The sequence below is a fragment of the Novosphingobium sp. CCH12-A3 genome, from assembly GCF_001556015.1.
Classification (GTDB): Bacteria; Pseudomonadota; Alphaproteobacteria; order Sphingomonadales; family Sphingomonadaceae; genus Novosphingobium; species Novosphingobium subterraneum.
Genome location: NZ_LSIA01000217.1, coordinates 1 through 49,202 on the forward strand (window position 1 = coordinate 1; position 49,202 = coordinate 49,202).

The 49,202-nt window shown below is 63.5% G+C and carries 41 protein-coding genes; 17 read left to right on the forward strand and 24 right to left on the reverse strand.

Annotation, left to right across the window (positions count from 1 at the left end; translation table 11 throughout):
• Positions 1-206: 206 nt before the first annotated feature.
• Positions 207-1,451 carry an aromatic ring-hydroxylating dioxygenase subunit alpha gene (locus tag AX703_RS16760; RefSeq protein ID WP_062345711.1) on the reverse strand — a complete coding sequence of 415 codons (1,245 nt, stop codon included), beginning with the start codon at positions 1,449-1,451 and terminating at the stop codon, positions 207-209.
• A 273-nt stretch (positions 1,452-1,724) separates the two neighbouring features.
• Between AX703_RS16760 and AX703_RS16765 the strand changes: the two genes are divergently transcribed.
• The 4 genes from AX703_RS16765 (at position 1,725) to AX703_RS16780 (ending at position 8,120) form a co-directional block, all read left to right on the forward strand.
• A complete protein-coding gene (locus tag AX703_RS16765; protein WP_062345713.1) occupies positions 1,725-3,101 on the forward strand; it encodes an amino acid permease in 1,377 nt (458 codons plus the stop codon).
• A gap of 57 nt (positions 3,102-3,158) precedes the next feature.
• Complete coding sequence (locus AX703_RS16770) at positions 3,159-5,666, forward strand: FAD-dependent oxidoreductase (RefSeq protein ID WP_062345714.1); 2,508 nt, start codon at positions 3,159-3,161, stop codon at positions 5,664-5,666.
• Positions 5,667-5,754: 88 nt separating this feature from the next.
• Complete coding sequence (locus tag AX703_RS16775; protein ID WP_062345717.1) at positions 5,755-6,711, forward strand: LysR family transcriptional regulator; 957 nt, start codon at positions 5,755-5,757, stop codon at positions 6,709-6,711.
• A gap of 140 nt (positions 6,712-6,851) precedes the next feature.
• On the forward strand, positions 6,852-8,120 hold the full coding sequence (locus tag AX703_RS16780) for a Xaa-Pro peptidase family protein (protein WP_156452105.1): 1,269 nt from the start codon (positions 6,852-6,854) through the stop codon (positions 8,118-8,120).
• Positions 8,121-8,168: 48 nt separating this feature from the next.
• Here the strand turns inward: AX703_RS16780 and AX703_RS16785 are convergent, their stop codons facing one another.
• On the reverse strand, positions 8,169-9,509 hold the full coding sequence (locus AX703_RS16785) for an MFS transporter (protein WP_082734657.1): 1,341 nt from the start codon (positions 9,507-9,509) through the stop codon (positions 8,169-8,171).
• 155 nt (positions 9,510-9,664) lie between these two features.
• Here AX703_RS16785 and AX703_RS16790 point away from each other — a divergent pair, with 155 nt between their 5' ends.
• Positions 9,665-10,564 carry a LysR substrate-binding domain-containing protein gene (locus AX703_RS16790; protein ID WP_062345721.1) on the forward strand — a complete coding sequence of 300 codons (900 nt, stop codon included), beginning with the start codon at positions 9,665-9,667 and terminating at the stop codon, positions 10,562-10,564.
• Positions 10,565-10,567: 3 nt separating this feature from the next.
• Here AX703_RS16790 and AX703_RS16795 read toward each other — a convergent pair whose 3' ends face one another.
• The 4 genes from AX703_RS16795 to AX703_RS16810 all read right to left on the reverse strand — a co-directional run bounded on the left by AX703_RS16795 (position 10,568) and on the right by AX703_RS16810 (position 14,771).
• The gene (locus AX703_RS16795) at positions 10,568-11,683 is read right to left on the reverse strand and encodes a proline racemase family protein (RefSeq protein WP_197423748.1); all 1,116 of its coding nucleotides are present in this window, start codon (positions 11,681-11,683) and stop codon (positions 10,568-10,570) included.
• The gene (locus AX703_RS16800) at positions 11,644-12,621 is read right to left on the reverse strand and encodes a LysR family transcriptional regulator (protein WP_062345723.1); all 978 of its coding nucleotides are present in this window, start codon (positions 12,619-12,621) and stop codon (positions 11,644-11,646) included. The genes AX703_RS16795 and AX703_RS16800 overlap by 40 nt, the downstream gene beginning before the upstream one ends.
• Positions 12,622-12,687: 66 nt before the next feature.
• The gene (locus AX703_RS16805) at positions 12,688-13,500 is read right to left on the reverse strand and encodes an IclR family transcriptional regulator (protein WP_062345725.1); all 813 of its coding nucleotides are present in this window, start codon (positions 13,498-13,500) and stop codon (positions 12,688-12,690) included.
• Positions 13,501-13,529: 29 nt separating this feature from the next.
• Complete coding sequence (locus tag AX703_RS16810; RefSeq protein WP_197423749.1) at positions 13,530-14,771, reverse strand: MFS transporter; 1,242 nt, start codon at positions 14,769-14,771, stop codon at positions 13,530-13,532.
• A 458-nt stretch (positions 14,772-15,229) separates the two neighbouring features.
• Between AX703_RS16810 and AX703_RS16815 the strand changes: the two genes are divergently transcribed.
• Entirely contained in the window at positions 15,230-15,964 is a 735-nt protein-coding gene (locus AX703_RS16815; protein ID WP_062345727.1) for an SDR family NAD(P)-dependent oxidoreductase, read from the forward strand.
• Entirely contained in the window at positions 15,961-16,695 is a 735-nt protein-coding gene (locus tag AX703_RS16820) for an SDR family NAD(P)-dependent oxidoreductase (RefSeq protein ID WP_062345729.1), read from the forward strand. The genes AX703_RS16815 and AX703_RS16820 overlap by 4 nt, the downstream gene beginning before the upstream one ends.
• A gap of 72 nt (positions 16,696-16,767) precedes the next feature.
• On the opposite strand, the gene AX703_RS16825 is transcribed toward AX703_RS16820, so the two are convergent.
• The 4 genes from AX703_RS16825 to AX703_RS16840 are packed head-to-tail and all read right to left on the reverse strand — an operon-like array spanning position 16,768 to position 21,250.
• Positions 16,768-18,108 (reverse strand): FAD-binding oxidoreductase, encoded by a 1,341-nt coding sequence (locus tag AX703_RS16825; protein ID WP_062345731.1) that lies wholly within the window; start codon positions 18,106-18,108, stop codon positions 16,768-16,770.
• Entirely contained in the window at positions 18,105-19,604 is a 1,500-nt protein-coding gene (locus tag AX703_RS16830) for an aldehyde dehydrogenase (RefSeq protein WP_062345733.1), read from the reverse strand. Before AX703_RS16830 ends, AX703_RS16825 begins: the two co-directional genes overlap by 4 nt.
• Before the next feature lie 6 nt (positions 19,605-19,610).
• Complete coding sequence (locus AX703_RS16835; protein ID WP_062345736.1) at positions 19,611-20,513, reverse strand: dihydrodipicolinate synthase family protein; 903 nt, start codon at positions 20,511-20,513, stop codon at positions 19,611-19,613.
• A gap of 14 nt (positions 20,514-20,527) precedes the next feature.
• The gene (locus tag AX703_RS16840) at positions 20,528-21,250 is read right to left on the reverse strand and encodes a GntR family transcriptional regulator (RefSeq protein WP_062345738.1); all 723 of its coding nucleotides are present in this window, start codon (positions 21,248-21,250) and stop codon (positions 20,528-20,530) included.
• Between the two features lie 111 nt (positions 21,251-21,361).
• Between AX703_RS16840 and AX703_RS16845 the strand changes: the two genes are divergently transcribed.
• Complete coding sequence (locus tag AX703_RS16845) at positions 21,362-22,327, forward strand: GlxA family transcriptional regulator (RefSeq protein ID WP_197423750.1); 966 nt, start codon at positions 21,362-21,364, stop codon at positions 22,325-22,327.
• Here the strand turns inward: AX703_RS16845 and AX703_RS16850 are convergent.
• Both AX703_RS16850 and AX703_RS16855 read right to left on the reverse strand, forming a co-directional pair.
• Complete coding sequence (locus tag AX703_RS16850) at positions 22,324-23,385, reverse strand: hybrid-cluster NAD(P)-dependent oxidoreductase (protein WP_062345741.1); 1,062 nt, start codon at positions 23,383-23,385, stop codon at positions 22,324-22,326. The two genes, AX703_RS16845 and AX703_RS16850, sit on opposite strands and share 4 nt — an antisense overlap.
• Positions 23,386-23,389: 4 nt before the next feature.
• Positions 23,390-24,631: an aromatic ring-hydroxylating dioxygenase subunit alpha gene (locus tag AX703_RS16855; protein ID WP_062345743.1), complete on the reverse strand. Its 1,242-nt coding sequence runs from the start codon at positions 24,629-24,631 to the stop codon at positions 23,390-23,392.
• 128 nt (positions 24,632-24,759) lie between these two features.
• Between AX703_RS16855 and AX703_RS16860 the strand changes: the two genes are divergently transcribed.
• On the forward strand, positions 24,760-25,638 hold the full coding sequence (locus AX703_RS16860) for a LysR family transcriptional regulator (RefSeq protein ID WP_062345744.1): 879 nt from the start codon (positions 24,760-24,762) through the stop codon (positions 25,636-25,638).
• Positions 25,639-25,653: 15 nt separating this feature from the next.
• On the opposite strand, the gene AX703_RS16865 is transcribed toward AX703_RS16860, so the two are convergent.
• The gene (locus tag AX703_RS16865; protein WP_062345746.1) at positions 25,654-26,574 is read right to left on the reverse strand and encodes a LysR substrate-binding domain-containing protein; all 921 of its coding nucleotides are present in this window, start codon (positions 26,572-26,574) and stop codon (positions 25,654-25,656) included.
• On the opposite strand from AX703_RS16865, the gene AX703_RS16870 reads away from it, so the two are divergent.
• A complete protein-coding gene (locus AX703_RS16870; protein WP_197423751.1) occupies positions 26,537-27,733 on the forward strand; it encodes an isopenicillin N synthase family oxygenase in 1,197 nt (398 codons plus the stop codon). The genes AX703_RS16865 and AX703_RS16870 overlap by 38 nt on opposite strands.
• A gap of 35 nt (positions 27,734-27,768) precedes the next feature.
• Here the strand turns inward: AX703_RS16870 and AX703_RS16875 are convergent, their stop codons facing one another.
• From AX703_RS16875 to AX703_RS16885, 3 genes are all read right to left on the reverse strand, one after another.
• Positions 27,769-29,775, reverse strand: coding sequence for a sulfotransferase (locus AX703_RS16875; protein WP_369821034.1), 2,007 nt, complete (start codon positions 29,773-29,775; stop codon positions 27,769-27,771).
• Positions 29,776-29,889: 114 nt separating this feature from the next.
• Positions 29,890-32,535, reverse strand: coding sequence for a TonB-dependent receptor (locus AX703_RS16880; protein ID WP_062345748.1), 2,646 nt, complete (start codon positions 32,533-32,535; stop codon positions 29,890-29,892).
• A gap of 164 nt (positions 32,536-32,699) precedes the next feature.
• Complete coding sequence (locus AX703_RS16885) at positions 32,700-34,739, reverse strand: NADH:flavin oxidoreductase (RefSeq protein ID WP_062345750.1); 2,040 nt, start codon at positions 34,737-34,739, stop codon at positions 32,700-32,702.
• A 121-nt stretch (positions 34,740-34,860) separates the two neighbouring features.
• On the opposite strand from AX703_RS16885, the gene AX703_RS16890 reads away from it, so the two are divergent.
• The 7 genes from AX703_RS16890 (at position 34,861) to AX703_RS16920 (ending at position 42,120) form a co-directional block, all read left to right on the forward strand.
• The gene (locus AX703_RS16890; protein WP_062345752.1) at positions 34,861-35,487 is read left to right on the forward strand and encodes a TetR/AcrR family transcriptional regulator; all 627 of its coding nucleotides are present in this window, start codon (positions 34,861-34,863) and stop codon (positions 35,485-35,487) included.
• Positions 35,484-36,278 carry a pyrroline-5-carboxylate reductase gene (locus AX703_RS16895; protein ID WP_062345754.1) on the forward strand — a complete coding sequence of 265 codons (795 nt, stop codon included), beginning with the start codon at positions 35,484-35,486 and terminating at the stop codon, positions 36,276-36,278. Before AX703_RS16890 ends, AX703_RS16895 begins: the two co-directional genes overlap by 4 nt.
• 13 nt (positions 36,279-36,291) lie before the next feature.
• Complete coding sequence (locus AX703_RS16900; protein ID WP_062345756.1) at positions 36,292-38,277, forward strand: FAD-dependent oxidoreductase; 1,986 nt, start codon at positions 36,292-36,294, stop codon at positions 38,275-38,277.
• On the forward strand, positions 38,274-39,278 hold the full coding sequence (locus AX703_RS16905; RefSeq protein ID WP_062345758.1) for an Ldh family oxidoreductase: 1,005 nt from the start codon (positions 38,274-38,276) through the stop codon (positions 39,276-39,278). The genes AX703_RS16900 and AX703_RS16905 overlap by 4 nt, the downstream gene beginning before the upstream one ends.
• Positions 39,279-39,395: 117 nt before the next feature.
• Positions 39,396-40,256 carry a formyltetrahydrofolate deformylase gene (gene purU / locus AX703_RS16910; RefSeq protein WP_062345760.1) on the forward strand — a complete coding sequence of 287 codons (861 nt, stop codon included), beginning with the start codon at positions 39,396-39,398 and terminating at the stop codon, positions 40,254-40,256.
• Positions 40,253-40,747, forward strand: coding sequence for a prolyl-tRNA synthetase associated domain-containing protein (locus tag AX703_RS16915; protein ID WP_062345762.1), 495 nt, complete (start codon positions 40,253-40,255; stop codon positions 40,745-40,747). The genes purU and AX703_RS16915 overlap by 4 nt, the downstream gene beginning before the upstream one ends.
• Complete coding sequence (locus tag AX703_RS16920) at positions 40,744-42,120, forward strand: L-serine ammonia-lyase (RefSeq protein ID WP_062345764.1); 1,377 nt, start codon at positions 40,744-40,746, stop codon at positions 42,118-42,120. The genes AX703_RS16915 and AX703_RS16920 overlap by 4 nt, the downstream gene beginning before the upstream one ends.
• 80 nt (positions 42,121-42,200) lie before the next feature.
• Here the strand turns inward: AX703_RS16920 and AX703_RS16925 are convergent, their stop codons facing one another.
• From AX703_RS16925 to AX703_RS16955, 8 genes are all read right to left on the reverse strand, one after another.
• Positions 42,201-42,707: a sarcosine oxidase subunit gamma gene (locus AX703_RS16925; RefSeq protein ID WP_062345766.1), complete on the reverse strand. Its 507-nt coding sequence runs from the start codon at positions 42,705-42,707 to the stop codon at positions 42,201-42,203.
• Entirely contained in the window at positions 42,700-44,193 is a 1,494-nt protein-coding gene (locus AX703_RS28440; RefSeq protein ID WP_082734659.1) for a glycine cleavage T C-terminal barrel domain-containing protein, read from the reverse strand. The genes AX703_RS16925 and AX703_RS28440 overlap by 8 nt, the downstream gene beginning before the upstream one ends.
• On the reverse strand, positions 44,118-45,560 hold the full coding sequence (locus tag AX703_RS28445; RefSeq protein ID WP_082734660.1) for a 2Fe-2S iron-sulfur cluster-binding protein: 1,443 nt from the start codon (positions 45,558-45,560) through the stop codon (positions 44,118-44,120). The genes AX703_RS28440 and AX703_RS28445 overlap by 76 nt, the downstream gene beginning before the upstream one ends.
• Positions 45,557-45,829 carry a sarcosine oxidase subunit delta gene (locus AX703_RS16935; RefSeq protein WP_062345768.1) on the reverse strand — a complete coding sequence of 91 codons (273 nt, stop codon included), beginning with the start codon at positions 45,827-45,829 and terminating at the stop codon, positions 45,557-45,559. Before AX703_RS16935 ends, AX703_RS28445 begins: the two co-directional genes overlap by 4 nt.
• A gap of 15 nt (positions 45,830-45,844) precedes the next feature.
• Entirely contained in the window at positions 45,845-47,098 is a 1,254-nt protein-coding gene (locus AX703_RS16940) for a sarcosine oxidase subunit beta family protein (protein WP_062345770.1), read from the reverse strand.
• Positions 47,095-47,475 (reverse strand): cupin domain-containing protein, encoded by a 381-nt coding sequence (locus tag AX703_RS16945; RefSeq protein WP_062345772.1) that lies wholly within the window; start codon positions 47,473-47,475, stop codon positions 47,095-47,097. The genes AX703_RS16940 and AX703_RS16945 overlap by 4 nt, the downstream gene beginning before the upstream one ends.
• A 176-nt stretch (positions 47,476-47,651) precedes the next feature.
• A complete protein-coding gene (glyA, locus tag AX703_RS16950) occupies positions 47,652-48,968 on the reverse strand; it encodes a serine hydroxymethyltransferase (RefSeq protein ID WP_062345774.1) in 1,317 nt (438 codons plus the stop codon).
• Positions 48,969-49,020: 52 nt separating this feature from the next.
• A partial coding sequence (locus AX703_RS16955) for an electron transfer flavoprotein subunit alpha/FixB family protein (protein WP_197423752.1) occupies positions 49,021-49,202 on the reverse strand: 182 nt, incomplete at its 5' end.

Consider the following 49,202-nt stretch of genomic DNA (forward strand, 5'->3'; position numbering starts at 1 on the left):
ACATCCTTCACACCGCGTCACTCAACCGAACAGGTGCGCGGAATTTCGCGCTTACGGTAAAACGGGTCGCTATTGCCCAGAACACAATCCATTGCGGATTTGAAAACGATCGGCGCGTACGGGTGCACCCCCAAAGTCGCGAATGGGGCGGATGGCCGGCCCGGGGCCACCGGGCTGTGCCAGACCGGCGGCCTTGCGAGTGCGATCTACGCGACGTTGAGCCCAAGCGCCTGCTTCGACTTCTCGACGTAGAACGACTTGAAGGCGTCGACCAGCTTCTCTTCGTTGGAATATGGTCCAGGCCGATAGCCGTCCGACCGGATGCCGGCGTGGTTGTTTTCCGCCAGGCGCCCGTCCTGCGCGTTGGTCGCGCGCCACACCGCGGTGAGGTTCTCCACGTCGTAGTCCACGCCTTCGACCGCGTCCTCGTGGACCAGCCAGCTGGTGCGCAGCATGGTTTTGTCCGGGCCGAGCGGCACGAGGCTGAAGGTCACGACATGATCGCAGCAGAAATGGTGCCAGCTGTTGGGCTGGGTCCACACCGACAGGCTGGTTTCCACCTTGTCGCCATGCGGCCAGATCAGCTTCTTGCACGCAGGCTTGCCATCCTGCGTCTGGGTGACCGCACCGGGCGCAAGGCCGAGCCGCGCAACGCGGTGCCACCAGCCATCGTGAAATTCGATCAGATCGCGATAGATGCCGAGCTTTTCCCATTCGGCGCGCTGCGCCTCGATCGCCAGTTCCTCGGCCGTCTGCTCGCCGCCCACGTTGTCTTCCGGCAGACCCTTGCCAAAGCCGCTGCCGTCCAGCGATTTCAGCAGTTCGGGATGGTTGCCCTCGCAGTGATAGCACTCGCGATTGTTTTCCATCACCAGCTTCCAGTTGGCGTCGTCGTGCAGTTCCTCGACATAGGCGACCTTCCGCTTGTCCAGCTGGAACAGCTCGATTTGGTCGGCGATATCCGCCTTGGCGCGGTCGATCGGCGGCGGGTTGTCACCGAGGCACAGAAAGAGCAAGCCGCCAACGTTCTCCAGCGCCACCGGACGCAGGCCATGTGCGCCCTTGTCGAACCCTTCGGGCATGTCACGCGCGGCCAGCAGCCTGCCGTCGAGGTTAAAGGTCCAGTAGTGATAAGGACACATCAGGCGGGGCGTGTTTCCCGTGGCCGTGCCACAAATGCGCGCGCCGCGATGGGTGCAGGTGTTGTAGAAAGCGCGAATCTCGCCGTCCTTGCCCCGCACGATCATCACCGAATTGTTGCCCAGTTCGAACACGTAGAAATCGCCCGGGTTCTTCACGTGCGCCACGGTGCAGGCATAGAGCCACACCGATTTCAGCATCACCTCCACATCGAACCGATAGGCTTCCTCGCCCACATAGAGATCGCGCGGGAGGGTATAGCCGGGGCGAGCCAGCGCCAGATCCGCAGCCACCGAAGGGTATGACGTCATCTTTCCGCATCCATCATGTTGTTTCAATTGCATTTCAGGAAAAGCGCCAGCCTTCTGGGCCAGCGGGCGGCTGTTCCGGACAGCGCGCATTCTATCGCGCGCGCGATGCGGGATGGAGGAGTATTTGCGAAATAACTCTGTCTAATGTGGAATGTAAGATCAGCTTAAGCGCTCGTCCGCGCTTGATAGGGGCGGGCAATTGCTAGCAGATGGTGCGATCAGTCCGCTTGACGGAGATTCCGTAAATCACGGGATCGGGGGAGAACGCCGCGCATGACCGGTCCGGTTGGGAATGATCACAAGAGCTTGGCGCATTCGCTGCAATCGCGGCATGTGACCATGATCTCGCTGGGCGGGATCATCGGCGCGGGGATTTTCGTCGGCTCCAGCGCGGCGATCAGCATCGCCGGGCCCTCCGTGCTGTTCACCTATGCCATGTGCGGTACGCTTGTCTTCGTGATCATGCGCATGCTGGGCGAAATGGCGGTGGCGCGGCCCGGCATCGGCACGTTCACGGGCTACACGCGGTTCAGCCTTGGCCCCTGGGCCGGCTTCGTCAACGGGTGGCTCTATTTCTACTTCTGGGTGGTGACGATCGCGGTCGAGGCGATCGCCGGCGCCGCGCTGCTGGGGCCACTGTTCCCGACGTTGCCGCAATGGGGGCTCGCAGCCTTTCTGATCGCGGTGACGACGGGCATCAACCTGCTGTCGGTGCGCGCCTATGGCGAAGCGGAGTTCTGGTTCGCCGCGCTGAAGGTGGCGACGATCACCGGCTTCATCCTGCTCGGCATATCCTATGTCGTCGTCTTCGGCCCCGGCCTGCCCGCCATCGGCGCGCAGTTCACGGCGCACGGGGGCCTGTTCCCGCAAGGCTGGCCGGCGGTGTTTAGCGCCATTCCGGTCGTCATCTTCTCGATGATGGGCAGCGAAGTTGCGACCATTGCGGCCGTGGAAACCGAAAACCCGGCTGGGAACGTGGTTCGCGCTGCCCGCACCGTCACGCTGCGCATCCTGTTCTTCTACCTTGGCTCGATCAGCGTCATCGTCTCGATCGTGCCTTGGAACGAAGTTGTGGTCGGCCAGTCGCCGTTCGCGGATGCCATGGCCCGCGTGCACATTCCGGGCGCGGCTGCGATGATGTCGCTGGTGGTGTTCACCGCCGTCACCTCGTGCCTCAACTCCGCCATCTACGTCACCTCGCGCATGCTGCATGAAATGGCCGAGCGCGGCGATGCGCCCGCGTTCTTTGCTGAAGTATCGAGCCGTCGCGTGCCGACCAATGCCATCCTGACCAGTGCTTTTGCCGGGCTTGCCATGGTGGCCGTCTCGGTCATCTCGCCCGAACATGCCTTCGTGTTCCTGCTGCAATCGTCGGGCGCGATCATCCTGTGCGTTTACCTGCTCATCGCGCTCAGCCAGATCGCGCTGCGCCGCCGGCTGGAAGCCGCTGGCGAGGTGCTCCCTGTCAAGGTCTGGGCGTTCCCCTTCGTCAGCTATGCGGTGGTGGCGGGCATCCTGGCCGTGCTGGTCCTGATGGCCAGCAAGCCAGACCTTCGCGAACAGGTCAGCCTGTGCGCCCTGCTTTTCCTTTTCGCCGTCGGCGCCTTCCACCTGCGCAAGCGCGTGGGGACCGCCACGGCAGCTTCGTGACCATTTAATTATCCGCGCCGGGTCAGCCCCCGCGCGCATCAGAGTTGGAGAAATAACATGAAATCTACGGCACGTGTCGTGGTGATCGGCGGCGGCGTAGTCGGGGTCAGCACCCTGTACCACCTGGCCAAGATGGGCTGGTCCGATGTCTGCCTGCTGGAACGCCACGAGCTGACCTCGGGCTCGACCTGGCACGCTGCGGGCCTGCTGCCGCTGTTCAACCTCAGCTATTCAGTGGGCAAGCTGCACCAGTACTCGGTGGATCTGTACCCCACGCTGGAAGCGGAAACCGAGCTGAACGTCGGCTTTTCCAACGTCACCAACATCCGCCTTGCCACCAGCCAGGACCGGCTTGACGAATACCATTACTATGCCGGCGTTGCCCGCACCATCGGCGTAGAAGTCAACTTCCTCACCCCGGACCAGGTGCGCGAAGTCTGGCCACTGTGCGAGACGCAGAACATCCTCGGCGCCATCCAGCACCCGGCCGACGGTTACATCCAGCCCGCCGACCTGACGCAGGCGCTGGCCAAGGGCGCGCGCAACCGTGGCGCCAAGATCTATCGCAACACGGTCGTCACCGGCATCACGCAGAAGCCGAACGGCGAATGGGTCGTCTCCACCGACCAGGGCGACATCACTTGCGAACACGTCGTTTCCGCCTCGGGCAACTTCGCCCGCCAGACCGGCGCGATGGTCGGCCTCGACATCCCGGTCGTCCCGGTCGAGCACCAGTACGTCGTCACCGAACCCCACCCCGCGATCTTGGAACGGCGCGCCAAGGGCCTGCCCGAAATGGGCGTGCTGCGTGAATCCGACGCATCGTGGTACATGCGCGAGGAAGCAGGTGGCCTGCTGCTTGGGCCCTATGAAGTCGGCGCGCCAGCATGCTACCTTGATGGCCCCGCGCCGAACGCGGAATACGAACTCTTCCCGGACGCGCTGGAGCGCCTCGAACCCTACATCCTCGCGGCCATCGAGCGCGTTCCCGCGTTTGGCGAAGTGGGCGTAAAGAAGGTGTACAATGGCGCCATCGCCTACACCCCGGATGGTTCGCCCATCGTCGGCCCGGCCTGGGGCAAAAAGAACTTCTGGCTGAACGAAGGCCATTCCTTCGGCATCACCGCCGCCGGCGGCGCGGGCTGGCAGCTGGCCAACTGGATCGTCGAGGGCGAACCCTCCATCGACATGATGGGCGTCGATCCGCGTCGCTTTGGCGACTACGCCGGTCGCGGTTACCTTGTTGAAAAGAACGAGGAAGCCTACGCCAAGGTGTTCACTGTCCACTATCCGGACGAAGAACGCGAAGCCGCCCGCCCGCTGCGCCAGACCCCCTGCTATGACCGCATGAAGAAGCTGGGCGCCGTGTTCGGCAGCGTGTTCGGCTGGGAACGCCCCAACTGGTTCGCGCCCGAAGGCTACCAGCTGAGCGACGAGGACCTCGACCGCGCCGACGTGATCCTAAACCACAACCACCCGGATGTGGACGGTGAACCGATCCGCGAAAAGTGGTCGTTCCGCCGCTCCAATTACTTCGAGTTCGTGGGCCAGGAATGCCGCCACGTGCACGAAAAGGTCGGCCTGCAGGACATGAGCGCCTTCGCCAAGTGCGAGATCTCCGGCCCCGGTGCCGAAGCGTGGCTCGACGGCCTGCTGACCAATGCCGTGCCCAAGAACGTCGGGCGCGTCTCCCTGTCGTACCTGCTCACTTCGCGCGGCGGCGTACGCAGCGAATTCACCGTCTACAAGATGGGGCCACAGCGGTACTACCTCGTCTCGGCCGGCGCCTATGAACGGCACGACCACGACTATTTGAAGAAGGCGATGCCGACCGATGGTTCGGTGACATTCGAGCGCCTGACCACCGCCATGGGCGTGCTGGTGCTGGCAGGGCCGCGTTCGCGCGACGTGCTGGCCAAGCTGACCGACACGGACCTGTCGAACGAGACATTCCCGTGGCTGACGGGCAAGACCATCAGCATCGGCGCCGCCCCAGTCGAAGCCCTGCGCGTCAACTTCATCGGCGAGCTGGGCTGGGAAATTCACCACCCGATCGAGATGCAGAACTACATCTTCGACAAGCTGATGGCGGCGGGTGCGGAATTCGACATCAAGCCTTTCGGGATTCGCGCAATGGTGTCGATGGCGCTGGAAAAGAGCTACAAGCTCATCCCGCGTGAACTGTCGGTGGAATACTCGGCCTATGAAAGCGGGCTCGACCGCTTCATCAGCCTGAAGAAACCGGGCTTCCACGGCAAGGACGCACTCCTTGCGTGGAAGGAAAAGGGCGGCGCCAACACGCTCGTCACCATGGAAGTCCACGATGTGACCGACGCCGACGCGCGCGGTTCCGAAGTGATCCTGAAGGGGGATGAAGTGGTCGGCCGCGCCACCTCGGGCGGCTATGGCTGGCGCATCAACAAGAGCATCGCACTCGCCATGCTCAATCCCGCCGACGCGGCCGTGGGCACCGAACTGGAAATCGTGATCCTGGGCAGGCGCCACCGCGCAACCGTGATCGCGGACTCCCCGTTCGATGCCGAAAACGCCGCGCTGCGGGCCTGATCGAGCTCGGGCAAGCAGAACAAGAAGGGCGCTCCGTTGCAACCGACGGGGCACCTTTCGCCTTTGGGACAGGAGATCGGACAAGGCCATGCGTCTTCCCTCGGAGTTTGACCTTCATGCGTTGGAAGTCTTCATCCTGACCGTCGATCTCGGCGGGATGACGCCCTGCGCGCTGCGGCTGAACGTGACGCAATCCGCCGTGTCGCAAGCCATCGCAAGACTCGAAAACGGACTTGGCACCGCCCTGTTCGACCGGTCGCTTCGTCCGCTGGGCATCACGCCCGCCGGCCGTTCGCTGTATGCGCAAGGACTGGGACTGCTGTCCGAAGCCAAGCGCGTTTATGACGGCGTGCGCGAGGAATCGGACCAGCCCATCGATTCCGTCACCATTGCCATGTCGGAAAGTCTGGCGACGCAGCTGACCGCACCGTTGCTCAAGGAATACGGCAACCGCGCCAACCGCTGGACCATGCGATCCGGCCTGTCGTTGAAGCATCACGCAGAGTTCCTCGCTCGCCGGTTCGACATGCTGGTAACCGGCAGCAACATGCTGGAGCGCGAAACGGGGCTGGACCACCGCCTGATTCTGGAAGATCCCTTCGTCCTGCTGCTGCCGGTCGACTATGACGGACCGACCGAGCCTGAGCGCATCCCCGCCACCCTACCCTTCATCCGCTACACGCTGGATTCAGGCACCGGCCAGCGGATTGAACAACAACTCACCCGCATGCGCCTGCGCCTGCCCAACACCATCGAGGTGGAAATCACGCACCAGCAACTGACGACCGTGGCACTGGGCATGGGCTGGAGCATCACTTCGCTGCTATGCTTGGCCGCCCAGCCTAACCTGATGAACAAGATGCGAGTGGAACCGCTGCGCAAGGGCCGCTTCTCGCGCCGCATCGAGGTCGTCTCACGCACGGGAGAACTGGGCGACCTGCCCGAATGCACGACGCAACTGGCCCAGCGCGTGCTGCGTGAACAGACCTTCCCGCCCGTCATTCAGATACTGCCCTGGGTGGAAGAGTTGCTCCACTGGACCTGACCGCTTGAGGCCAGCTCAACCGCCGCGTTGAAATAATTGGCGTTGCACATGAACGTGCGTGTGCCAGTCCTTGTACCACGGAATGCGCGCAGCGGCGCCTTGGCGGCGCTTGGCCCGAAGACACGCAAGGGGAGCGATTGATGAACGAGCTGTCGACTGCGCCTGTGCTTCAGGTGTTGAAGGACGAACGCAAACTGTCCTACCTGAACGCAGAAGGCATGGACCGTCCGCTCATCAGCACGCTGGGCGATGCCGTGCTGGACCGGGCCCGCGGGTATCGCATCGCGCGGCTGCGGGCCAAAATGGCCGAATACGACTGCGATGCCATGCTGATGTATGACCCGGTCAACATCCGCTATGCGTTCGACAGTTCCAACATGAGCATCTGGACCATGCACAACGCGGCGCGATACGCGCTGGTGCTGGCCGACGGTCCGGCGATCATGTTCGAGTTCGACGGATGCGAGCACCTGAACCACGGTCTGCCCACCATCGACGAAGTGCGCCCCGCCGTCTCGTGGCTCTATTTCTCCGCGGGCGACCAAGCCGAGCACCGCATGAACGAATGGGCGGACGAGATTGCCGCCATCGTGAAGCGCGGCCCCGGACCTGTGCGTTTGGGCGTGGACAAGCTGGAACCCTCGGGCGCATTTGCGTTGCAGGCGCGCGGCCTGACCGTAATCGACGGGCAGGAAATCCTGGAAATGGCGCGTGCCATCAAGAGCGCCGACGAGATCGAGCTGATGCGCTGGACCGTGCGCGTGTGCGAAGCGGGCATGGCGCGGATGTACGAAATGTCCGAACCCGGGCGCACCGAGCGCGAGATCTGGGCTGAACTGCATTTCGAAAACGCGCGCAGCGGCGGCGAATGGCTGGAAACCAAACTGGTCACCGCCGGGCCGCGCACCAACCCGTGGTACAACGAATGCTCGGACTATCGCATCCAGCTGGGTGACATGATCAGCTTCGATACCGACATGGTCGGCCCCTATGGCTATTGCGCCGATCTGTCGCGGTCATGGACCTGCGGCCACGTGGCCATGACGGCCAAGCAGAGGGAACTGTATGCGGCGGCGCTGGACCAGATCAACCACAACCTGTCGCTGCTGAAGCCCGGCGTCACCTTTGCCGAATTCAACGCAAAGTCGTGGGCCATTCCGGAAAAGTACCAGCCTTATCGCTATTCGCTGGCGCTGCACGGCACTGGCCTGTGCGATGAATGGCCCACCGTGCTGCTGCACCCGGACTTCGCGAAGAACTGCACCGGCACCATCGAAGCAAACATGGTGCTGAACGTGGAAAGCCTGATCGCCGAGGAAGGCTCGGAAAGCATCAAGCTGGAAACGCAGGTGCTGATTACCGAAACCGGCGCGGAACGGCTCGACACGTTTCCGTGGGAAGAAATCTGACACAGCCGCCGCAGGGCGCAAAAAAGGCCTTTTTTGTCATGGCGCCCTTCAGACCTCGTTCGACGCCTTGCTCAGCAACACGCCGTTTGTTTCCGGGGCAAAGACCAACGCGACCACGGCACCCACCACACACAGGCCCGTGGCCGCCGCCATCGTTGCCGGCATGCCCAGCTGCTCCATCGAAATCGGCAGCAGGAATGTGCCCATCGCCGCGCCGATGCGCGAAGCCGCGGTGGCAAAGCCCACGCCTGCGCCGCGAATGTCGGTGGGGAAGACCTCACCCGGATAGACCACGGTGAGCGTCGCCGCCATCGCGTTGAAGAACGAGAACGTCAGAACACCCACCATCACCAGGGTTGTCGTTTGCCCCGGCACCGCCAGAAGAGCCATGGCCGCAACGCTGATAAATGACGGCACGATGCACAGCGCGCGGCGGCCCCACGTGTCGATGAACGCGGTGCAGAACAGCACGCCGAGCATGGCGAGGCCATTAAGCGCAAGGCCCCCCGTCATGCCATCGCCCAACCCGAGATGCTGCAGCACGATAGGAGCAAAAGCGCCAATGGCAAAGAACGGGGTGACGTTGCACAGCCAGTAGGTCGAGATGAAGAACGTCGTCTTCGCATGCGGCGGGCGGAACAGGTGGCGGAACGATAGCGTCTTTTCCGCAGGCGCGGCGCGCAAGTCCGCCACCTCTTCGGCGGGCATGTACTCGGTGGCGATGGCCATCGCCTCATCGCTGCGGCCAACGCTCATCAGCCAGCGCGGGGATTCCGGCGTGCCCAGCCGCATCAACAACACGATCAGCGTCGGCACCGCACTCAGCGCCAGCATGAAGCGCCAGTCGAGCGCGGTGGACACCGTCAGCCCCCACGCCAGCGCATAAGCGCCGGTGTACCCTGCAAACCAGCCGATTTCCTGCAACGACAGCAACCGCCCGCGAATGCGCGCGGGCACGAATTCCACCAGCATCGGCCAGCCGATGGCATAGTCTGCACCGATCGCCACGCCCATCAGGAAGCGGACGAGGAACAGCTGGTTCGCATCGGTCACGAAATACTGCGCCAGCGATCCCGCCAGAAAAGCCATCAGGTCGATGGTGAACATCGGACGCCGCCCGATCTTGTCCGCCAGGAACCCACCCAGCGGCCCGCCGAGGAAGATGCCGAACAAGGGAGACGCCCCGATCAGCCCCTGCCACGTCGCCGTCAAATGCAGGTCGGCAGTGATGCCCGGCATCAGCACGCCGATGATGCCAAGGATGAACCCGTCGATGAACATGCCCCCGGCAATCATCGCGGTCAGCTTGGCAACGAACTTGCGCTGCGTGGGCGTCAACACGCTGCCCGGCGCGCCGCCGCGGAAACCGTGCGTCTGGCTCGGCTGCATTTGTTTTCTCCCCAGCCCGGTTTCGGGTGATGCGGCAGGTTCTTTCGCAGTTGACCCGGCTTCAAGCGCCAAAAAGTTCACATCACGGATGAATCACATTCATCTTCCAATGGGGGCCGGTTGCTTGCCGGCTGATACCGCAGTAAGCTTCGGCAGTGTCCAGACGAACCTACAATTTGCCTCCCCTGAGCACGCTCACTACATTCGAGGCTGCGGCGCGGCATCTGAGCTTCAAGAATGCCGCGGGTGAGTTAGGGGTAACCCCAGGTGCCGTCAGCCATCAGGTGAAGGCGTTGGAGGCGGAGCTGAAGGTCCCACTGTTCCGCCGCGTTCATCAACGGGTCTTGCTCACCGCGCAGGGCGCGCAACTATACAGCACCCTTTTGCGCAGCTTCACCGAGATCGCCAACGATTTGCGCGCGATCCGCGAAAGCGGCGGTGAAAAGCGCGTGACAATTGGTGCCACCTCCGCCGTCGCCCAGCTGTGGATTGCCGATGTCCTTGCCGGCTTCTGGCGCGACCACCCCGACGTGACGGTCGATCAGGTCATTTCAGATCACGGTTTTGGCAAGGCGCCGACAATCGACATGTACATCAGTTATGGCCAAGATCACCGTGCGGGGTGGGAACAGCGTGCGCTATATTGCGACGAGATGATCGTTGTGGGCAGTCCTGCCATGGCCGAACGGCTGCGTAATGCCACCATCGCTGACATTGCAGCCGAGCGCCTCGTCCACCTCGACGCGGCCGAGGGGCACTGGACGACGTGGAGCGACTGGTTCCGCGCGCACGGGGTTCCCGAACCGGAAGCGCGCGGCCTGCGCGCCAACAACAGCATGATCGTGCTGCGCGCCGCCATGGATGGCCAAGGCCTTGCACTCGGCTGGCGGCGGCTGATGGCGCCGCTTCTAGAAAGCGGGCGGCTGGCGGTGTGCGGCCCACACCGCATGGCGTCGCCTCACGGCTATTACCTGGTCTCGCGGGTGGATTCGGAACTTTCCACTCCTGCCCGGATGCTGCGGGAATGGATCTGCAACGCGCTCCAAGAGGGGTAGAATTCAGGCCCAGATATCGCCGATTACATAGCCTTCGGGAAACGGATCGTCATGGTCCAGAACAAGTGTGTTTAGGCCGGATATCCACGCCGTGCCGCTAATAGTCGGCACCACGGCCTTGCGCGCGCCCAGCGTTTTTTCTTCGACCAGCTGCCCGGTGAATACGTTGCCGAGAATGCCCTGATGGCGGAAGTCGGTAAAAAGGGGCAGTTTACCCCTGGCATACAGAACAGCCATCTTGGCGGAAGTACCAGTGCCGCACGGGCAACGGTCCAGCGCGCCGGTCCATGTCGCCGGGTCATCCCAGGATAGCGGCCCCGAGGCCATTGTCACCGCGTTCTTCCAGTCGGCGCGCGGATCGTTAGTGGGGCCAGACAGCTGTGATATGGTGATGCTAACGCCCGGATAATCGGGGTGCGCCACGGGAAGTTGCTCCATTGCCGCCTGCCGGATCATTGAGGAAACGCGCGCAATCTCACCGCCATGCTCGGGGATCAGCTCCAGCCCCTTGAACTGGCGCACATCGGCGATGACGTAGAACATCCCGCCCCAGCCCACATCCACCGTCACTTTGCCAAGATGCGGCACGTCGATCACCGCATCAAGATGCGCGGCAAAGGCCGGCACGTTGCGGAACCGCACACTTTTCACCTTGCCGTCGCTGCACTGGGCCGTCACGTGGATCAGTCCGGCAGGCGCTTCCAGCACCAGTTTCGTCTCTGGTTCCTTCATCGGCAACATGCCCATTTCCAGCAGCACCGTGACCACGGCAATGGTGTTGCCGCCCGACATCACTGGATATTCCACCTGCTCCATGATGATGTAGCCAGCGTCAGCTTCCGGATGCGAGGGCGGCACGATCAGGTTGCAGCAATGTGCCGGATAGCCGCGCGGTTCGCGCAGCATCAGCTTGCGCAAGCTATCGTCGTTCGCCTCCAGCCACTGCATCTTTTCTAAACTGTTAGCACCCGGCACGAGGGGTACGCCGCCCGTTATCACACGCATGGGTATGCCTGCATGCGTGTCCACCGCTTGAATTGTCCGCTTGTACCCCATAGGCTTCGCATCCTTGAACAGGATCAGGCAATCGGCCCGGTCTGCGTAGCATCCGCCAGCCATGGCAACCGCTCGAACAGCACGGGCAGAACTTCGTCGGCCAGGATGGCCCGGCATTCGTTGGTGACGATTTCCGGCGCGCTGCCCAGCGCTCCGTCACGCGCGATCAGCGTCATCCGCCGACTGAACGCGCCCCGGCCGATGGGCTGCACGATCAGGTCATCCAGCAGGTGCGGCGTCTGGAACAGGCACAACGGGGTGGTAATGCCCCACCCCAGCCCTTGTGACACCGCGCTCGTCTGCCCGGTGCAGGAATCGAATTCGATCTGCATCGGGAACTTGAAGCGCAATCGCTCCATTTGCGCCTCTGTCTGCCGCCCCGCTGACGACCGTAGCGAAAAGCGGATCATGGTCCGCTCCGCCAGATGCGGCCCGAGTTCCATCGGCAGATCGAACCCCCTGGGGAACATCAGCACGTATGGTTCGGACAGGATCAGGTGTCGTTCCAGTCCGATCAAGTCCGCGATATTTCCCTCCTCGGTGATCATAATGTCGGCAGTGTGAGAATTGAACTTCGCCCGCTGTTCCGGCATCAACCCGTTGGAAATGCGCCAAAAGCGCGAAAGCTCGCTACGCCGCTTGTACAACCTCGGCCCCAGCACGTTGGCCAGACTTTCCGGCATGGCAATGGCCAAGGAGGCAAGCCCCCCGCTTTCCGCTTCCGATGCCGCGACAAAAGCCTGCTGGACTTCTCCCAGGATTTTCTGGCTGTGCCGCAGCAACGCGTGTCCCGCACCGGTCAGCACAATCGGCCGAACGCCCCGATCGAACAGCTGCTTTCCGACTGCTGCTTCTAGCGCGGAAATCGTCTGCGAAATGCTCGACTGGGTCAGTCCAAGCACTTCGGCCGCACGCGTCATCCCGCCCTGCTCGGCCGTCACCACGAAGGCCTGCAGTGCGCGGAATTCGAAACTGCTCGGCAGTTGGGTTTTCTTGCTCATTGCCGCTCACGCCTTCTCCCCGGTGGCTCGTTTGGCGTACCCACGGGGTCCTGTATCATATTCCCGTCATCTTGCTCCCGTCAGCATGTCCGAAACGACTGAAGCGCCTCCGCTCAGCCGCTCCGCAAACGCCGCCGGATCGCGTATTCGCAATCGTGGCGAAGGCCCGGTTACCGACAGCAGCCCGATCAACGCGCCGGAGCTGGCCCGGACCGGCACCGCCAGCGAAAACAGGCTTTCCTCCAGCTCGTCGTCGATCAGCGCATAACCTTGCGCGCGCACCGCGTGCAGGTGCTCGATCAGCGCGGCCATCGTGGTGATCGTCTTGGCCGTCAGTCGCACCAACGGTTCCGGCACCACTTGCCGTACCCGCTCGTCTGGCAGGTACGACAACATCAGCTTGCCCATCGCGCTGGCGTGCAACGGCAATTCCAACCCGATATACGCAGCAGCCGAGACGGTGATCAGGCGCGATGCCGATGCTTCCGCAATCAGCTCGAACTCCGTCTCGCCGTTCACGACCGCATAGTTGATCGTCTCGTTCAGCTCACCGGCAAGCCCGGCTAGAACCGGCTGCACTTGCGCGATCAGCCCGGCGTACGGATCGGCCCGACGCCCCAGACGGGCCACTTTCCAGCCCAGCCGGTACTTGGCGCCGTTCTTTTCGACAAAGCCCGTCTGCGTCAGGCTAAGTAACAGGCGGAACACCGTCGGCCGCGACATGCGCATCTTCTGCGCCAGTTCGGTCGCAGTCGCGCCGCCCGGGTGCCAGCCCAGTTCGGTCAGCAACGCCATCGCCTTAATGACCGATTTGTTGGTCTGGTCCCCGGCATCGACCACGTCGTCCGGCTCGTCGTGCAGATCGGGAAAGGCTGACATGGCGGCCCGTGCTCCTGCTCTGGCCGCTCTCAGCCCTCCGCCCCCTTGGCGGTGTCGCCCAGCAGGCGACCCGCGGTCTCAGGCGCCAGCCAAACGGTCACGATCGCACCGAACAGCGAGATTCCCGCCGCGATCCACATGGTTCCGCCAATGCCCAGCTTTTCCATGGCCGTCGGCAGGAAAAACGTGCCGGCGGCCGCCCCGACGCGCGAAATCGCCGTGGCAAAGCCCACGCCCGTGCCGCGCACCTCGGTGGGAAACACTTCGGCCGGGAACACGCTGGTCAGGCAGTTGCCGACGGCGTTGGCGAACGAAAACACCAGGACCGACGCCACAATTAGCACCACCGCCCCAGCCGGTGCCGCGGCGACGACCGCCAGCCCGACCGTGGAAATGCTCAGCGCGGCAATCGCCAGCTTACGGCGGCCCACAGGCTCCACCAGCGCCACAGTCAACACCACGCCCAGCAAGGCGAGGAAATTGAGCGCAAGGCCACCGGTCAGACCATCATGCAGCCCAAGGTGTTCCAGCACGACCGGCGCGAACGTGCCGATGGCGAAGTACGGGGTTACGCACGCGAACCAGAAGATCGAAACGAACAGGGTGGACCTGATGTGTTCGGCCGAAAACAACGGGCCGAAGCCGCCCTGCTTCTTTTCCTCTTCATAGTGAAGATCGGCCTGTTCGTCGTCTTCCATGTACTGCTTGGCCAGTTCGATGGCTTCCTCGCGGCGGCCCACGCTGATCAGCCAGCGCGGCGACTCCGGCGTGCCAAGGCGCATCATCAGCACGATCACGGTCGGCACGGTGCTCAGGCCCAGGATCACGTTCCAGCCCGCGATGTCATACATCGTGAACGCCCAGCCCAGCGCGTAGGCGATCAGGAATCCGACATACCAGCCCACTTCCTGCACCGATAACAGCTTGCCGCGCATGCGAGCAGGCGCAAATTCGGCCAGAAGCGGCCAGCCGATGGAATAGTCCGCGCCGATCGCCATGCCCATCAGCACGCGCACCGCAAACAGCTGCCACGCATCGGTGACCACGAACTGCAGCACCGACCCGATGAGGAAGGTGGCGAGGTCGATAGTGAACATCGGCTTGCGGCCCACCTTGTCGGCCATGTAGCCGCCCAGCGGGCCCCCGAGGAAGATGCCGATCATCGCGGAGGCGCCGATCAGGCCCTGCTCGAACAGGGTCAGGCCCATGTCGCGCGTGATGGCGGGCATCACCGTGCCCATGCTGCCCAGCACGAAGCCGTCGATGAACATGCCGCCCGAAATCAGGAAGGCCAGCTTGACAATGAACTTGTGGCGCTGGGCCGCTATCTGTTGCGGCGTTCCGCTCAGATTAATCCCCGCCGGTGCGGCATTATGCACGTGTCTTCTCCCCAAATCGCGAAGAGCCCCTTGGCCAGCCCGGCGAGCCCGCATGGGCCCTACGCCTTGACGACCATCTCCTTCTTCCCATCTTCGTCCATTATTCGGACGCTGCGTTCAAAACATAAAATCATTGACATGAAATGGTCAAGCAAATCGCGCTAAAAGGGTGGCGCCATGCGCAAAATTCCGGCGTGGATGTCGTTTCTGGTCGACCTTGCGTCGCTTTTCGGCACGCAAAACAGCGAAACCCGGGCCACATTTGCCCGGTAGGCGCACAACGAGTCGGCAAAGTTGAGATCGACTTGGAGCGACCTAAACCGACTTGGACGGGGTCAAGGAGAAGCAGGATGGCAGATTTGACGGGCAAGGTGACCCTGGTGACCGGTGCCGCGGGCGGCATCGGCGGCGCGCTGGTGCGGCGCCTGCGCGCCCAAGGCGCGCGCGTCGCGGTGAGCGATCGGGACGTCGCAGGGATCGAGGCCGAGGCGCATCTGCCGGGCGACCTGCGCGATCCCGCGTTCTGCGATGGCCTGCCGGGCGCGGTCATGACGGCGCTGGGGCGGATCGACATCGTGATCAACAACGCGGGCGTGATCACCCGCGGTCCAGTGACTGAAACCAGCGATGACGACTGGAATTTGTCTTTGGGAGTCAACGTCGAAGCCCCCTTCCGCATCTGCCGCGCAGCCATTCCGCTGATGGCCGGCGCGGGCGGTGGGGCAATCGTCAACATCGCATCGTGCTGGGGCCTGCGCCCGGGTCCGAACCACGCGGTGTACTGCATGACCAAGGCCGCGCTCGCCTCGCTGACGCAGTGCATGGGCATGGACCACGCGCACCAGGGCATCCGCATCAACGCCGTCTGCCCCAACGAGGTCAACACCCCGATGCTGCGCACCGGCTTTGCCAGGCGCGGCTTCGATCCCGACACCGCGATTGCGGACCTGAACGAAACCGTGCCGATCGGCCGCATTGCCGAGCCGGAGGACATTGCCGACGTGGCGCTGTTCCTGGCCTCGGACGCGGCACGCTATGTCGTTGGCGCCTGCATCGAGGTGAACGGCGGGAAGCCCGTGTCGTGAGGCGCTTTGACGGCAAAGTCGTGCTGGTCACTGGCGGCAGCCAAGGGATTGGCCAGGGCATCGCGCGCCGTTTCCGCGAGGAAGGCGCGCGCGTGTTCACCGCGCAGCGGGGGCAAGACGCCGAGTTCGAGGGAATCGAGGCTGACTTGTCCGCCCCCGACAGCCCGCCGCGCGTCGTGGCCGAAGTGATGGAGCGCGCGGGGCGGCTGGATGCGCTGGTTAACAACGCTGGGATGATGCGCGAGGCTCGCGTCGAGGACATGAGCCTTGCGGACTGGCAGTTCAACATAGCGGTGAACCTGACCGCGCCGTTCCTGCTGATAAAGGCCGCGCTGCCACACTTGCGCGCAACGAAAGGGGCCATCGTCAACATCGGGTCCATCGAAGGCATCGGCTGCAACCCGCAGCATGCCTCGTACAGCGCGACCAAGGCGGGGCTGCATGGCCTGACTCGCGCCGTGGCGGTCGATCATGGCGAGGATGGCATCCGCTGCAACGCCGTGGCACCCGGCTGGATCGACAGCGAACTATCTGAAATCTATATCGAATCCATGCCCGATCCGGTCGCATTTCGGCAGAAGATCAGCAAGATCCATCCGGTTCGCCGCACCGGAACCCCGGCAGACGTGGCCGGGCTGGTGGCCTTCCTGTGCTCGGAGGACAACGGGTTCATTACCGGGCAGACCTATACCATCGACGGTGGCCGCACGGTGCAGTTGCCGTTGCCCTAACGGAAAAATGGCGGCGCCTCCGGCAATCCGAAGCGCCCCCTCATTCCAGCCTGTCAACGCGACCCGACAGGCTCAGTCGTTTCGTGCTCTCCATTCCTTATAGCGGATTACCGCATTGGCGCCGATTTCGCGGAAGGGCTGCGGCGGCAGGCGGCGCGGCTGGTCTTCTGCAGTAAAGTGGCGCGTGATGTCGCTTTCCACGCCACAGGCGAGTTCCGCCGCGCAGATGCCGGTCAACGTGCCGCGCGCAGTGCCGAGGCCGTTCTGGACGCAGCCCGACCAAACACCGTCATCGACCTGACGCGCAACCGCCACGCCGTTGAGAGTCAGGCACAAGTGCCCGGCCCAGCCGTATTGCATCTTCATGCCGGAAAGCTGAGGGAAGCGATCCTCGAACTTCTGCTGCATGACCTTTCCCGCGCGCGGCAAGTCCCTGGTCAGGTTCATGCCCGGGCGCAACGCAGAGACGGTGCGCGTGATGATGCGGTTACCGCCCTGCCCGGTGTCGATGCGGCGCATGGTCGTGCCCATCGGATCGGACGGAGTGATGCCCCAGCGCGGCTTTCCGCCCAAGCGTGCAAGGTCATCCACGCTGAGTTCGGGCGTCATCACCGCGAACAGGAACAACTGCATCAACCGTCCCTTTGCCACGCCGAAGCTTTCCAGGTGGCCGTTGACGGTGAGGATGACGCGCGGAGTCGACACGCTGCCTTGCGCGGTGCGCACACGCCAGTCACTGCCCTGCCGGTCAAAGCCCAGTACGGGCGAGTTCTCGCATATCTGAACCCCTTGTGCGGCAAGTCCGGCGCCAAGTCCGCGGATGTAACCGGCCGGTTGCAGCATGACAGTGCCGGGGGTGTAGAGGCCTGACAGATAATGCCGCGAGCCGGTGAGCGCCTGCATGGTGGCGGCATCGAGCATCTCGTAGCCTTCGCCCAAGTGGGCCAGATGCTGCGCATAGCTTTCGTTCTGCGCATGCGCGGCTTCGCTGGCCGCGCCGTTCACCTTGCCCGCGGGGTCGAAGAAATTGCGGTCGATGCCGTATTCCTCGACTGCTGCGCCCGCGAACGCGATGGCGCCGCGATTGAGGCGGGTCATCGCCATGTCATCGCCCGCGCCAGCGTAATCCTCGGAAATCAGATCGTGCGGCAGATCGATCATGAAGCCCGAGTTGCGGCCCGCCGAGGATTCGGCAAGGCGGCAGGCATCGAGCACCAAGATGCGCGCATTCGGGTGAAGCTGCTTCAGCCGACGCGCGGCGGAGAGGCCGGCAAAACCGGCCCCGATCACCACGAAATCCGCGGTGATGTTACCCGTCAGCGGGGTTGCCGCCGACGGGTAATCACCGATGATCGCGTTCCACCCTGCCGTTCCGGGCAGGGCCGGCAAATGACGGGCGGTGTAGCGCTTCACGCGACGCTTTCGTCCGCATCGTCCGAGAGGTCCACCCAGATCGTCTTGAGCTGGGTATACTGATCGTGCGCGTGGATGCCATTGTCGCGCCCGCCAAAGCCCGACTGCTTGAAGCCGCCGAACGGGGTGGAAATGTCCCCTTCGCCAAAGCTGTTGACCGTGACGGTGCCGGCACGGATGGCACGGGCCCCGCGCAGCGCCTTCTTGACGTTGGCGGTGTAGATCGACGCGGCGAGGCCGTATTCGGTGTCGTTGGCGAGTGCGATTGCTTCGTCAAACGTCTCGACCGTCAGCACCGACAGGACGGGGCCGAAGATTTCCTCGCGCACCGGTCGCGCATCGCGATCGGCGAAATCGAGGATGGTGGGTTCGACAAAGCCATCCTTTGCCTTGCCGCCCAGAAGCACCTTCTGGCCCTTTTCGAAGAACGAGCAGACCTTGTCGAAGTGCGCCTTGGAAACGAGCGCACCGACCCGGTTCAGCGGATCGAGCGGATCGCCCATGGGCCATTCGCGGGCGTGGGCAACCACACGTTCGAGCAGCGCGTCCTTGACGCCCTTTTGCACGATCAGGCGCGAGGAGGCCGAGCAGTTTTCGCCCATGTTCCAGAACGCACCGTTGACGATGTGCGCGGCCACGCGATCAAGGTTCTCGGCATCATCCAGCACCACGGCCGGGTTCTTGCCGCCCATTTCGAGCGTGACTTCCTTCATGTTCGATTCCGCGGCGTACCCGAGGAAGCGACGGCCCGTCGCGGTGGAGCCGGTGAAGGACACAGCGTCGATATCCATGTGGCGACCGATGGGTTCACCCACGGCGGAGCCGCTGCCGGGCAGGACGTTGAACACGCCCGCCGGAAGGCCGGCTTCCATCGCCAGTTCAGCCACACGCAGCGCGGTCAGCGTGGTTTCCACGGCGGGCTTGACGATGACCGAGCAACCGGCTGCAAGCGCGGGGCCGATCTTCCAGGCCAGCATGAGCAGGGGGAAGTTCCACGGCAGGACAAGGCCGACGACGCCGACGGGTTCACGCACCACCATGGCGATGTGATTGTCCGACGCAGGCGATACCTGATCGTAGATCTTGTCGATCAGTTCGGCATGCCACTTCAGACAGTGCACGGTTTCAGGCACGTCCACGGTGGAACAATCGTAGATGGTCTTGCCGCTGTCGAGGCTTTCCATCACGGCCAGTTCGTGCGCGTTGCGCTCGATCAGCTTGGCAAGGCGCAGCAACACTTCCTTGCGCTCACCCGGATGGAGGCGCGACCAGCGACCATCCTCGAACGCATCGCGCGCCCTGGCCACCGCAAAGTCGACGTCCGCGGCATCGCACGCGGCAATGCTGGCAAGGACTTCACCCGTGGCGGGGTTAGTCGTGTCAAAGGTCTTGCCCGAAATGGCCGGACGGAAGGTGCCGTCAATGAACGCGCCGTTCGGCAGCATCAGGCCCTTGGCGATGGCCTTGTATTCCTCGGTCGTCAGAAGATCGGTCATCGTCGCTTACTCCGCTTCGATTTCGGCCACGGTGCGCTTCAGCACGCGGACCACCTGTTCGAGCTGGCGCTTGTCATCCTTGTTCAGCGCCTTCAGCGGGGGACGCGGCGGGCCGGCATAGTGGCCGTCCAGCTCGCAACCGTGCTTGATGCATTGGATGAACTTGCCGCCCTGTTCCAGCACGCGCATCAACGGCATCAGTGCCGACATTATGCGGCGCCCTTTGGTGAAGTTGCCTTCTCCCACGCAGGCGTTCCACAGCGCGATGTGTTCCTTCGGCAGGAAATTGGACCCGCCGCAAACCCAGCTGCGGCCACCCCACGCAAAGAATTCCAACGCCTGGTCATCCATACCGCACGACATCTGGATGTGCGGATAGTCACGCGCCAGAAGGTGGACGCGGTTGATGTCGCCCGAGCTTTCCTTGATGGCGCAGAAGTTGCGGCTGCGGCCCACGCGGTCGAGGAATTCCTCACCCATGGAAATGCCCATGCGGCCGGGGTAATTGTACAGCATGATCGGCAGGTCGGCAGCACGATCGATGGCGAGCGCGTTCAGCGCGTTCTCGCGCTCGGTCGGCACCGAATAGGGCGGCGAGCCGACGAGAATGGCGGCAGCCCCCATCTTGGCCGCAGCTTCTGCCATCACGATCGAATCTTCAAGGCGGATGGCCACCGTGCCCACGATCAACGGCACGCGATCCCCGATCACGTCCTTGGCGAAGGCGGCGAGTTCGACGCGCTCCTCCATCGACTGGGCGTAGTATTCGCCAGTCGAGCCGCCATTGATCAACCCGTGCACGCCGGACGCGATCAGGTATTCGATCATCGCGGCGAACGCGTCGCGATCGATGCTGCCGTCTTCACGGTGCGGCGTGATGACGGGCGTGTATATGCCCTCGAACTTCATGAAGTTCCTCTTTTTCAAAGTCCCGCCGGCACGATCCCCAAAGGGATCTCGATGCTGGCAGGCGTAACGAATTTCTCGATCTGGGCGCGCGAAAGCTCCCAGTGCGATACGGCCATGTCGGCGGCGCCTTGTGCATCACCCACTTCGATCAGAGCGATGAACTGGTCGTGGTGATCGGCGGCCTTTTCCTGTTCGTGCCGGAATTCAGGCGCGCGCGCGCTGTAGAACGTCATGCCGATGCGGGCGTGGTCGATCAGCAGGCGGCGCAAGCTGGGCATCAGGTATTCGTTGCCGGCCATCTCGCCGATCAGCCAGTGAAAGCGTTCGTTGCACAGCGTGCGTTCGGCCGCATCGCCATTGGCAACGGCCTGGCGGAACTGGCGCTGGCATTCCTTCAGCCGCTCGATCTGCGCGGGCGTGGCGTTTTCGGCGGCAAGGCGCGAGGTGGCGGCGTAGACCATTGGCGCCACCATGAAGAAGTTGCGCATCGCCGATTGCGACATCGGCGCAACTTGCGCACCCCGGTTGGGATGCAGCACGACATAACCCTCGCCCGCCAGCTCGCGCAGGATCTCCCGCAATGGAGGGCGCGAAATGCCATAAGCCTCGGCCAACTCGGATTCGTCGAGATACTGACCCGGCGCGATCGCTTGCGTCAGGATGCACCGGCGCAGATCGTCGATGCAACCGCTCTTGCGGGTGCGACTGTTGCCGGGCAGCGGGGTGGTCTCGATCATGGCTGGCGAATGTCCGGAGCTTGCTTCGCATTTATCTATACTCTAAAATACATATTGTCTACATTGCATTTGCCGATCATGAGACCGGGTTCCCACGCGTGACGGAGAGACATGGCGATGGAATGTGCGCAGCATTTCCTGTTTGCCTTGGTGGATGGGTTCACCCACATCGCGTTTTCCTGCGCGGTGGAGCCGCTGCGCATCGCCAATCTGGTCAGCGGAAAGGCACTTTATCGCTGGTCTTTTGCTGCGCACGGCGGGCAGTGGGCGACGGCATCCAACGGATCAGTCACGCAGGCGCACCACAGGTTCGATGCGATGCCCGTCTGCGATCGGGTGCTGGTGGTTTCAGGCACCGATGTGCGCCAGGTGGACCATGCCGCGCTGATTGCCGCGCTGCGGCGCAAACGCAGCGGAGGCATTCCGATCGGCGGCGTTTGCTCGGCGGCTTATGTGCTCGCCAAAGCGGGGTTTCTGGACGGGCAGCAGGCGGCGATCCACTGGGAATTCCACGACGGCTTTGCCGAGGAATTTCCGGACGTTCGCCTGGTGCCCAGCGTGTTCGTGGTGCATGATCAGTTCATGACCGCGGCTGGCGGGACCGCGGCGACGGACCTGATGCTGCACCTGATCGAACAGGACCACGGCTACGACCTGGCGGTCGCGGTGGCCGACCAGATGGTCTACAACGCCGCGCGGCCGGGCGGGTTTGCCCAGCGCGTTTCCATGCAATCGCGCAACGGCATCCGCAACCCGCACCTGGCCCGCGCCGCCGACATGATGCGCCGTACGCTGCACGCGCCCATTTCGCCCGCGCAGATCGCGCAGGAGCTGGGCATTTCCACGCGCCACCTTGAGCGGCTGTTCGGGCAATACCTGGATACCTCGCCGCGCAAATACTTCATGGACATGCGGCTCGAGCGCGCACGGCACCTTTTGCTGCAGACAGAGGCGGGGATCACCGAAATCGCGCTTGCCTGCGGCTTTGCCAGCGCGGGCCATTTCGGGCGGGTGTACCGCGCCGCCTACGGCGTTTCGCCGGCCCGGCAGCGGGCGCGCCCGCCCAAAGCGGCCTAAAGGTCCAGCACTACACGGCCCAACGGCTTGCTGCAGCAGGCAAGGATGAAGCCTTCGACCACGTCATCGTCGGTGATGCCGCCGTTGTGCACCATGTGCACGTCGCCTTCGATCTTGCGCACCTTGCACGTGCCGCACAGGCCCATCGAACAGCCCACCGCCACGGGCACGGCGGCCCCGCGCGCCACGGACAGCAACGTGTCGGTCTGTGCGCAATGCGCGGTCTTGCCTGATGCGGCAAAGACCACCTCCACGCCCACGTCGGCGTCGGGGAAGCTGTCAGCCGGCACCTCCTCGGCATCCTCTGGCGCCGCCGAGAAGCTTTCCTGGTGATAGTGCGCCATGTCGAAGCCCAGCGCTTCGAGCGCCTCGCGCACCGCGCGCATGAACGGCTCCGGCCCGCAGCAGAACACCTCGCGGTCCAGGTAATCGGGGGCCATCAGGCCCAGCATGACCTGGTTGAGCATGCCGCGATAGCCAGTCCACGGGCTGAATGGATCGGGCTCTTCCACCACCCATTTCAGATCGATGCCGACAATGCGCGACGCCATCATTTCCATTGGCTGGCGCAGGATGATCTCGGACGGCCGCTTGGCCGCGTTGACGAAGACGATGTCCGGCTCGAGCCCGGAATCGTAGAGCCATGTCGTCATCGCCACCATCGGGGTGATGCCCGATCCAGCCGAGATAAACAGGTACTTGGGCGCAGGATGGCTGACGATCGAGAACCGGCCAGCCGGCCCGATTGCCTTGATCTTCATGCCCTTGTGCAGGTGATCAAGCATCCACCGCGTGCCCAGCGACCCGTCCTGCGCCTTGACCGTGACGGTCAGCGACGTGGGGCGCGAGGGCGAAGACGAGATCGTGTAGGTGCGATAGAGCGGACCGCCCGGGACCGGAAGCTCCAGCGTGACGAACTGGCCCGGGTCATGGTTGAACAAGGCCCCCGACGGACTGCGAAAGCTGAACGTCACCACGTTCGGCGCCTCTGGCGTGCGGGTCACGCACTCCAGGGCTTCCGAATCGTGCCAGAACTTCAAATCCTTGAACTGGCTCATCAAATCACTCCGCAGCCACCCGCAACGGGGCCACGAGATGATCAAGCGAATCCGCGTACCAGTCAACAAACTGGGTCACGCCGCTTTCCTGCACGGGCGAATAGGGACCGGGCGAGTAAGCGGGCGAGGCAAGACCTTCCTGCGTTGCCTCGACGATGGTGCGATCCTCGTCGTTGGTTTCAATCCACACTTCGGTCAGGTGCTTCAGATCGTAGTCCACGCCCTCGACCGCGTCCTTGTGCACCAGCCACGTCGTGGTCAGCTCGGTCTCGGTCGCGCTGATCGGCGTCACGCGGAAGGTGATGGAATGATCCGGCAGGAAGTGGTTCCACGTCGATGGATAGTGGAACAGCATCAGCGTGCCTGCATCGGGCAGCGAGACGCGGCCCAGCGGCTTGCGTGCGGCCGCCGGGACGCCATCCTTGGTGTAGCTGAGGAACTTGCCTTCGAGCGGCATGCGGGCAATGCGGTACTGGCCATCATCCGACATCAGCCACTGCGACGGAGAACCAGCGGCGTTGCAGCGATCGAAATGCGCCTGCAGCCGCGCCGGTACGGAGCCGTCGGGATTGGCCCCGGCCACGTCCGGATCGGACGAGAACGACTGCGACAGCGCCGGGTGGTTCGACGCGCAATGATAGCATTCGCGGTTGTTTTCCCACACCAGCTTCCAGTTGCCGCGCTCGACGCTGGTCGTGGTCAGCGCAACCTTCGCATCGCGCAGGTCGTGCACGTTCAGGTACGGCCCGACATGGTTGGCGAAGGTATCGAAATCATCCGGATTTTCCGCCAGCGAGATGTACAGCAGGCCCTGCAGGTCGCGGATGGGCACCGGCTTCAAGCCCCACTTGGAGGCATCAAAATCGGGGCCCATGTCGTTCGCCCACATCAGGCGACCGTCGAGTTCATAAGTCCACTGGTGGTACGGGCACACCAGCTTGGCGACCTGGCCTTCGCGCGATTTGCACACCAGCGAGCCGCGATGGCGGCAGGCGTTGTGGAATGCCCGGATCTCGCCATCGGTGCCGCGCACGATGATCAAGCTGTAGGCTCCCACCTTCATGGTGACGTAGCTGCCCGACTTGGTCAGCTGGCAGGCCGGAATGGCATAGAGCCAGTCGCGGTAATAGATGTTCTCCAGATCCGCCTGATAGATTTCTTCCGAGGTATAGAACGGCTGTTCGAGGCTGTAGCCCGAACGGCGGCGGGCAAGCAGTTCGGGAAGCGACGGGCTGGATGCGGGCATGATCGGTCTCGCATGTTACGGAGGTGAACTGGCATTATTCATGATCGCAGCCGCCCCCTTTGACAACTGCACCAAAATTCAAGATGACTTAGCTGAGCTAATGCCAAACGCGCCGAGGATGCCTGCCGATGCTGCGCCCTTATGACCTGTCTTCGATGACCGCGCTGCTGGCATTCGAAGCGGCGGCGCGCCATGGCAGCTTCAAGCTGGCGGCGCGGGAGCTGAACGTCACCGCCGCCGCGATCAGCCACCAGATCAAGGCGTTGGAAGCTGATCTGGGCCGCGATCTGTTCCGTCGCCAGCATCGCGGAGTGGAACTGACCGACCAGGGCAAGTCGCTGTTGCTGGCCTTGCAGCGCGGGCTGGAAACGATTTCGGACGGGGTCACCCAGGCACGATCGCGGCCGGATACTGCCGACGTGACCATTTCCACCACCACTGCGGTCAGCGCGCTGTGGCTGACCCCGCGCATCACTGCGTTCTGGCGCACGCAACCCGATATCACCGTATCGCAGATCGTGTCCGACGTTCCGGCGGGCGTCGGGCGCACCGACTTGTCCATCTTCTATGCCGATCGCCGGTCCGACACGGCGGACGACCGCCAGCTGTTTCCCGATCGCATTCTGGCGCTGGGGGCACCGGGGTTTGCACTGGAAAACCACATCGGCAAGCTGGAGGACCTGCTGGCGGCGCCGCTGATCCATTCGGGCGAGGAAGCGGCGGGATGGACGACGTGGAGCGACTGGTTTGCCGGACTGGGCCTGCCCGCGCCGCGCGGCCGGCGATTCAACGTCAATAACTACATGATCGCGCTGCAGGCCGCCCAAGACGGTGTGGGCGCGGTGCTGGGCTGGGAGCGGCTGGTGCATGGGTTGCTGGCTGATCGCAAGCTGGTGCCGCTGTTCACCGATGCAATTCCCGCACCCCAGCCGTTTCACCTGCGCGTGCATAGCCATGCCTCGCCCAAGGCGCGGCTGTTGGCGGACTGGCTGGTGCAGCAGGCTTGACGCGCGAATTTGGGCTCAGGCGCGGCTGTGCTGCGCGACAAGCCAATCGCGCACCTGCCGCGCCACCGGCGAAAGCGGAACGTCGCGCAGCCAGGTGACGTAGAGGTTTTGCCCGGTGCGATAGCTGTGCTCAGTCACCCGGACAAGCACCCCCCTGGCCACTAATCCTTCGATCAGATGGTGCCAGCCGAGCGCAATGCCTTGCCCTTCAATCACCGACTGGATCACCAGGACATATTCGTTGATCTGGAGCCCGGTCGGCACGCGGCGCGATTCCACGCCCACCGAATGGAACCATTCCGCCCAGGTGGGCGCGACGCGGAAGGGTTCCTCAAGGTGGATCAGGCTCCGAGTCAGCAGGTCTTCGGCATCGCGCGGCGCCGTATGCTGGGCGAGATAGGCCGGCCCGCAGACCGGATAAATTTCCTCCTCCGCAAGCATCTGCCGGTCCAGGTTCGCCCATTCGGCTGGCCAGTCATCGGGATCGCCCGCGCGCACGGCTAGCGGTATGCCCTCCCCTTCGATGTTGAGGTCGCGATCCGATGTCTGGATGCGCAAGTCGATATCCGGCATTTCCTCTCGAAACGCCTTCATACGCGGCACCATCCAGTAGGCAGCATAGGCGGTGGAACACAACAGGGTGACGTGTCCGATTGCAGCTGCCCGGAGGTTCTGCGCCGAGCGGTGGATGTGCGACAGACCCAGCGACACGTCTGCATGGAATGTCTGGCCGGCCTCGCTCAACCGGACGCGGCGATATTCGCGAAGGAACAGCGTCAGTCCCAGCTGCTCTTCAAGCCGCGCGATGGCGTAGGACGCGGCAGCCTGAGTCATCCCCAGTTCGCGCGCGGCTGCGCTGAAACTGGACAGGCGACCGGCCGCCTCGAACACCACGAGGTTGTTCAGCGAAGGTAGCAGATGGCGAAGGTTTGCCATAAAGGCAGCTTATCAAATTAATGAGGATTTTCCAGCGTTACATGGGAGTTTTATCAATCATAATCGGGCGGTGCCTTATGAGATGGACATGGGCACGGATGCTGCGGGGTCCGTCTCGCGGTGTCCGCTAAATGCGACATGCATCAGGGAGAACACCGTGGACGCCACCACACTCGGTCGGCTGGACGACCGCCTGCGCGCCAAACGCGAGACCTTCAACCGCATTCCCGTAATCGACATCGGCCCGTTGCTGGACGGCAGCGACAAGCAGGGCGTGGCCCGCCAGATACGCTGGGCGCTGTCCAACGTCGGCTTCATGTACATCCGCAACCATGCCGTAGCGCAGGACCTTATCGACGCCATGTTCAGCGCGGGTCGTAATTTCTTCGCACTGCCGCTCGAGGAAAAGATGAAGGTGCACGTCAGCACTTCAGGCATGACCCTGCGCGGCTATATCGAATTGTTCGGCGAAAACACTAACCCCGGCAAGACGCTGGACTACAAGGAAGTCTTCGACCTCGGGCCGGAATGCGCGGAGGCGGAAAGCCCCTTTTTCGGTCCCAATCCGTGGCCGGCCGGGCATGATCGGTTCCGCAAGGTCGCCTATGATTACCATGAAACCATGGTCATGCTGGCGCGCACCATGCTGCGCGGAATCGCGCTCAGCCTCGACCTTGAGGAAACCTTCTTTGAAGGGCTGATGCGCAAGCCGATCAGTATCCAGCGCCTTCTGTATTATCCGCCACAGGCCGGCCAGATTCGCGAGGACATCATCGGCGTCGGCGCGCACTCCGACTACGGCAACATGACCATTTTGGCCCAAGACAACGTCGGCGGCCTGCAGGTGATGAACCGCGACGGCGACTGGATCGAAGCGACCCCGATTCCGGGCACTTTCGTCATCAACATCGGCGACTTGATCCAAAAGCTGACCAACGACCTCTATATCGCGAATCTGCACCGCGTGATTAACATATCGGGCCGGGAGCGCTATTCGATCCCATTCTTCATCGATGCTGATTACGACGCGGTCATCGAGCCACTGCCTTCGTGCGTGAGCGAAAGCAACCCGGCACGCTATGAGCCGGTGACCTGCGGCGCGTACAAGTTCGCCAGGTTCAAGGCGACCTACCCCCACCTTGCCGATCCGATAGCCTGACCAAAAACGGCGCGCCCTTCGCGGGGCGCGCCCAGTCAGCGGCGATAATCCTCTAGCACGTCGCCCAGAGCTGCCTTCAGCGGATCGAGCCACTGCTCGAACGGCTTCCACGCCTCCAAACCTTTGGTATTGATCGGCTGGCGCACCTGTTCGGAACTGGCGGTGCGCACCACGCGCTGCGTCTTGTGAAAGGCGAGGCACGCATCCTCGAACGGCAGGCCCAGATACGCGAGGATGCGGTGCACCTGCGCCTCGGTATCGGCGACCACATCCTCGTACTGCACGTGCAGGATCTGGCCGGGCAGCACTTCGTGCCAGTGGCGCATCAGGTGCACGTAATCGTGGTAATATCGGCCCACCTGCTCCAGCCCGTAGGTGAACTCCTGCCCTTCGGCGAAGAGCTGCTTGAAGCCCGAGAAGCAGCAATCCATCGGCGCGCGGCGGGCATCGATGATCTTCGCGTTGGGCAGCATCAGCTTGATCAGGCCGATGTGGCGAAAGTTGTTGGGCATCTTGTCGATGAAGAACGGCGCGCCTTGCCGGAACATGGCGGTGTCTTCAATATACTTGCGGCCAAAGCTCTCCAGCTGCTCCGCATCCAGATCGTGCAGCACGGCGGGATAGGCGGATTCGTCGTCATCGCGGTGCTGGCGGCGCAGGCGGTGGGCAAGCGACAGGACATTGGGCAGTTCCAGCGTGCCATCGACTTGGCTGTGGCTGGCGATGATCTGTTCAAGCAGGGTGGACCCGGCACGCGGCAGGCCAAGGATGAAGATCGGATCGGGCGCGGCGTGGCCCATGCCCGCCTTCTTCGCAAACAGGTCCGGCGTGCACACCCTGGCCTGCGCCGCCAGTTCCGCGCTCATTTCGGCGGCGCTGTAGCGCGACAGCACGCGCTTGAGCGTGTTGCCCTTTTCATAGAAGCGGAACGCCGCGGCGTAATCCTTGCGGTCCTCGAAAGCCTTGCCGAGCGAAAAGCACACCTGCACGCGCGCGTTGTAGCTCAGCCGGTCAGAGGCTTCCTCGCGCAGCATCAGCTGCTCTTCATCCTCGGTGAAGCGATAGGTTTTCAGGTTGGCGAGGCCGAACCAGGCGTCGCCGAAACCGGGCTCGCTGCGATAGGCGCCGCGATAGGATTCCACCGCGTCCTCATGCCGACCGAATGTCTTGAGGGCGTGCCCGCGCGAGGTCAGCGTGGCGGGATCGCCCGGCAGCCGCTCCAGCACTTGATCGAACAGCGCAAACGCGCGTTCGAAGTCGTTGTTGTGCATGGATTCGATGGCGAGGTGCGACTGGAACGCCGGGTTCTCCGGGTCCTTGGCATGCAGGATCTTCGCCTGTGCCAGCGCGGCTTCATAGCGTTGCTGGCGGCGCAGCACCTGGATGTAATCGAACCGCGCGCGGATATGGTCGGGATCGAACGCCAGCGCGCTGTCGAGCAGGAAGGCGGCTTCGTCCAGCACGTTCATGCGCTGGCCCACATCGGCCAGCACGCGCATCGCCTCGACATGCGTGGGATTGCGCTGCAGGAACGCGCGAACCAGCGTTTCGCCCTTGTTGAGCCGTCCTTCGTGGATGTGGTTCATCGCCGCGACGACTTCGCGGGGCAGCGATTCCAGCCATTCGGCCTGCAACGCGGTCTGCCGCGCCTCTGCGTGCACGCCGAAGTGGCCGAGGATTTCGGCCTGCCGTCGCCAGCTGGCCGCCAGCGTCGGATTGAACTGGGTGGCGCGGCGATAGGCGACGAGCGCCTTTTGCGGATCGCGCTGCGCCAGACGGACGTGGCCTTCTTCCTGATAGGCACGGCCGTATTCGGGTTCGACCGCACGCAGCTTGTCCAGCCAGCCCAGCGCATCATCCAGCGCGCCGAGATATCGCGCGCAGACCGCCTTGATATATAACGCCTCGCCCAGCCGGGGCGTTTCGGCAAGGATCGGATCGAGCGCGGCCATAGCCTGGACAAAGGCGCCTTGGCGCACCATGTCGCGGACCGGCGCCAGCACGTCGTCGGTATCGGCAGGCGGGGAAGTTTCGGACGTCACTGGGAGCAACCCTGTATGATGCAAGAAGCGCCCCGCCCGAAAGAAGGCGGGGCGCTTCTTGTTGTGGCCTAACCGGGTTCCGATTGCCATCGGAACCCGATCATGTTGCCCTTACTACTGCTTGAAGCTTAGGCGCAGACCAATGGTGCGCGGACGCAGCGGAACCTGACGGATCGGTCCATTCAGCGCAGTGGCCGAGAGTGGACCATGCGAACCGTTTAAGTTTTCGACAAAGATGTCGAGTCCCCAATGGTCAGCAACCAAGCCGGCGCTGAAGTCAACCTTCTGCCAGCTCGCAACCTTCGTCGCAGTGAACTCCAAGATGTCGCTGCGCGATGAGCCTGCATGGGTGAACTGCGGCATAACGAAACCCTTAAGGCCGTCTGACAACCCGAATTCATAACGCGCGCGAATGTTGCCTTGGAACTTCGGGGCGAAGGCCAAAGGCTTTCCGGCAACTACGTCGTTCGTAGGCAACAAGACCTTCGTAATCTTGCTGTTCAGGAACGAGGCTGCACCTGCAATCGTTAGACCGGGTATAGAACGCGGCGCGACAATGAAGTCGCTCTCAAGCCCATACACTCTTGCATTTGCGGCGTTAGCCGAGAAGAACAAATTGGTGATGTTTGGGTCGTAAATGGTGGTCTGCAGGTTACGGATGCGGTCGTAGAATATGCTGCCATTGAACTGAAACTGGTTGTCGGCCAGGTTTGTTTTCCAGCCGAGTTCATAGTTCGTGAGTTCATCGGTATCGACTACGAACGGTACTGTGAACGTACCGTTCGTGCGGCCACCCGGACGGTTGAGCAGACCGGGACGATATCCTTCGGAGTAGGTCATATAGACCATCACATCGTCCGTAGGCTTGTAGCTCAGGTTCGCCTTCACGATTGCGCCCTTAGTACGAGCCTTGGTAGGCGCACGCAGGGCATTGTAAACAGCCAGTGCTCGGTTGCGATTGCCAGTTACAGCCTGGATTTGATCGACAGTCTGGCTAAGCGTAAAGATCGTGCCCAGCGCGGCACCGCAGGTCTGATTGTATCGTAGCTTGCCATCACCATCGAAGATGTCGGACAGGTTTGCGCCGAAAGCATCCTTGTCGACTGAGCCACCGCCAGTGCAGAATGAAGAATCTGCACTTCCAGCCAGACCAACCTTGACGTCGTAATAGCGTGCGCCGGCTGTGAAGGTCAGTTTATCCGGGATGAGGTCGTAGCTGGCCTCTCCAAAAACACCCCACTGCTTATCGGTTCTGCGAACGTCGTTTCGGAAAAGCACATCTGCAGGAAACGGACCCGGATCTGAGAAATAGCCCTTGGGGTTCGTGTTGCTGGTAGCTGGCCGGTTAGGAGCAAAACCAAGGCCACCGAAATGGTTGGCGAACTTGTTACCTGGATAGGCAAAGTCGTTACGTTCGTCGAGGCGGAGATCCGACTGGAACGCACCTGCTGTGACACGGAAGCGGTTTTCCTTCGGCGTCGTGACGCGGAATTCATTCGTGAAAGTCCGAGTCTTGGAGTTCGAGGTTACATAAGCGTTTGGAGCCTGGCATGTGCCGAACGGCACGCCTGCTGTGCCACCGTAAGACGCATTGTATCCAGGATAGCTCACCGTCGAGTCGCAGATGTAGTAAGGGAAGTACTGCGCGGAAAACAGGTAATCGGCGTAATCGATACGTTGCTTTGTTTTACGCTGGGTGAAAGCGCCGGTGTACACCAATTCAAGTGCACCGATACGGCCGTTGATTGTCCAGTTTACGTTGTCGAAATCGTCGTCGAGCCGATCTTTGTCAAAGCGGGCGATCTTGTATTCACCCAGATTAGGATCATCGAAGAACACGCCATCTGAGTTGATCCACTGCTTCATATAACCAACATTGACATCCCAATCGGGGCCGAGCTCGGCCTTCGCACCGGCTCGAAAGCCGGCGTAATTGGAGTCGTTGATGTTGTTTTCGACCAGTGCAGCATTGTCAGCCGCGATCAAGTTCACCCGCGACAGATCGGCATTGGGCTGAAGGCCCTGCTGAAGAGGATTGACGATCGTCCCGTTTGGACGTCGCGCACCCGCCGGTACGAAGCGCGCAGACTTTGCCACGGTTTGGGTGGCACGCACATTATCGATATAGCCACCACGCTGGTCATAGAAACCAATCACGCGAAGCGCAGCATGGTCGCCCACCGGAACGTTAACGCCGCCTTCGATCTTGTAGCTCGCTTTGCCGCCTTCCGTGGTGGAAACGCCGCCATTGGCGAACATTTCGTAACGGCCTATCTTTGGCTTGTTCGTGATTAGGCGAACAGTGCCGGCTTGCGAGCTAGCGCCAAAGAGTGTGCCTTGCGGACCTGCAAGAACTTCGATGCGCTCAAGGTCAGTGGCGTAGACGTCTAGGTTGCGGCCAGGCTGCGACAGTGGCTGCTCGTCAAGATATAGTGCAACGTTCGGCGCAAGGCCTGCCACGCCTGCAGTAAGAAGATTGGGCGTGGTTGATGCTACGCCTCGGATGTAGATAGTCGACTGGCCGGGGCCGCCACCGCCTGAAGTGACGCTCGGCATTTGCGTGAGATAATCAGTGAACTGTTCAACGCGAAGTTGCTTTAGCTGCTCCGATCCCATCGCCTGAACCGTAACGGGAATATCTTGCGCGTTTTCAGCTCGCTTCGTCGCGGTAACGACGATTTCGGCAACTTGCGCTTGAGCTGGCGTTTGGACCCCAAGCGTGATCGCGGCTACCGACACACCTGTTAATAATTTCCTCATCGAAACCTCCCAGTTTCACTCAAGATTGGCTGTTTGACGTTCCCGCAGCGGAGGCTAACGACCGAATTTGCGCGGTCAAATGCACTCCGTCAGCATTAGCAATATTTATTGTCTACATGACGTCCGGGTCGTTTTGGCTTTAGCATGCAAGCGGAAATCTCCGCCTAAATGTCTTTGGTTAAACGAAGGGCATCAAAGATCGCTGCGTGCGTATTGCGCGCTGCAACTGCATCACCGATGCGGAACAGCTGAAACTTTCCTGCAGGATTGCGCGTCACTGTCTGCGGCCTGCCATTCACGAGATCGTCGTATGACACTTCACCCAGGTTGGACGACATGGGCCGTAATTCGAAGTAGACATCGTCCAACGGGAGTGTTCCGTGATTTACCACAATCTGATCGAAGGCGCGCTGCTCCTTTACACCGCCGTAATCACTGCCGATAGTCGCCAGCAGTTCATTGCCCTGCCGTTCAACTTCTTCCAAGCGATAAGTAACGGTGAAAATTGTGTTAAGTTTTTGAAGAGAGCGCATGTAAGGCACGAGATTCATTGCCATTACCTCAGGCGCAAAACTTCGGTCAGGCGTCATGATTTCTACGCTTGCACCAGATTTCGCGATGATTTCGGCGGCCTGCAGACCGGCATGGTCCCCCGCGTCATCATATACGAGCACGTTGGATCCAGGCCGAACGTCACCCGACAAAATATCCCAGCTCGAAACAACCAGGTCATTACCGTTGCTGAGCACGGCCGTGTCGGGAAGACCTCCAGTTGCAACGATCGCGACGTCGGGCTGCTCTTCCATCACTATTTCAGCATCTGCCCAGCAATTGTATCGAATGCGCACACCCAAGCGCTCACACTGATCAAGACGCCAATCGATGATCGAGATCATCTCGCGCCGCCGCTCGCTTTGCGCGGTCAGGCGGATCTGCCCGCCGGCGCGCTCGGCCGCTTCCATCACGACCACTTCGTGACCGCGCTCACCGGCCACGCGCGCCGCTTCGAGGCCGGCTGGCCCCGCACCGATGATCACCACCTTCTTGCGCACGTCCGCCTTGGGGATATCGTGCGGCATCGTCTCTTCGCGTCCGCTGGCGGCGTTGTGGATGCAGAACGCCAGGCCACCCTGATAGATGCGGTCGAGGCAGTAGTTGGCGCCGACGCAGGGGCGGATTTCGTCCTCGCGCCCTTGCACGATCTTGCGCACGATATGCGGGTCGGTCATGTGCGCGCGGGTCATGCCGACCATGTCGAGCAGGCCCGATGCGATGGCATGGCGCGCGGTGGCGACGTCGGGAATCTTGGCAGCGTGAAACGTCGGCATCCCGGTGCCGGCGCGGATCTGGCCGGCGAAATCCAGATGCGGTGAATTGGCCATGCCCTGAATCGGGATCACGTCGGTCAGCCCGGCATCGGTATCGATGTGCCCGCGCACGACGTTGAGGAAATCGACCATGCCGCTGTCTTTCAGGCGGCGCGAAATCTCCAGCCCGTCCTCGGCGGACAGGCCGCCTTCCAGCATCTCGTCCCCGGTGTAGCGCATCCCCACGATGAAGTCCGGCCCTACGCGCTTGCGGACTTCGGTGAGGATGTCGAACGTAAAGCGCAGCCGATTGTCGAGGCTGCCGCCATATGGCCCATCGAGATCGTTGGTCAGCGGCGACCAGAACTGGTCCATCAGGTGGCCATAGGCCATAATCTCCACACCATCCATGCCGCCCGCCTTCATGCGCTCGGCCGCGTCGGCATAGTCCTGGATGATCCGGGCGATGTCCCAGTCTTCCATCTTCTTGGGAAACGCGCGGTGCGCTGCCTCGCGCTTGTGCGAGGGCGAGACGACCGGCAGCCAGTCCGCCTTGTCCCAACGCGTGCGGCGGCCGAGGTGCGTCAGTTGGATCATGATTGCCGAGCCCTGCTCGTGCACCGCGTCGGTCAGTTCCTTCGTCCATTTCACCACCTCGTCCTTCCAGACGAGGATGTTGTTGAACACCGGCGGACTGTCGCGCGAAACGGCCGAAGACCCGGCAGTCATGGTCAGCGCCACGCCGCCCTTGGCGCGCTCCACGTGATAGGCGCGATAGCGGCCCTTGGGCATCCCGTCCTCGGGGTATGCCGGTTCGTGCGAGGTCAGGATGATCCGGTTGCGCAGCGTCAGATGCTTGAGCTGGTAGGGCTGCAAAAGGGGATCAGACGACGACATCAACAGGCTCCACGAGAATCTTCTGTGACAGAAGCTGCGCAAAATGTTCACCTATGTCAAGAATGAGTTCATCACTGAACACTGCATTGACACATGTGACCGTTAATTTCAGGGTGAAGCCATGACCGAGACTCCGACCCAAGGCTGGCGCGGATCGCCCGAACTCTGGCTCGATGCGGCGCAAGAGGCGCTGCTCGATTCCGGCGTGGAAGCGGTAAAGATCCAGCCGCTGGCGCAGAAGCTGAACCTGTCGCGCACCAGCTTCTACTGGTTCTTCAAGAACCGCGAGGAACTGCTCGACGCGCTGCTGACCCGCTGGCGCGACAAGAACACCGGCAACCTGGTGCAGCGTGCCGGCGCCTATGCCGACACGGTGGCCGAGGCGATGCTCAACGTCATGGACTTGTGGCTGGACCCGGCGCTGTTCGATTCGCGCTTCGAACTCGCGGTGCGTAGCTGGGCCATGCAATCGGCCGATGTGCTGGCCGAAGTGCACAAGGCCGATGCCGAGCGCATCGCCGCGCTGACCGAAATGCAAACCCGCTTTGGCGAAGACGGCCCCCATGCCGACGTGCGCGCCCGCACGATCTACCTGACGCAGATGGGCTATATCTCGATGCAGACGAAGGAAGACCTGACCACCCGTCTTGAGCGCATGGCGCTGTATGTCGAGGTGTTTACCGGCCACTATCCGGAGCCGCGCGAACTCGCCCGGTTCCACGCCCGCCACGGGTACACCCCGGCATGAGCGCGACGCTGGGCATCATCGGTGGCGGCGGCTGGCTGGGCGGCGCCATCGCCCGCGCCGCGCTGGACAAGGGCGTGATCGCGCCCGACCGGCTAACGCTGTCATGGCGCAGCCGCCCGCCCGAGGGCTTTGCCGGGGTGATGCTGACGCAGGACAACCGCGCCTTGTGCGACAGCGCCGATGTGCTGCTGCTATCGGTGCGGCCAGAGGATTGGCCCGCCGTGGCCCAGCCCGCGCCGGGCAAGCTGGTGCTGTCAGCGATGGCCGGGGTGGACATGGCCACGCTGGCGGAGCGCCACCAGACCACGCGCGTCATCCGCGCCCTGCCCAACGCGGCGGCCGAAGTCGGCGCGTCCTACACCCCGCTGGTCGCTTCGCCCGGCGCGACGGAGGCCGATCGCGCCTATGCCCGCGCGCTGTTCGGCGCGTGCGGTGCGGTGGACGAACTGGCCGAGGAAGCGCAGCTCGATTACCTCTCGGGCCTTACCGGCACCGGGCCAGCGTATCCCGCGCTGATGGCCATGGCCATGGTCGCAGACGCCACCGCGCGCGGCATTCCCGAAGCGGTCGCCCTGCGCGCGGTCAACATGCTGTTCGTCGGCACCGGCCGCCTGATCGAGAAGGACGAACCCGATCCCGCCGCCACGGTGGAAACCTTCATGGCCTATCGCGGGGTCACCGCTGCAGGCCTTTCCGCGATGCAGGGCAACGGCTTGGCCGAGGCGGTGCGCATCGGCCTGTCCGCCGCCCTCGCCCGTACCCATGCCATGCACGCCGCTGCCAATTCCTGATCCGGGGACGTCCATGACCGCCCAGTTTCCGCGCCTGTTTTCACCGGTCGCCATGCGCGGCCATACCTTGCGCAACCGCATCGTCTTTGGCGCGCACACCGCTAACATGGCGCAAGGCGGGATGCCCGGCGAACAGCATGTCGCCTATTACGCGGAACGCGCCATGGGCGGCGCAGGCATGATCGTGGTCGAACCCATGCCTGTCCACGCTGCCACGGTGCTGACGCGCGGCAACTTCCGCCATGCCGATGACGCCGTGATCCCCCATTTCCGCAATGTGACGGACGCGATCCGCAGCAACGGCGCCGTCGCCATCCAGCAGCTTTACCATGTCGGCCCGCACGGCGATTCAGACCTGTCGTTCCATTCGCACTGGTCGCCATCGGGCACGCCCAGCTATCACGACAGCGACGGCAGCCACGCCATGACCGAGGCGGAAATCCTCGAAACCATCGACGGCTTCGTCGCCGCCGCGCGCCGCTGCAAGGAGGCGGGATTCCAGGGCGTGGAAGTATGGGCCGCCTATCTCGGCCTGGTCGACCAGTTCTGGACCCCGTGGACCAACCGCCGCGAAGACCAATGGGGCGGCAGCCTCAAAAACCGCACCCGCTTTTCGCGCACGATCCTGTCGCGCATCCGCGAAGCCTGCGGGGACGATTTCATCGTCGGCCTGGCCATCAGCGACCAGCCCGGCGCGCAGGTCGCGCTCACGCGCGAGGAGCATGTCGAGATCGTGGGCCTACACGATGACCTTGGTCTGATCGACTATGTCACCTGCGGTTCGGGCGGATATGTCGATTATCCCGCGCTGATGCCCACGTTCCTGTTGGCGGAAAAACTGGGCGCGGACCTTGCCACGCAGATCCGGCAGCGGGTGAAGACTGCGCTGATCACCGCCGAAAGCCACATCCGCACCCCCGAAAACGCCGAGACCGTGCTGGGCGAAGGCGCCGCCGACCTCGTGTCCATCGTGCGCGGCCAGATCGCCGACCCGCACCTTGCGCGCAAGGCGGAGGAAGGCCGTCCAGACGACATCCGCCCCTGCCTGTCGTGCAACCAGATGTGCTGGGGCCGCCGCTCGCGCGATTACTGGATCAGCTGCGTGGTCAATCCATCGGTCGGGCGCGAATGGGAATGGGGCGGTGATCGCTTCAGCCCCGCCCCCGCGCCGCTCACCGTGCTGGTCGTCGGCGCGGGGCCTGCGGGGCTTGAGGCCGCACGCGCCGCCGCAGAGCGCGGCCACAGCGTCATCGTTGCCGAGGCGGCAGATCGCATCGGAGGCGCCTTCCGTCTTGCCGGGCTGCAACCGCGCCGCGCGCAGATCCTCGACCTGCTCGACTGGTACGAACGCCAGCTTGCGGCACTGGGCGTGGACCTGCGGCTGAATGCCCCGCTCGATGCCGAAGAAATCGCCGCCATCGCCGCGGATCGGGTGATCCTTGCCACCGGCTCGCTCTCCCCCGAAACCGGCTTTCAAAAGGCCCTGCCTGCGCAAGAGCGCCTGCCCGGCATGGCCCAGGGCAACGTGTTCACCGTCGAACAGGTCATGTCGCGCGAAGCCCGCCCCGGCCATCGCGTGCTGGTGCTGGACGAGGCGGGCCATTGGCGCGGCGCAGGCACGGCGTGGAAACTGGCGGAGGATGGCCACGCGGTCACCGTCCTTACCCCCGATGCCTTCGTCGGCAAGGAGCTTGCCCGCACCACCGCCGATCTGCCCCTGCGGGCGCGGCTGCGCCAGCTGGGCGCGGACTGGCGAACCGAAGTCAGCGTCGCGGAATGGCACGGCGATGGCGCCACCATCGTCGACCACACCACCGGCGCACGCAGCCGCATCGATGCCGACAGCCTGGTGCTCGCCACCACCAACATCGCAGCGGACTGTCTGGCCGGCGAACTGGCGGCGATGGGCATCGCCTTCACAGCAATCGGTGATTGCGCAGCGCCGCGTCTGGTCCCCTTCGCCATTCACGAAGGCCGTCGCGCGGGGATGGCACTATGACGTCCACCTATGCGACCGACGATATCCGCGCGCTGGCCATGGCTGCGTGGCGCGCGCGGGGTGGCAGCGAGGCGATGGGCCGCTCGCTGGTGGTGGCAAGCCTTGCTGCCAATGGCAGTGGCCGCGCCGCAGTGGGCCTCGCGCACTTCGTAGATTACCTCGATGCGCTGATCGGCGGGCGGATCGATGGGCAGGCGGAGCCGGCGATTGAACAGCCCCTGCCCGCCGCGATCCGCTGCGATGCGCGCCACGGGATCGCCCAATACGGATTCGACCTTGCGCTGGATCGGCTCGTGGCCGCGGCGCACGGCTGCGGCATCGCGGTGTTCACGCTGCGCAACAGCTATACGGCGGGCGAAATCGCCTATTTCGTACGCAGCCTTGCAACGCACGGGCTGATCGGGTTCGCCTGCGCCAATTCCCACGCCATGATGGCCGCCGCGCCCGGAGGCGCGCCGGTCTATGGCACCAATCCCCTTGCCTTCGCCGTGCCCCGGCCCACACCGCGCCCGCCGCTCGTGTTCGATCAGGCGACCAGCGCCACCGCGTTTCTCAACATCGCCCGTGCCGTGCAGCGCGACGAGGCCATTCCCGCGGGCTGGGCCGCCGGGCCCGATGGCGCCATCACCACCGATCCGGCGCAAGCGGTGCTCGGCGCGCTCCTGCCCTTTGGCGGGACCAAAGGCGCCAATATCGCGTTGATGGTCGAACTGTTGGGCGCCGGTCTTTCGGGCGGGCAGTGGTCGCTGGACGCCGGACATTTCCGCGAAGGCAAGGCGCCGCCCGATATCGGCCTGACCGTGATCGCGCTTTCACCGGCCTTGGCGCCGGCTATCGCCGATGCTGACATGCTCGCTCGCGTCGATGCCCAGCTCGATCGTCTGGCTGCGGGCGGGGTTCACATTCCCGGAGCCGGCGCCGCGCAGGCCCTGCCCGCCATGATCGCTGTGGACGATGCGGTGCTCGCCGCAATCCGCGCCCATGCGCAAGGACCTGATTAGGTCGGCTTACGCTTGCTATTATTCATTCCGATGGAGCTACATCGGCATTCCCAATCACGGACCTGATCACCTAACTGTCCCCGCCTCATTTCGAAGGCACAATGGGGGTCCCGGCACATGGCACTGATCAAGGCTGATTTCGTTCTCCTGCTATCCTGCGTGGATCGCAAGGGGCTGGTTTCGGCCATCGCCAACTGCATCACCAGTCAGGATTGCAACATCGTCCAGAACGCGCAGTTTGGCGATGCCACAACCGGCCGGTTCTTCATGCGCCTGTCGTTCGCCGCGCCCGAAGGGATGACGGTGGATCGGTTCAGCGCCGCGTTCAAGCCGGTTGCCGCAGCTTATGACATCGATTGGCAGGTGCACGATCTCTCCGTGAAGCAGCGCGCGCTGATCATGGTCAGTCAGGGCGGCCACTGCCTCAACGACCTGCTCTATCGCACCTCCACCGGCTACCTGCCGATGGAAGTGACCAGCGTCGTGTCCAACCACACGAAGTGGAAGCGCCGCTGCGATCACGAAGGCATCCCGTTCCACCACTTGCCGGTAACGCCGGAAAACAAGGCGGAACAGGAAGCGGCGCTGCTGGCGCTGATCGATGAACAGCAGGTCGATGTCATCATCCTCGCCCGCTACATGCAGGTCCTGTCGGACGAGATCTGCAAGCGTCTCGAAGGGCGCGTGATCAACATCCACCACAGCTTCCTGCCGGGCTTCAAGGGCGCCAAACCCTATCACCGTGCCTATGATCGCGGGGTGAAGATGGTCGGCGCCACCGCGCATTATGTTACCTCAGACCTCGACGAAGGGCCCATCATCGCGCAGGACGTGTCCTGCGTGGACCATGCCGATACGGTCGAAGACCTGATCGCGCAGGGCCAGGAGAATGAAAGCCGTGTGCTGACCCGCGCGGTTAAGGCCCATTGCGAGCATCGCGTGATGCTCAACAACCTCAGGACTGTCGTATTCAAATGAGTGAAAGCGCGCTTCTTGCCGATCTCGACGTGCTCGGCATTGCATCGCAATGCCACGAACATTCCGCCGTCTTTACGGTGGAGGAAAGCGCCGACCTGCACGCCGCGATTGCCGGGCTGCACACCAAGAACCTGTTCCTCAAGGATGCCGGCGGCCAGTTCTGGCTCGTCACCGTGCGGCACGACCTGCGCGTTGACCTGAAGGCACTGGCCAGCGTCGTCGGATCGAAGAAGCTGTCCTTCGGCAAGCCGGAGGACATGGAAGCCCTGCTCGGCATCACACCCGGCGCGGTCACCCCGCTTGCCGCCATCAACGATACCGCCGGCGCGGTGCGCGTCGTGCTCGATCGCGCGCTGGCCGCTGCGGCCACCGTCAACGTCCACCCCTTGCGCAACACGGCAACGCTCGGTCTATCCGGCGCGGACCTGTGCACGGCGCTCCGGCATTGGGGCCATGACCCCATGCTGGCAGACATTCCGGAGCGAACGTGACCATCAGTCTCCTCGATCTGTTCAAGGTCGGCATCGGCCCGTCCAGCTCGCACACCGTCGGGCCGATGGTGGCGGGCCGCCGCTTCGGCCTGCGGCTTGAGGATCTGGGCCTGCTGGCGCGGACCGCGCATGTCGAGGTGGACCTGTATGGTTCGCTTGCCCTCACCGGCAAGGGGCACGCCACCGACACCGCAGTCATCCTCGGCCTTGCAGGTGAGCAACCGGCGACGGTGGATGTGGATGCCGCACCGGGCATCATCGCCGCGTTGGGCGAAACGCGCACGCTGGGCCTGCTCGGACGCCAGCCGGTCGCCTTCGATCCGGCGCAGGACATCCACTTCCGCCAGCGCGAGCGCCAGCCCTATCACAGCAACGCGATGGCGATTTCGGCCTTTGACGCTGGCGGTGAACTGCTCGAACGCCGTTTCTACTATTCCATCGGCGGCGGGTTCATCCTCGATGAAGAGGAAGCCGCGCGCAACGCGCCTGAAGAGGACGCGGCAGAGATCCCCTATCCCTTCGCCTCGGGCGCGGAGCTGATCGCCATCGGGGATCGCACCGGCCTGTCCATCGCCGACATCATGCTGGCCAACGAAGTCACCATGCGCCCGCTGGAGGAAGTCAACGCTGCGCTCGATCGCGTGGCCGATACCATGAACGCCGCGATCGATCGCGGCTGCCGCCAGACGGGCGTGCTGCCCGGTCGCATGGGCGTAAAGCGCCGCGCCGCCCGCCTGGCGCAGGAGCTGGCCGAACGCCAGCAGATGGCGCTGGCCGAACCCCTCGCCGCGCTCGACTGGATCAACCTGTGGGCGATGGCGGTGAACGAGGAAAACGCCGCCGGTGGCCGCGTCGTCACCGCGCCCACCAATGGTGCCGCAGGCATCATCCCGGCGGTCATGCGCTATCACCAGCGCTGCTATCGCGGCGATCGCCACGCCCACCGCGTGTTCCTGCTCACCGCCGCCGCCATCGGCGTGCTGTACAAACGCAACGCCTCGATCTCCGGCGCAGAAGTCGGCTGCCAGGGTGAAGTGGGGGTGGCCTGTTCCATGGCCGCCGCCGGCCTCACCGCCGTGCTCGGCGGCACCAATCACCAGATCGAGAACGCCGCCGAAATCGGCATGGAGCACAACCTCGGCCTCACCTGCGATCCCGTGGGCGGGCTGGTGCAGGTGCCCTGCATCGAACGCAACGCGATGGGCGCGGTCAAGGCGATCGACGCCTCGCGCCTTGCCATGCTGGGCGATGGCAGCCACGTGGTCAGCCTCGACAAGGTGATCGAAACGATGCGCCAGACCGGCCTCGACATGCGCGACAAGTACAAGGAAACCTCGCAAGGGGGCCTGGCCGTCAACGTCGTCGAATGCTGACACCCAGAAGCGAAAACAAGAACGCCCGCGTGTTCCGAAAAACACGCAGGCGCCCGCATTGACGGTTCAGGTGGAACTGTTCAGCCGTGCGCCGCTTCGCAAAGCGCCTGCCACAGCCACGGCGCAAAGCTGCGCCAGACCTCGATATGGAACCGCGTCTCGCTGTCACGGCGAAGCACGATCTCGACCGTCTCGAAAACGGTCCGCGTGCCCCGGCCCACGGCAAAGGCTTCCATGTCCAGCGGGCAGCCCGCCATGATCGTTTCGACAGCGCGCGGCCCTTCGATCACGATGCCGACAGCGCGCGAGCTGACGTCAACGACGCTGACCGCCCGCCCCTCGCCCAGCGGCACGCTGTCAGCCGCCCCCAGCAGCGCGTAGTATTCATCGGGGCCGATCTGGATCACCCCGCTCGCATCCTGCCCGATCCTTTCGGGCAGCGTGCGGCCGATCACCCCGGCCAGTTCCGCCGCATCGCGCGCACGCAGCGCATAGCGGCGCATCGCCGGAGCGGGCGCGATCGTCACGCCGTCATAGCTCGACCCTTGCGCCGGCAGCGGCGAAGCGGTCATCATAACATCAGCCATCGAGGCGCTCCCCCTTGGGATCGAAGAACACGGTTCCGCTCACCTTCGCGGTCAAAGTCTGGCCAGGCATAGGGATGTAGACCGTCTGGCCCATCATATCGTGCCCACCGGCCACCAGCGCCAGCGCGATGGAGCGGCCCAGCGTGGCGCTCCAGTAAGAAGACGTCACATGCCCCAGCATCTTCATCGGCACGGGCTGGTTCGGATCGGCCACGATCTGCGCACCTTCCTCCAGCACCACGTTGGGGTCATCGGTCAGCAGCCCGACCAGCTGCTTGCGTCCCGGGGCTACGATGTCGGGCCGCTGCAAAGATCGCCTGCCGACGAAATCTGGCTTCTTCTTGCCCACCGCCCATTCGATGCCGGCATCCTTGGGCGTCACCGTGCCGTCGGTATCCTGCCCGATGATGATGTAGCCCTTTTCCGCGCGCAGCACGTGCATCGTCTCGGTGCCATAGGGCGTGATCCCATGCGCCTTGCCAGCGGCAAAGATCGCTTCCCACACCGCGCGGCCATGTTCGGCCGGCACGTTGATTTCAAAGCCCAGCTCGCCGGTAAAGCTCACCCTGAACAGCCGCGTCTCGACGCCGCAGATCGAGCCGAAGCGCACCGCCATGTGGGGGAAGGCTTCGGGCGAAAGGTCGATGCCTTCCACCAGCGGCGCGATCACCTCGCGCGCCTTCGGCCCCTGCAGCGCGATGACAGACCACTGCTCCGTGGTGCTGGTCAGCCACACGTTCAGGTCCGGCCATTCGGTCTGGAGATAGTCTTCCATCATCGCCAGCACGCGCGCGGCCCCGCCGGTCGTGGTGGTGATGTGGAAGCGATCGTCCGCAATGCGCCCGGCCACGCCGTCGTCGGTGATGAACCCGTCCTCCTTCAGCAGCAGGCCATAACGGCACCGCCCGGGTTCCAGCTGCTTCCAGGGGTTCGTGTACATGCGGTTGAGGAACTCGGCCGCATCCGGCCCCACCACCTCGATCTTGCCGAGCGTAGAGGCATCGAATATGCCCACCGCGTTGCGCACGGCCAGACATTCGCGCTTGACCGCCGCGTGCATATCCTCGCCCGCCTTGGGAAAGTACCACGCGCGCCGCCACTGCGCGACCAGCTCGAACGCCGCGCCGTTGGCCTCGGCCCACCCGTCGATGGCGGTCTTGCGCGTCGGCTGGAACAGCGCATCCTTGTGATGCCCCGCCAGCGCGCCGAATGTTTGCGGCGTGTATGGCGGGCGGAACGTGGTCAGCCCGATCTGCGTCACCGGGCGATTCATCGCCGCCGAGGCCAGCTGCAACCCGTTGAGGTTCGATGTCTTGCCCTGATCGGTCGCCATGCCGTTGGTGGTATAGCGCTTGACGTGCTCGATGGACTTGAAGCCCTCGCGCACGGCCAGTCCAATGTCCTTGGCGGTCACATCGTTCTGGAAATCGACGAAGGCCTTGATCCGGCTAGTATCTTTCGGCGTCGGCAGGTGCGGGACCACCACGCCGGCGCCAAAGTTCCGCTTGCCCGAACAGGCGCCGGCACAGCGCACGTTCTCGTTGGGCTTGTCCGGCACGAACGCGCCAAGGCCCTCGTCCCCTTGCTGTGCGACCACAGGTGGATCGTCGGCGTCCAGCCGCCCGCCATCATCACCGCGTCGGCGGCAATCTTCTTGCGGCGTGCGCCGTCGTTCTGCGCAATCTCGATACCGGTCACGCCATGGCGGCCCGAAACGCCGATCACGCTCGATCCCAGATAGACCGGCAGGCCCAGCGAAATGGCTTCGGCAACCAGCGCCGAATCCACATTGTCGCGCACGTCGACGATGGCGGAGAATCCGGCTCCGGCCTTTGCCATGGCCAGGGCGTCCTTCCACCCGCTGTCGTGCGCCGCCATCACCGCGATCTTGCGGCCCACCGCCACGCCATAGCGGAACAGCCAGGTCCGCGCCGCCGATGCCAGCATCACCCCCGGCACGTCGTTGCCCTCGAACACCAGCGGGCGCTCAATCGCGCCTTGCGCCAGCACGACTTCTCCCGCACGGATGCGCCACAGCTTCTCCCGCGCGCCCTTGCCCGGCACCGCCTGGTCATCGGGTAGGTGCTCGGTCAGCCGCTCGACCGCGCCGATGAAGTTGTCGTGATAATATCCGAACGCGGTGCAACGGGTCAGGATGCGGACGTTGGGGGCCGCCTCCAGGTCCTTCACGCTGCGCTCCAGCCACGCCGCCAGCGCGGGGTCGGACAGCGCACCGCCGCCCAGTTCGTTCTGCTCGTCGATCAGGATCACGCGCTTGTTGGTGCCCGTCGCCTGCAACGCGGCGTCGATCCCCGCTGGACCCGCACCGATGATCAGCAGGTCGCAATGGGCATAGGTCGCGCCATAGACGTCCGGATCGATCTCGGTCGGGCTGTCACCCAGCCCCGCCATGCGGCGGATGACCGGTTCATAGACCTTGTCCCAGAACGAGCGCGGCCACATGAACGTCTTGTTGTAGAACCCGGCCGGGAAGAACATGCCCAGGCGATCGTTGATCGCGGTCACGTCGTTCTTCAGCGAAGGCCAGCGGTTCTGGCTGACGCATTCCAGCCCTTCGTAGATTTCCACCGTGGTCGCGCGCAGATTGGGCGTGAACCGGCCCGGCCCACGCGTCACCGAAATCAGCGCGTTGGCCTCTTCCACGCCAGCGCCCATCACCCCGCGCGGGCGGTGGTACTTGAACGAACGGCCAAACAGCGTGATGCCCTGCGCCAGCAGTGCCGAAGCGACGGTGTCGCCCGGATGGCCTTCATAGGTCTGCCCGTCGAAACGGAAGCGGATCTTCTGCGAACGGTCGGGCCGTCCCAGCCCTTCGATCCTGTAACCACTCATTTCCGGGGCTCGCCTGCCTTGTAGGTGGTTTCAAACTTGTCGGTCACGGTGTCGCGCACCGCGTTGAAAAAGCGCCCGCAGCCGTGGGTATGGCGCCAGCGCTCGTGGTGCCGTCCCTTGGTATTGCTGCGGATGAACAGATAGCTTTCCCACTGCTGATCGTTCAGATCGGCCGGCTGCACGGGGCGCGCAATGTGCGCCTCGCCGCCATAGACGAACTCCACCTCGGGACGGCGCTCCTCGCAATAGGGGCAATGGATCAAGATCATCGGTTTCCCCTTTGCTCAGTGGGCCACGGCGGCGGCGGCCGCCTCGTCGATCAGGCGTCCGGTGCGGAACCGGTCGAGGTTATACGGCGCGTTGATCCAGTGCGGCTCGTCCCTGGCGATGGTATAGGCCAGCAGGTCCGCCGCGCCCGGCGTCGCCTTGAAGCCGCCGGTGCCCCAGCCGCAATTGACGTACAGCCCACGGACCGGCGTCTTGCCGAGGATCGGCGAACGGTCCGGCGTGACGTCAACGATCCCGCCCCAGCTGCGCAGCATCCGCATTCGGCGAAAGATCGGGAAGATTTCGCAGATCGCGGCCAGCGTGTGCTCGATGATGTGCAGCGCACCCCGCTGCGAATAGCTGACATACTGGTCGGTGCCCGCGCCGATCACCAGCTCGCCCTTGTCGGACTGGCTCATGTATGCGTGCACCGTGTTGGACATCACCACGCACGGGAAGATCGGCTTGATCGGTTCGGAAACCAGCGCCTGCAACGGATAGCTTTCCAGTGGGAAGTCCAGCCCCGCCATCTTCATGATGACCGAGGTGTTGCCGGCCGCCGAAACGCCCACTTTCTTCGCGGCGATATAGCCCTTTTCCGTCTCCACGCCCTGAATCGCGCCATCGGGCCCGCGGCGGATGCCGGTCACGCCGCAGTTCTGGATGATGTCCACGCCCAGCGCGGCGGCGGCGCGGGCATACCCCCATGCCACCGTATCGTGCCGCGCGGTGCCGCCCCGGCGCTGCAGCGCCGCGCCCAGTACGGGGTGGCGGACATTGGGATCGATGCTCAGCGGCGGGCAGTATTCCTTGGCTTCCTCGGGCGTCAGCCATTCGTTGTCCACGCCGTTCAGGCGGTTGGCGTGGATGTGCCGCTTGAAGCTCTGCACGTCGTGGATGTTGTGCGCCAGCATCATCACGCCGCGCTTCGAATACATCGTGTTGTAGTTCAGCTCTTGGCTGAGCCCGTCCCACAGCTTCACCGCGTGGTCATACAGGTGCGCGGATTCGTCGTATAGGTAGTTGGACCGGATGATCGTGGTGTTGCGGCCCGTATTGCCGCCGCCGATCCAGCCCTTTTCGATGACGGCCACGTTGGTGATGCCGTACTTCTTTGCCAGGTAATACGCCGCGCCGAGGCCGTGGCCGCCACCACCGACGATGATCGCATCGTACTGCGCTTTGGGCGCGGCGTCGGGCCACTGTTCGGGCCAAGACTTGTGCCCGCCAAGCGCCTTGGTGAACAGGTTGATTGCGCTGAAACGGGTCATGCCACGCCCTCTGATGCCTTTTTCTGCGGGATATAGGTCACCAGCATCGTCGCGCCTTCGCGGGTGCCGGCGATGTGCGGCGTGCCCGCGAGGCGGACTAGGAAGTCTCCAGCGCCATAGTGCCGGTCGGCGTCGTAGAATTCGCCTTGGATCACGAAGATTTGCTCCAGATGGTCATGGCTGTGCGGCGGCGAATAGGCGCCCGGCTCCATCTTCATCACCACCGTGCGCAATCCGGTCGCGCCATCGTCCAGCACCGGGATCTCGAAGAACCCGGGCGCGCTCTGGCGCCAGTCGCCACCGGCGCGCACAAATGCCGTGCCTGATTGCGGTAGCGGGATCATGCCCGGGCTCGCACTGGCAAACGGATCGCTCATGCCATTCCTTCCGGTAATGATAGACCAGCGGGCAAATCCCGCCGGACGGTTGCAAAAGTCTTGTAAAAGCCCGTCCCAACCGCGTTTGCAGACCCTAATCCTGTCTGCAACCGCTTAACCTATCATTAGAAAGACTGATTCTAGGTAGCAGGAACCCCTATCGCTTCGGCGCGCCATCAGGCGTAACGCAGCCCCTCGTAGATCGGGAAGCGGGCGCACAAGTCCTGCACCCGCGCAAGGACAGACTGTTCGACTTGGGCATCACCGGATTCGCCGTTCTTGCGCAACCCGTCGACGACTTCAGCAATCAACCTGCCGATCTCGCGGAACTCCTCGACACCAAACCCGCGCGTCGTTCCGGCCGGGGTGCCAAGACGCACGCCCGACGTGATGAAGGGCTTCTCGGGGTCACCGGGAATGCCATTCTTGTTGCAGGTGATCCCGGCGCGGTCGAGCGCGTGTTCGGCGTGCTTGCCCTTGGCGCCGTAGGGCCGCAGGTCGACGAGCATGAGGTGATTGTCCGTGCCGCCCGACACAACGCCCAGCCCCTGTTCGATTAGGGTCTCGGCAAGAGCGCGGGCGTTCTCCTGCACGGCTGCGGCGTAGGCCGCGAATTCCGGCGTCATTGCCTCGGCAAAGGCGACGGCCTTGGCGGCGACGATGTGCATCAGTGGGCCACCCTGCAGCCCCGGGAACACCGCGCTGTTGATCTTCTTTGCGATCGCCTCGTCGTTGCTGAGGATTAGGCCGGAACGCGGACCACGCAGGGACTTGTGCGTGGTCGTCGTCGTCACGTGCGCGTGCGGCACCGGCGAGGGATGCACGCCGCCAGCCACCAGCCCCGAAAAGTGCGACATGTCGGCAAGGAGATAGGCCCCCACTTCGTCCGCAATTTCGCGAAAACGCGCGAAGTCCCAGAAGCGCGAATAGGCGGTGCCACCGCAGATGATCAGCTTGGGCCGACATTCGCGGGCGATCCGGGCCACTTCGTCCATGTCGATACGCTGATCATCGGGGCGCACGCCATAGGGCACGGGGTTGAACCACTTGCCACTCATGTTGACGGGCGAACCGTGCGTCAAATGGCCCCCAGAGTTGAGGTCGAGGCCCATGATGGTATCGCCGGGCTGCAGCAGCGCAAGGAATACGGCCTGGTTCATCTGGCTGCCCGAGTTGGGCTGCACGTTGGCAAAGGCTGCGCCGAACAACTGCTTGGCCCGATCGATGGCCAGCGCCTCGATCTCGTCGACATATTCGCAGCCACCATAATAGCGCTTGCCCGGGTAGCCTTCGGCGTACTTGTTAGTGAGGATCGAACCCGCTGCATCGAGCACAGCCTTCGAGCAGATGTTCTCCGATGCAATCAACTCGATACAGTCGCGCTGCCGGCCGAGTTCCTTGTCGATCAGTGCCGCGATGGCGGGATCGCGCCTGCCGATGTCGAGATCGAAAAAGCCGGTCGGGCGCGTGCCGCAGCGTTCAATCGTTGCCATTGCTAAGTTCCAATCAGTGTTGCGGGGGACGAGCCGGGATGAAGAGCTCCGCTCAAAGCTTGCCGGTCAGTTCCGGGACCAGCGTGAACAGGTCGCCGACGAGGCCGATGTCGGCCACCTGGAAGATCGGGGCGTCTTCGTCCTTGTTGATGGCGATGATGGTCTTGCTGTCCTTCATCCCGGCAAGGTGCTGGATCGCGCCCGAGATGCCGACGGCGATGTAGACTTCGGGTG

Coding starts and splice junctions, on each gene's coding strand:
- AX703_RS16810 (WP_197423749.1), bottom strand. CDS start 14,771: ATGTTCATCGACGGCTTCGTGCTGGGCAGCATGGGCACGGTGATGCCC.
- AX703_RS16835 (WP_062345736.1), bottom strand. CDS start 20,513: ATGAAGTTCGAGGGCATATACACGCCCGTCATCACGCCGCACCGTGAA.
- AX703_RS16800 (WP_062345723.1), bottom strand. CDS start 12,621: ATGAGCAAGAAAACCCAACTGCCGAGCAGTTTCGAATTCCGCGCACTG.
- AX703_RS16850 (WP_062345741.1), bottom strand. CDS start 23,385: ATGAGCCAGTTCAAGGATTTGAAGTTCTGGCACGATTCGGAAGCCCTG.
- AX703_RS16770 (WP_062345714.1), top strand. CDS start 3,159: ATGAAATCTACGGCACGTGTCGTGGTGATCGGCGGCGGCGTAGTCGGG.
- AX703_RS16940 (WP_062345770.1), bottom strand. CDS start 47,098: ATGACCCGTTTCAGCGCAATCAACCTGTTCACCAAGGCGCTTGGCGGG.
- glyA (WP_062345774.1), bottom strand. CDS start 48,968: ATGGCAACGATTGAACGCTGCGGCACGCGCCCGACCGGCTTTTTCGAT.
- AX703_RS16915 (WP_062345762.1), top strand. CDS start 40,253: ATGAGTGAAAGCGCGCTTCTTGCCGATCTCGACGTGCTCGGCATTGCA.
- AX703_RS16760 (WP_062345711.1), bottom strand. CDS start 1,451: ATGACGTCATACCCTTCGGTGGCTGCGGATCTGGCGCTGGCTCGCCCC.
- AX703_RS16860 (WP_062345744.1), top strand. CDS start 24,760: ATGCTGCGCCCTTATGACCTGTCTTCGATGACCGCGCTGCTGGCATTC.
- AX703_RS16905 (WP_062345758.1), top strand. CDS start 38,274: ATGACGTCCACCTATGCGACCGACGATATCCGCGCGCTGGCCATGGCT.
- AX703_RS16780 (WP_156452105.1), top strand. CDS start 6,852: ATGAACGAGCTGTCGACTGCGCCTGTGCTTCAGGTGTTGAAGGACGAA.
- AX703_RS16925 (WP_062345766.1), bottom strand. CDS start 42,707: ATGGCTGATGTTATGATGACCGCTTCGCCGCTGCCGGCGCAAGGGTCG.
- AX703_RS16855 (WP_062345743.1), bottom strand. CDS start 24,631: ATGCCCGCATCCAGCCCGTCGCTTCCCGAACTGCTTGCCCGCCGCCGT.
- AX703_RS16795 (WP_197423748.1), bottom strand. CDS start 11,683: ATGGCTGGCGGATGCTACGCAGACCGGGCCGATTGCCTGATCCTGTTC.
- AX703_RS16830 (WP_062345733.1), bottom strand. CDS start 19,604: ATGACCGATCTTCTGACGACCGAGGAATACAAGGCCATCGCCAAGGGC.
- AX703_RS16785 (WP_082734657.1), bottom strand. CDS start 9,509: ATGCAGCCGAGCCAGACGCACGGTTTCCGCGGCGGCGCGCCGGGCAGC.
- AX703_RS16815 (WP_062345727.1), top strand. CDS start 15,230: ATGGCAGATTTGACGGGCAAGGTGACCCTGGTGACCGGTGCCGCGGGC.
- AX703_RS16900 (WP_062345756.1), top strand. CDS start 36,292: ATGACCGCCCAGTTTCCGCGCCTGTTTTCACCGGTCGCCATGCGCGGC.
- AX703_RS16895 (WP_062345754.1), top strand. CDS start 35,484: ATGAGCGCGACGCTGGGCATCATCGGTGGCGGCGGCTGGCTGGGCGGC.
- AX703_RS16845 (WP_197423750.1), top strand. CDS start 21,362: ATGGCGATGGAATGTGCGCAGCATTTCCTGTTTGCCTTGGTGGATGGG.
- AX703_RS16765 (WP_062345713.1), top strand. CDS start 1,725: ATGACCGGTCCGGTTGGGAATGATCACAAGAGCTTGGCGCATTCGCTG.
- AX703_RS16805 (WP_062345725.1), bottom strand. CDS start 13,500: ATGTCAGCCTTTCCCGATCTGCACGACGAGCCGGACGACGTGGTCGAT.
- AX703_RS16865 (WP_062345746.1), bottom strand. CDS start 26,574: ATGGCAAACCTTCGCCATCTGCTACCTTCGCTGAACAACCTCGTGGTG.
- AX703_RS16840 (WP_062345738.1), bottom strand. CDS start 21,250: ATGATCGAGACCACCCCGCTGCCCGGCAACAGTCGCACCCGCAAGAGC.
- purU (WP_062345760.1), top strand. CDS start 39,396: ATGGCACTGATCAAGGCTGATTTCGTTCTCCTGCTATCCTGCGTGGAT.
- AX703_RS28445 (WP_082734660.1), bottom strand. CDS start 45,560: ATGAGTGGTTACAGGATCGAAGGGCTGGGACGGCCCGACCGTTCGCAG.
- AX703_RS16945 (WP_062345772.1), bottom strand. CDS start 47,475: ATGAGCGATCCGTTTGCCAGTGCGAGCCCGGGCATGATCCCGCTACCG.
- AX703_RS16935 (WP_062345768.1), bottom strand. CDS start 45,829: ATGATCTTGATCCATTGCCCCTATTGCGAGGAGCGCCGTCCCGAGGTG.
- AX703_RS16880 (WP_062345748.1), bottom strand. CDS start 32,535: ATGAGGAAATTATTAACAGGTGTGTCGGTAGCCGCGATCACGCTTGGG.
- AX703_RS16890 (WP_062345752.1), top strand. CDS start 34,861: ATGACCGAGACTCCGACCCAAGGCTGGCGCGGATCGCCCGAACTCTGG.
- AX703_RS16775 (WP_062345717.1), top strand. CDS start 5,755: ATGCGTCTTCCCTCGGAGTTTGACCTTCATGCGTTGGAAGTCTTCATC.
- AX703_RS16885 (WP_062345750.1), bottom strand. CDS start 34,739: ATGTCGTCGTCTGATCCCCTTTTGCAGCCCTACCAGCTCAAGCATCTG.